The sequence below is a fragment of the Rhizobium leguminosarum bv. trifolii WSM2297 genome (genome assembly GCF_000271845.1).
In genome coordinates, this window is record NZ_JH719394.1 from 228,056 (window position 1) to 285,079 (window position 57,024).

The following is a 57,024-nucleotide window of genomic DNA, read 5'->3' on the forward strand; positions in this document are numbered from 1 at the left end:
GCCTCAGCCGGGGATTGGCGACGATCGCCAGGATATCGGCCACCATGTTGAGGAAGATGTAGACGGCCGCAAAGATCAGGCCGCAGGCCTGCACGACCGGCATGTCGCGCACGGTGACCGCGTCGACCATATATTGGCCCATGCCGGGATAGACGAAGACCACTTCGACGACGACGACGCCGACGACGAGATAGGCGAGATTCAAGGCGATGACATTGATGATCGGCGCGAGCGCATTGGGTGCTGCGTGTTTGACGATCGAACGGAAGGCGCTGAGGCCCTTCAGCTCTGCTGTTTCCATATAGGCAGAGGACATGACCGAGAGGATCGCGGCCCGCGTCATCCGCATCATGTGCGCGAGCACTACGAGCACCAGGGTTGCCGTCGGCAGCGCAATCGCCTTCAGCCGCTCGGCAAAGCCCATGCTGTCATAGACGGTCGCCGGAAAGGTCGCCATGCCGAACTTCACGGCGAAGAAGAGGATCAGCAGGTAGCCGATGAAGAACTCCGGCAGCGAGATCGCCGCAAGCGAGATCACGTTGATGATCTTATCAGGCATGCGGTTGCGGAAATGCACCGACAGCATGCCGAGACCAACGGCGAGCGGCACCGATATCACCGCTGCGAAACCCGCCAGGAACAGCGAATTGCCGAGGCGTTTGCCGATCTGTTCGCTGACCGAATTCTTGCTGGCCCAGGAGGTGCCGAAGTCACCCTGAACGGCGTTGCCGAGCCACTCGACGTAGCGCGTCGTGACCGGGCGGTTCAGTCCGAGATCCTGGCGAATATTGGCGACGGCCTGCGGCGTTGCCGACTGGCCGAGATAGGTGGTCGCAAAATCGCCCGGCAGGGCTTCCAGCCCGCCGAAGATCAGGATGGAAACGGCAAAAAGCAGGACAATGCTGAGCACGAAGCGCTCGAGGATAAGGGCAAGCAACGGAAAACGCTGCCGGAACCTGAGCCCGGGCAAGGTGTCGCTTGGGGCAGGATTGGACATGGCGAAGGCCTCTCGCTAAAACGGCGGGAGGACCGCGGGTTTCATCCCACGGTCCGTCTTCGTTGGAGATCGATGGGGCGTGCGCCCCACCTGCCATCAGGCGTCCAGCCAGACGCGGGTTGCGACGTAACCGTTCGACATGTCGTTGCCGATGTCGTGAACATAGCCCTTCACCTGCTTGGTGGAGGCGTTCACGAAGTCGTTGAACATCGGCAGGATGACGCCGCCCTCGTCGCGCACCATCATTGCCATGGCGCGGTACAGGTCTTTGCGCTTGGCTTCATCAAGCTCGGAGCGGGCCTGCAACAGTAGCTTGTCGAAGTCAGGACGCTTGAACTTGGTGTCGTTCCAGTCCGCTGTCGAGAGATAAGCGGTGGAATACATCTGGTCCTGCGTCGGCCGGCCGCCCCAGTAGGATGTCGAGAAGGGCTGGACGTTCCAGACATTGGTCCAGTAGCCGTCGCCCGGTTCACGTTTGACCTCGATCTCGATGCCGGCCTTCTTGCAGCTTTCCTGATAGAGGACAGCCGCATCGACTCCGCCGGGGAAGGCGACTTCGGAGGTGCGCAGAAGTACCGAGCCGCTGTGGCCCGACTTCTTGTAGTGAAACGCGGCCTTGTCGGGATCATAAACGCGCTGTTCGATGCCTTCGGGGAAGAGCGCATAGGTGCTGTTAATCGGGAAGTCGTTGCCGACCTTGCCGTAGCCGCCGAGGATCTTCTGCACCATGGTCTCCCGGTCCATGGCGTATTTGAGCGCCAGGCGCAGGTCGTTATTGTCGAACGGCGCCTTATCGCAGTGCATGATGAAGACGTAGTGACCGCGGCCGGCGGTCGAGAGGATCTCGACATTGGGTGCGCGTTTCAAGAGGTTGACTGTCTTCGGGTCGACGCGGTTGATGTAGTGCACCTGGCCGGACGAAAGTGCGGCGATGCGGGCCGTCGCATCGTTCATGCCGATGATCTCGATCGAATCGACATAACCGCGGTCGGTGCGCCAGTCGTCCTTGTTCCTTTCGAAGGTGGCGCGGACACCGGGCTCGAAGCTCGTCATCTTGTACGGGCCGGTGCCGATCGAGGCGAGGGGATCGTCGACGCCACCGTTCGGCTGGATGACCAGATGGTAGTCGGACAGCAGCAGCGGCATGTCGGCATTGCCTTCGCTGAGCGTCAGCACGAGGTTGCCGCCGTCGGCCTTGATTTCCTTGATCGAGCCGAGGACACCGAGCGCGCCGGATTCCGACTTCGCATCGGTGTGGCGCTTCAGCGTCGCAACGACGTCGTCGATCGTCATTTCCTTGCCATCGTGGAACTTGACGCCCTTGCGGATCTTGAAGGTCCAGGTGACGGCGTCCTTCGACGGCTCCCAGGATTCGGCGAGCGACGGAACGGCTGCACCCGTCAGTGGATCGGATTCGACGAGCATGTCGCCCCAGCAGCGGCCGATGCAGAACATGACCTGTGACAGGAATTTCGCCGGATCCTTGGAATCGGTGGCAGCGCCGCCTTCAAGACCGAGCTTCAGGTGGCCGCCACGCTTCGGCTCGGCGGCTTCGGCACTTTCGGTGAAGAGCTTGTCGGCGACGGCAAGTGTGATGCCCGCCGCCATGGCGCGTCCCATGAATTCGCGGCGGCTGAGCCCGCCTGCGGTGACGCGGCTTGCGAGATATTTGCTGTAGTCGTTCATTCCCCTGTTCCTTCTTTGTGGTGCGTTGACAGAACTTCCGGGCATTGTCGGCAGGCGGTTTCCTCTCCCCCTTCCGGTGCCCGCATCATGCGGGAAAATGTTGCGGTTGCCGCCGCCTTATTTTCCTTTCCAAACGGGGCTTCGCTTCTCGGCGAAAGCCCGCGCGCCTTCCAATTGGTCTTCGCTCGAATAGAGACTGTCGACGGTCGCAAACTGCCGCTTGGTAACCTTGTTCATGGCAGCCTGGAATGTCGAACCCTCCGCTTCGCGCACAATTTCCTTGATGGCCGCATAGACGAGCGGCGGCCCGCTTGCGAGCAGGCGGGCAAGCTCCCATGCCCTCTCCATCAGCCGGTCGGCCGGCAGAACCTCATTGACGAAACCCCAGCGATGCGCCTCGTGAACATCGAGCCAGCGTCCGGTCAAAAGCATGTCCATGGCGATGTGGTAGGGGATGCGTTTCGGCAGCTTGATCGAAGCGGCATCGGCAACGGTGCCCGAACGGATTTCCGGCAGGGCGAAAGTCGCATGCTCGGCGGCGATGATCAGGTCGGTGGAAAGCGCGATCTCCAACCCACCGCCGCAACAGATGCCGTTGACCGCACAAATGACCGGCTTGTTGAGGTCGCGCAGCTCTTGCAGCCCGCCGAAGCCGCCGACACCGTAATCGCCGTCGACCGCATCGCCCGCGGCGGCCGCCTTGAGGTCCCATCCGGCACAGAAGAACTTCTCGCCGCTGCCCGACACGATGGCGACACGCAATTCAGGATCGTCGCGGAAGTCTCGGAAGATCAAGCCCAGGGCACGGCTGGTCTCAAGGTCGATGGCGTTCGCCTTCGGCCGGTCGATGACGACTTGGAGCACTCCGCCGTCCTGTCGTGTGCGAATGTGATCGCTCAACCTATGCTACCTCCTCCGCCGTATCAGGGCATCGACTGCGGCAACGCCATGCCCTTCGGGAAGAACCATCAACGGATTAATGTCCAGTTCCTCCAGGCGCGCAGCGTTCATTACGACATAATCTGCCGCTGCTGCGATAGCGGCGACCGCGGCTTCGAGGTCGCCTTTCGGTCGCCCACGATAGCCATAGATCAATTTTGCCAGTCTAAGACGCGAAATCGCCACATGAATCTCGGTTTTCGTCGCCGGAAGCGGCAGGATGACGGAATCTTCAAGCAATTCAACGAAGATTCCGCCCGCGCCCAAGGTGAGCGACAATCCGAAGACAGGGTCGCGGACAGCGCCGACGATCAACTCCGCGACCGGCGGATCGATCATCTTCTCGACGAGATAACCGCCATTCGACGTCATTGCCGCAGCCGCCTTCGACACCGCCTCAATATCCCTGAGGTTGAGTGCGACGGCGCCGACCTCAGTCTTATGCGCGATACCGAGGCCCTTCAACACGACGGGGAAACCGAGCCGTTCCGCCTGATCTGCGGCTTCACGGGGAGAAAAAGCCTGCAGCCCCCAGGGAACGGGGAGGCCGCAGGAAGCAAGCTCGGTCTTCGCATCAGCTTCCGTCAGCGTCTCGATCTCGCCATCCATGAACGGCACGTCGAGCAGCGGCAGGGGAGGCGGGGCTTGCCAAGCTTGGCCGATGCCGGCGGCGACTTCCGCTGCGGTGATGGCTTCGTCGATGCCCGAGAAGGCGACGATGCCATTGGCCATCAGCCGATCGGCGATCGACTCCGGCATGTTCTCAGGAAGGGTCGCGAGAAGGCCGGCCAGCGCACCGGTGGCAGAGGCCGCGGCGATGACCGCATCTGCCGTCATCGCCCATTCCGACGCATCGCAGCGGTCGCCACGCGGAAAGTCGAGGACGACGAGATTGAGGGCGCACCCACCTTCGAACATGGCGCTGAAGGCTTCGGTCTGGCGGGCGAAATCCCCCCAGACGAAGGTGTGGTAGTCGAGCGGATTGGAGAGCGTCACCATCTCGCCGAGGACCCGCCGTAGACGCGGCAACTGTTGCGGTTGCAGCGCAGGGAATTCGACATTGCGGCCGACGGCGGCATCCGCCATCAGCGAAGCCTCGCCCCCGGAGCAGCTCATCGACGAGATCGAACGGTTTGCGAGCGGGCCGGCCACATGCAGCAGCTTCAGGGTTTCCAGCAGCGCCGGCAGGGTCTCGACACGGCCGAGGCCAAGTCGGGCAAGCACGGCGTCCGCCACGGCATCGCTGCCGGCAAGCGAGGCGGTGTGTGACACCGCCGCGCGTCTTGCCTGCTCGGATCTACCGACCTTCAGCACGACCACAGGCTTCTTCGACCGGCGGGCAGCCGTGGCAAGGCGTTCGAGTGCGGCGAGATCGCCGAACCCTTCGACATGAAGGCCAATTGCAGTGACGCGGCGGTCGTCGATCAGGGCGCAGGCGACATCGGCAAGCGATGTCTGCGCCTGGTTGCCTGCCGTGACCATATAGGCGATCGGCAGCCCGCGGGTCTGCATGGTCAGGTTGATGGCGATATTGGAGGACTGCGTGAGGATCGCGACGCCACGGTCGATACGCTCCATGCCGTGCTGGTCGGGCCACAACAGCGCGCCGTCGAGACCATTGATCAGCCCGTAGCAATTGGGGCCGAGGATCGGCATGTCGCCGGCTGCCGAAAGCAGGGCCTGCTGCAGGTCGGCGCCGTTGGCGAGTTCCGCCGTCGCCTCGCTGAAGCCCGATGCATAACAGACCGCCCCGCCGGCACCAGCCGCGGAAAGGCTGCGCACGATGTCGACGGTCAGCGTCCTGTTGACGCCGACGAAGGCGGCGTCCGGCGCCGAAGGCAGATCGGACACGGAGCGATAACACGGCCGCCCCAGCACCTCGTCGAGTTTGGGATGGACGGGCCAAATCTCGCCTGAAAAACCCATGCGGTCGCATTGCTCGATCACCCTGCGCGCCTCGCGGCCGCCGAAGACGGCGATCGTTTGCGGTCTGAGCAGGCGGTCGAGCGGGCGAGAGGTCATCGGCTCACGCTCCCAGAGGCCGAAGCAGGTCGCGGCTGATGATATGCCGCTGAATTTCGGAGGTGCCGTCCCAGATGCGCTCGACGCGCGCGTCGCGCCAGAAGCGGGCGAGCGGAAGGTCGTCCATCAGTCCCATGCCGCCGAAGATCTGGATCGCCTCGTCGGTGACGCGGGCGAGCATTTCCGAGGCATAGAGCTTGGCCGAAGCGATCTGCCGGTCTGCGGGAAGGCCGGCATCGAGCCGCCAGGCGGCTGAAAGCGTCAGCCATTCGGCCGCGTCGATTTCGGTGATCATATCGGCAAGCTTGAACGATACGCCCTGATTGGCGCCGATCGGTCTGCCGAACTGCTTGCGTTCGGCGGCATAGGGCAGGGCCATCTCGAACACCCGCCGCGCCCGGCCGACGCAGGTGGCCGCAACCGTCAGCCGCGTGCCGTAGAGCCATTGATTGGCAATATCGAAGCCGCGATGCACTTCGCCCAGCACCTGGGCTTCAGGTATCCGGCAATCTTCGAAGCTCAGCGTGCAATTGTGGTAGCCACGATGCGAAACGGAATCATAGCCCTTGTGGATCTCGAAGCCCGGCGTGCCGCGATCGACGAGAAAGGCGGTGATCCTCTTCTTGATGCCTTTCGGCGTTTCCTCCTCGCCCGTCGCGGCAAAGACGATGACGAAATCGGCGACGTCGGCATGGGAGATGAAATGTTTCGTGCCGTTGAGCACGAAGTCGCCGCCATCGCGGCGGGCAGCACACTTCATGCCGCGCATGTCCGAACCTGCGTCCGGCTCAGTGATGGCAAGCGCGTCAATCTTCTCGCCGCGCACCGCCGGCAGGAGATAGCGCTCGCGCTGCTCACCCTCGCAAGCCATCAGGATGCCCGAGGGCCGGCCGAAGAAGAACGTCAGCCCGAGCGAGCCGCGTCCGAGCTCTCGTTCAACCAGCGTGAAGGTAACGTGGTCGAGGCCGGCGCCGCCGACCTCCTCGGGGAAATTGCAGGCGTAGAATCCAAGATCAATGCATTTGCGCTGGATCTCGCGTCCGAGCTCCGGCGGCACGATGCCGCTGCGCTCGACCGCATTTTCATGCGGATAAATCTCGGTTTCGACGAAAGCGCGAACCGTCTCGACGATCATTTCCTGTTCTTGGCTGAGACCGAAATTCATGCCGATCCTCCTATCGCCTCTGACCGACGTGACGGCCGACACCTTCGGGCACGGGCAATTTTGCGTGCATTCCAGCAATCGCCGTGACCCTGTCGAGAACAGCGGCCGGCGCCGGCACGACTTTTCCCGCCTTGCTGTCGACGTGCAGCAACATATGCTCGGCGGTCGCGAGAACCTCACCCGTCGCCGTGTCGGCCAGTGTGTGGAAGACATGCAGCCGCTTCTCGTCAATGGACAGAATCTGGCAGGCCGAATGGATCGCCTGGCCAAGCTTTGCCTCGCCGAGATGGCGGATGTGGGTTTCTACCGTGTAGTAGCTTTGTCCCGCCTCGACATAGGCGAGATCGACGCCAATGAGGCGCAGCAGCGCATCTGATGTATCGCCGAAAACCTGCAGGTAGCGGTGTTCGGTCATGTGGCCGTTATAGTCGACCCAGGCGGGACCCACCTTGGTTTCGACGAGCCTGAGCGGCTTTGACGGGTCGAACGACGTGGTCGCCCCGCCGCCCTGCGCCCAGAGCGATTGCTCGAACTCCTTCAGCAGCTTGCCAGCGCCCCAGCCCTTGCCGCTATCGCCGCCCTTCAGCGCCTGCAGGATGCCGACGAGGTTTTCGTCGCGAATGCGTTCGAGCTCCCGGATCGAGAGGCCGGCTGCCTGTTCGTCGGATTGCCCGCCGATCTTTTCGATCAGCGCGTCGTCGAGATAGACGACATCGGTGAGCTTGGTCCATGGCCAAGCGAGGCAGGGACCGAACTGGGCGAGGAAGTGGCGCATCCCGGCCTCGCCGCCGGCGATGCGGTAGGTCTGGAACAGGCCCATCTGCGCCCAACGCAGGCCGAAGGAGTAACGGATGACGTCATCGAGCGTCTCGACGGTGCAGATATCGTCATGGATCAGCCACAGCGCCTCGCGCCAGAGCGCTTCGAGCAGCCGGTCGCCGACGAAGGCCTCGATCTCCTTGGCGATGTGGACGCCCTTCATGCCGATCGGCGGCAATCTTTCCGTCGCAGCGCTGATGGTCGCCGCCGAGGTTTTTGCACCGCCGACGATTTCGACGAGCGGCAGCAGATAGACGGGATTATAGGGATGGGCGACGAAGAGCCGTTCGGGATGTCTCATGTCGCGCTGCAGATCGGTCGGCAGCAGCCCCGACGTGGAAGAGCCGATCAGGGCATCCGGGCGGGACGCGGCATCGATCTCGGTCAGCACGCGACGCTTGAGGTCGAGCCTTTCCGGCACGCTTTCCTGGATCCAGTCGGCATCCGTGACGGCTTCTTCAAGCGTCGTGCAGAAGCGAAGCCTGCCCTGCGGTGGCAGCGGCGCGCCGGTCAGCATGGCATAGGCTTGTTGGGCATTGGCGATCACCTCGCCGACGATGCGGCCGGCTTCCGGATGCGGATCGAACACATCGACGTCGATGCCGGCGAGCAGAAAACGGGCGATCCATCCGCCGCCGATGACGCCGCCGCCGATGCAAGCCGCCTTGTTGATCTTGGTCATGCCAGCCTCAACGCTTCGTCAGTTTAAGTTTCTTGCGGACGTCTTCCGGACCGATGACCCGCGCGCCCATGCCTTCGACCACCTGCACGGCCTTTTCGACGAGCTGCGCATTGGTGGCGAGCTGGCCCTTGCCGACGAAGAGGTTGTCCTCAAGGCCGACGCGCACATTGCCGCCGCCGAGAACCGCTGCAGCCGGATAAGCCATGGCATTGCGGCCGATCGAAAAGGCCGAGAAGGTCCAGCTTTCGGGCAGGTTGTTGACCATCGCCATGAAGGTGTTGAGATCGTCGGGCGCGCCCCACGGAATACCCATGCAAAGCTGGATCAGCACCGGGTCTTCGATCAGTCCCTCTTCGGCAAGCTGCTTGGCGAACCACAGATGGCCGGTGTCGAAGGCCTCGATCTCCGGCCGCACGCCGAGATCCGTCATCTTCTTCGCCATCGCCCGCAGCATGGCCGGCGTGTTGGTCATGACATAGTCGCCGAGGTTGAAGTTCATCGTGCCGCAGTCGAGCGTGCAGATCTCGGGCAGGCATTCGGCGACATGGCTGACGCGCTCGCTGGCGCCTGCCATGTCGGTGCCTTTCGGATTGAGGGGAAGGGGGCTTTCGACATCACCGAAGATCAGGTCCCCGCCCATACCGGCGGTAAGATTGAGGACGACGTCGATATCCGCCGAGCGAATGCGGTCGGTGACTTCCCTGTAAAGATCGTTGCGGCGGCTGGCGGCCCCCGTTTCGGGATCGCGGACATGGCAGTGAACAACGGCCGCCCCAGCCCTGGCGGCGTCGATCGCGGAGTCCGCGATCTGCTTGGGAGTGATGGGAACATGGCTGGATTTGGAAACCGTATCGCCGGCGCCGGTAACAGCACAGGTGATGAAAACATCGCGATTCATCGCTAGAGGCATGATTTTGTTCTCCCCATCTTGTCTCCCATTACGCGACAGGATTAGCGGAGATGCTTTGCATTCTCGGAAGTCATTGATACATTATCGGAACGGGAGGAGGTGACCTTGCTGCAGCGATCAACGGAACCGCTCGATATCGATCTTCTCGTCCTGCCGGAGACGAACCTGATCCTGATCGCCTCGGTCATCGAGCCGCTGCGCGGCGCCAATCGCATCGCAGGCAGCGAACTCTATCGCTGGCGGCTGCTGACGCCGGACGGGGCGCCGATCCAGACCACCAGCCAAATCGCCATTCCGGCCGACGGAACCTTCCGGGTGACGAGCGAGGAGACGCCGCTTTTCGTGCTGGCCAGTTACAACTGGCGCCGCAGCGCGACGCCGGCGCTGAAGATGCAGCTCTCGCAGACCGCCCGCCACCGCACGATCATTGCCGGCATCGAGTCCGGCACATGGCTGCTGGCCGAAGCAAGCCTGCTCGACGGACTGCCGGCGACCGTCCACTGGGAGGATTACGAGGATTTTGCGCTTGCCTATCCCGAGGTCAGGGCCGTCAAGGACCGTTTCGTCATCGATGGCAAGCGGCTGACGACCTCAGGTTCGCTTCCGACCGTGGATCTGATGCTTGAAATAATCCGGCAGCGGCAAGGCTACTCCCTGGCCCTGGAAGTCAGCCGGCTGTTCCGTTACGAGCAGCCTTCCTTCCATGCCGATGAGCCGCTGTCGGCAGCCCCGGCGGGATTGCGCATGCATGACCCGCGCGTGACTCAGGCGGTGCGGCTGATGGAAGACCATATCGAGCAGCCTCTGGTTTTGGCGCGGATCGCTCGCAGGGTGGGCGTCAGCGCCCGGCATCTGCAGGATCTCTTCCAGCAGAGCATCGGCGCGCCGCCGCATGTGCATTATCTCGCGCTGCGTCTGAACACAGCGCGCCGCAAAGTGATCGAGACGACAGCCTCCTTCGCCGACATCGCGGCGGCAACCGGCTTCAATTCGGCCTCGGCCTTTGCGAGAAGCTACCGGGCAAGTTTCTCCGAGAGCCCTTCCGAGACCCGGCGCCGCTTGCGCCGCCGCATCACGCCATCGGCAGCGCCGACGTAGGCTGGAACGCGTCCCGGACCATCTCGGCGAGCTCGCGGATGGCTTCGGTGGAACGGTAAGTGCTGCGGCGGAGCACGACCTTCGAGGAATCGACCGGCGGGAAACCGTCTTCGGCAGTCAGCTCCCGGCAGCCGGGCGGGATGCTGCTGCGGGAAAGCGTGGTGACGGCTAGGCCGGCGATCAGCGCGTTCTTCAGCCCCGACCCAGTGTCGGCGATGAAAGCGATCCGGTAATTGCGGCCGATCTGCTCCAGCGATCGAAGCGCAAAGTCGCGGGACCAGGTGGAGTTGCGATAGGTCGCGATCGGAAGCGGATCGAGGTCGTGCAGCCGATGGACCAACGATGTGACCCAGACTGTGGGATCGACGCAGATGACTTCGCCTTTCGTCTCGTCGCTCCAGTCGAAAACGACGGCCAGATCGAGCTCGTCCCGCTCCAGGGCGGCAAGGTTGCGTGATGTGTAATCGCAGGAGACGGTGACCTCGACCGCCGGGTGGCGTACGGCGAAAGCTGCAAGGGCAGCCGGCAGCACCGTCTGGCTATATTCCTCTGGAATGCCGATCCGCACCGGTCCGTCGAGCGGTTTGCTGCGGATCGTCGCGGCGGCTTCGTTGAGGAGGTCGATGACCCTGCGGGCGTATGGCACAAGCTGGATGCCCGGGCGCGTGAGTTGCACACCGCGGGCGCCACGCTCGAAGAGGGCTTCGCCGATCGTCTGCTCGAGCCTCTTGATCTGGGTGCTGACCGCTGATTGCGTCCGGCCAATGCGCTGGGCAGCCGCAGAGAAATTCGATGTCTCGGCGACGACCAGGAAGGTCCTCAGCAGGTCGCTCTCGATTGGTTCATGCATGAGGCAGCCATAGAAAAAATCGATGAGAGCTATCTCTACTATTCGTTTGTCTTATGTCAATTCCCGGCGCAGAAATGGGCGGCGTTCGACTTCCTTCTTTGAGACTATCAGCGTGACCATTGAAAATCCGACCACGCGCCTCGCAGGCAGCGAGCACGAGAAGGGTGTGCTTCTCATCGTTGCCGCGACGCTTGCCTGGAGTGCGAGTGGCGTCTATTCGCGGCTGCTCACGACCGACGTATGGACGGCGATCGCCTGGCGGTCGTTGTTCGGAGGCCTGTTCCTGCTGATCCCCTGCCTTTTCCTCGAAGGGGGCATCTCGCGGCGGCAATGGCGTTCCGTCTTCCATCCGTCGGGCCTGGCGATGATCGCATGCCAGACTTTCAGTCAGGGATGCTTCATCGGCTCGCTTTACATGACCACCGTCGCCAATGTGACGATGATCTATGCGACCACGCCGTTCATCGCGGCCCTGTTCGGCTGGATCATTCTGAAGGAAAGAGTTGCCCGGCGGACTCTGATCGCCGGCGGCGTCTCGTTCTGCGGCGTTGCGGTTATCGTCGCCTCGTCGATCGGCGGCGGTACCGGTTGGGGCGACCTGCTGGCGCTCGGCATGACCGCCTCCTTCGCACTCGTCATCATCATTCCGCGCATCAGTCCCGGCGTGCCGAGCCTGCCGCCGACCGTCGTCAGCGCTTTTCTGACCCTCGTCATCTTCGCGCCGTTCGGTTCGGTCGGCTCGCTCGACCTGCACAACTGGATCGTTCTTGCCGCCTTCGGCGCCACCAATTTTTCGCTGGCGCTTGTGCTCTTCCTCGCCGGGGCAAAGCGGATGCCGCCGGCCGAGGCAGCGCTGATCGGCACGATGGAAATCGTGCTGACACCTCTGTGGGTCTGGCTGCTGTTTTCCGAGCAGCCGCCTGTCGCCACGTATTTCGGCGGCGCGATCATCCTCGGCGCCGTGTTCTGGCACACGGCAATCGACTTCAACCGCAGCCAGCGGTTACGCGACGGCTAGAGCCAACTTTCTTTAGCCTCGATTAGCCAAAGAACGCGCGAAGCTGAGCGAAAAATCCGCTTGGTTTGGGATCCGCTATCTTACGCACGCGGCGAGCTACTGTTGCCGCGCTGACGCGTTCACCAAAATGGCAGAAGCAAACAAGCTCGTGCAATTGCCCGTCGCTGAGTTCGAAGAATCGTTTGGCTTCTCCGTAGCTGTCATCTTCCATTCCTGCCGCCCGCAGAATGGGATCAGCGAATGCAACAGAGATCGGAGTGTCGTCATCGCGCATGGCAAAACGATCTGCGATCGGCTGATACTCCGTTTCGTGAAGCGTCTTAAGAAACGGCTTGGGGCTGCGTTCGAGACTTTCTGCCCACCGTTCAATCCGTTCGCGCCGTGTTAATTCAAGGCGCTTGCAGGTCGTGCTGACCTTCGCAATCGTTTTCAACTGCTCCAGTGCATACTGTTCCATTTCGGCCTCCTATCTTCGAGAAAAATAGATGGTCCGCTCCCAAGAATAGCGTCGCTCAGGTCGCAGCCGATGTCCAATCACGATTGGAAACGGCATTTGGTTGGACAGATGCGATCACGGCGCGACAACCGGCGGAGGAATCCTGCCGTGCTCAAGCCATTTGATGGAGGCCTGCAATCAAATCTTTTGAACCGATCCGGAAAACCGCCCTATTCCGGGGATCAACTCATACCTGCCGGCGGCATGCTATCGGCGTTTTCCGACTGTCGTCTTTGAGTTGCACCCATGTCGTTTTTTCGGGCGCTGTTTTCCGCCGGGCATGGTTTGCTTATGGCGTTCAAGGTGCCCGTCACTGGCGACAGAACCGTTGGAAGGCCGACCGAAGATTCCAAGATGAATCGAAAGGAGGTTCCGGAGCCCGGAAACCAGCTCTTGCGCAGCAAATCGGCGGATTGCGACGGCGATGACGAGCGGAACGACAGGCCAGACCTATCGTCTTCACTCTTCCCCTCCATCCAATCTGTCCCCGCCTATTTGCAAAATTTGAATATCGCCGGATGCGGCGTTGTGAATACCGGGCTGCAGAGGAGGCAGGCCGGAGGGAAAGTTGCCATCGATTGCATCGGTTGCTGATCGAGGCGTTCAACGAATGGGAGGAATCCATGAGCAAGAATAGAGGCGTCGTTTATCTGAGGCCGGGCAAAGTCGAAGTTCGCGACATCGACGATCCGAAGCTGGAAGCGCCCGACGGTCGCCGCATCGAGCACGGCGTCATTCTGAAGGTGATCTCGACCAATATCTGCGGCTCCGACCAGCATATGGTCCGCGGCCGCACGACGGCGATGCCGGGTCTGGTCCTCGGTCATGAAATCACCGGCGAGATCATCGAGAAAGGCGTCGACGTCGAGATGCTCGACATCGGCGATATCGTCTCGGTGCCGTTCAATGTCGCCTGCGGCCGTTGCCGCTGCTGCAAATCCCAGGACACCGGCGTCTGCCTGACGGTAAACCCGGCCCGCGCCGGTGGCGCCTATGGCTATGTCGACATGGGCGGCTGGATCGGTGGACAGGCGCGTTACGTCACCATTCCCTATGCAGACTTCAACCTGCTGAAAATTCCCGATCGCGACAAGGCGATGGCGAAGATCCGCGATCTCACCATGCTCTCCGACATTCTGCCCACCGGCTTCCACGGCGCGGTGCGTGCAGGCGTCGGGGTCGGATCGACCGTCTACATCGCAGGCGCCGGCCCGGTCGGGCTTGCGGCTGCCGCTTCGGCTCGTATCCTCGGCGCGGCCGTCGTCATGATCGGTGACTTCAACAAGGATCGCCTGGCGCATGCGGCCAAGGTCGGTTTCGAACCGATCGATCTCTCGAAGAGCGATCGTCTCGGCGACATGATCGCCCAGGTGGTCGGCACCAATGAGGTGGACAGCGCCATCGATGCGGTCGGCTTCGAGGCGCGTGGCCATTCCGGCGGAGAACAGCCGGCCATCGTACTCAATCAGATGATGGAAATCACCCGCGCCGCGGGCTCGATCGGTATTCCCGGCCTTTATGTCACCGAGGATCCGGGCGCCGTCGACAATGCCGCCAAACACGGCAATCTGTCACTCCGCTTCGGCCTCGGCTGGGCCAAGGCCCAGTCCTTCCACACCGGCCAGACGCCGGTGCTCAAATACAATCGGCAGCTTATGCAGGCGATCCTGCACGACCGGCTGCCGATTGCCGATATTGTCAATGCCAAGGTCATCCCGCTCGACGATGCCGCTGCCGGCTATGAGAGCTTCGACCATGGCGCCGCGACTAAATATGTCCTCGATCCGCATGGAGATGTCACGAAAGCCGCCTAGCGGCAAGGACTGAAGACCAGATTTGCAGCGCCGCGTGTCTTTTCAGACGCGCGGCGCTGTAACATTTTGAATCTCTTAATCAAGAGAAGTCGCCGGCAAAACTACTGGATGCTGAACGGGAAATATTTTGCGTTGATCATGTCATAGGTCCCGTCCGCCTTGATGCTCTCCAACGCTTCGTTCAAGTGCGTAAGACGCTCCTTGTCATCCAGGCGCAGCGCGATGCCGGCACCTTCACCGAAGTATGTGATATCGACCAGATCCGGTCCTTTGAACTCGCAGCAGGTTCCCGCCTTGGTGTTGGCGATCCAGTCGTATATGGCGAGTTTGTCCTCCAGGATGATATCGACGCTGCCGTCCGACAACCCCTTGTACAATTCAGGCGAAGACCGGAAGACCTTCTTTTTCATCTCCGGATAGAGATGGTTGGCGTAGGATTCCTGCGCCGTCGACGACGTAACCCCGAGTATCTTGCCGCTGAGGCCAGCGGGGCTGACATCACTGATCGGCGAATCCTTCCGAGCGATGAACACGGAGGGGCTGTTGTAGTATTTTTCGGTGAAGGCAACCTTTTGGCGGCGCTCGAGGCTCATCGACATGGAGGAGATGATCGCGTCGTATTTATCGCCGACGAGATCGGGGATCATGTCGTCCCACTTCTCGATGATGAATTGGCATTCGAATTTGCCGACTTCGCAAAGCGCATTGGCAATATCGATGTCGAAGCCCTGAAGCTTGTTGTTTGCGTCGAGATAATTGAAGGGCGGAAATGCGCCTTCGACGGCAATGCGCATCGGCGTGCGATCTTGCGCGGCCACCTGGATTGGCGAGGCCGCGGCCAATACCATACCCAAGCCCCCCGCCATCAGCACTCCGCGCAACATAGTCTGAAGGGATATGCGCAGCATCGTCGGGAGCTCCTTGGGCCGTATTCGATCTCGCCCATAGTGCGCCGTAGCTTTTAATTCTACGTGAACGCTTCTTTGTTAGCGTCGACGCATGCGCCCGTATCGTGGTGTTCAGGGGTCCAGGCTTGCACATCGTCGTTCCTTCCAGCTCCAATACGTTTCAGCAATCCTGGATCGCCTCGGGAAGAATTCTCTTTCTGATCGCCGTCAGCGGGCTTGGAGCGATTGGACTGGTCGTGCTTTCGGCGCTCTGGGCAGGAACCGAGAGCGACGCTGCCGCACTTGATCGCCAGCGCCATCTCGTGAATGCGCGCCTGCGGGAGCAGGTCGATCAAGTCGCGCATGTTATCGGCCAGTTCGGCAACGGCTACCTCACACGGGTCTATCCTGCCGCCCGGTCAACCGGCGGTTCTTCCAGCCTCGATGCCGTCCTGACGGCGGCAGCCGGCAGTGCGATCAGCCAGACCGCAATGTCCGCCTTCGGCTACGACCAGGCTTTCGTCGTCGACGAGAAGGCCCAACTGCTCATGCTGGCGGACGCCCAGACGGAAAAGCGTTATCGCTGGATGAAGCCTCTGTTTTTGCCTCTCCTTCAGGATGCCCGCCTGGGGGGCAGACAAGGGACGACGTCAGAACGAACGCCGTCGTCGATGGAAAGCCGCCTTGCAAGCGCAGCCGGCTCCAACCGTGCGTTGGCCAATCTGATGCGGCTCGAAGGTCGCCCGACGATCGTCGGCGTCGTCGCCATCAACGACAGCGGTCAGGGACGGCGGCAGCCGATGCGGCAATTCCTGATCGTCGTTCGGTTTATCGATGGTGCGGCGCTCGACGAGCTGAGCCGACAACAGGGGCTCAACGGCGCACGCTTCGCGCGCACCGCCGATGCCGACGAGAACGAGGTTGCGTTTCAGATCGATGCGACGGCAAACGGTGAACCGATCGGTTTCATCGTCTGGCGGCCGGACCTTCCGGGTTCGAGGGTCATCGGCCGTTTGATGCCGGCGCTGTCGATCGCGGCCCTGGTGATCGCAGTCCTGTTCTCGGTTCTGCTGGTGCGCCTCAGAAGCAGTCTCGGCGAGTTGAAGAAAAGCGAACTGCATGCACGACAGCTTGCCTTGCACGATGTGCTGACCGACCTTCCCAATCGCGCCTTGTTCGCGATGCGGTTCGACGAGTGCCTGGCCGAGACGCGGAATTCGGCCGAGCGCTCGGCCGTTGCGCTTCTCGACCTCGACCGCTTTAAAGCCGTGAACGACACGTTCGGCCACGCAGCCGGCGATGAACTCATCAGGATGGCTGCGGAGCGGATCCGCTCCATCCTGCGCCCAGGCGACACGCTTGCCCGGCTCGGAGGGGACGAATTTGCCCTGCTTCTGAGGGACATTAAAGCTCATGATCAAGTTTTGCCGGCGATATGCGAAGCGATCGTTGCCGAACTTGGCAAGCCCTTCCCGCTTTTGCGCGGCGAGGCAGTCGCCCGCGTCGGCGGCTCGATCGGCGTGACCGTCGTCCCGGATGCCGGCCGGAATGCCGACGACATCATGCGTTACGCCGATGTCGCGCTCTACGAGGCAAAGATGGGCGGGAGAGGTCAATGGCGCCTCTATTCACCGTCCATGGACGGCGGCAGGAACGCGCGCGACATTCTCAAGAACGAATTGCGCGAAGTTCTAGCCAAAGGCGCGGCTTCACCCGCTGGCCCACAGTCGGATCCCATTGCAGCCAGGCCGGACTTCGGATCGCTCGAGGTCTATTACCAGACGGTGCACCGCGCCGAGGGCGGATACGCCGCGTCGGGTGCGGAGGCTCTCGTGCGCTGGCGTCACAGCCAGCGCGGGTTGTTGACGCCCGCCAGCTTCATCCCTGTCGCCGAGGAAGGCGGTCTCATCGACGCTCTCGGTTTCTGGGTACTGCGCGAAGCCTGCCGAACCGCCTGCAAATGGCCTGAGCATACGTTTGTTGCGGTCAACGTGTCTCCCGCCCAGTTGAGACGGCCGAATTTTGCCGAGGAAGTCTTCGCCGTGCTTGAAGAGAGCGGACTGCCGCCATCCCGGCTCGAGCTCGAGCTTACCGAGTCCTCGCTCATCGAGGACAACTCGGACGTCTATTCGGTGCTGAAGTCGCTGCGCAGCCAAGGAGTTCAGATTTCGCTCGATGATTTCGGAACGGGCTTTTCATGCCTCAGCCACCTGATGCGCTTCGACATCGACCGCATCAAGATTGATCGCTCGTTCGTCTCGCTGCTCGGCACAAAAGCCAACGGGGCAGCGATCATCGGCGCCATCGTCGCACTCAGCCGGAACCTCGGTATCTCGACGACGGCGGAAGGGGTTGAAACCGAATATCAACGCGACTTCCTGGCCGCCCTCGGCTGCACCGACCTTCAAGGTTATTTCTTCTCCAAGCCGGTTCCGCTGCGCGAACTTGATTGTTTCCGCGAGCCTGAGAGCGCCGGCGGATTGCTGACGACCGCTTCAGGCGCCGTCGCCTGAGGGCTTCCGATCTTCCACGGGTCACGGGAACTTTCGCCGCGGGCGGCGGTTGACGCCCGAAGACCGAACGGAGGATGTGATGGGCGAGATCGGCGAGTGGCGGCACCTCTGCGTCGATATGCAGCGAATGTTTGCCGAAGACACACCTTGGCACGTTCCCTGGATGGCGCGGATCTCTCGGCAGATCGAGGAACTGGCCGGCCGGCACCCGTCCCGAACGATCTTCACCCGCTTCCTGCCGCCCGAACATGCCGACGACATGCCGGGCAAATGGCGTGAATATTACCGGAAATGGTGGATGATGACCGGCGAGCACCTTCCGCGCGGCTTCATCGATCTGGCCGCACCACTGGCGTCGCTGGTTCCGCCGGCAAGGCACTTCGACAAACGCACTTATTCCCCCTGGATCGACGGCCGCCTTCATCCGGTCCTTCAGTCGGAGCGGGTCGATACCCTTGTGATCACCGGCGGTGAAACCGATGTCTGCGTGCTTGCCACCACGCTCGGCGCCATTGATCTCGGCTATCGTGTCATCGTGCTGAAAGACGCCGTCTGCAGCAGCGCCGACGACACCTATGACGCCTCGATCGAACTCCTGCACGACCGCTTTTCCGTGCAGCTCGAACTTATGCAAACCGAAGAATTTTTGCGGAGCTTTGGTTGAAACAGCTGCCCAGTCAGCGCATTCCCAGTTACACGCGAAACGACGAAGTTTTGCGGGGCATAGCGGGGTTGAAGATCGCCATGCCGATCGCCGGTATGGTCATCCACATGCCAATTGCCCCGTCACCCAGAATGCTTTCTCAGAGAGCACGGGAAGGTCCTGGCCGTCTGGCCGCATCCAGGGCTTTTCGGCGAGAGATCACGGCTTGTCTCGTCAAGTCGGAACGAGGTGGCCGCTTGAAACTTGCTCGATTGTCGTAACGCCAAGCAGAGCCATGTCGCTATGGAGTTCCGTCTTTAGGATGTCTGCCGCCCTCAATACGCCGGGCAGACCGGCTACAGCAGCCGCATAGAGAAACGGCCGGCCGACAAAGACGAAACGTGCTCCCAGCGCCAAGGCCTTGATAACATCAGTTCCGCGGCGGAAGCCGCCATCGATCATGATTGGGATCCTGTCGCCCAGACGTTCGACGATCTCGGGAAGCGCCGCCAGGGGAGAGATGGCGCCATCGAGCTGGCGGCCACCGTGATTGGAGACGATCACGCCGTCCGCCCCTGTCTCAGCGGCCCGCGCTGCATCGTCTGGATGAAGAATACCCTTGACGATCAGCTTGCCGCTCCAACGGTTGCGGATGCGCTCGAGATGGCTCCAGTTGAGATGGTCTCTTCGGCCAAAGTCCCGCGTGACATTCGAGGCGATGATGGGTGCGCCTCTGGTTGCGTAGGAGTTTTCAAAATGCGGGATGCCGTGGCGCGCGATCGTGCGCAAAAATGTGCCGATGGTCCATTGCGGGTGCGAAACACCTTGCCAAGCCAAAGCAAGGCTGGGCCGCAAAGGCGTCGAGAAGCCAGCCCGAATATTGTTTTCCCGGTTCGGGAGAACGGCCGTATCGACGGTAAGCAACAAGGTGGTAAAGCCTGCCGCAGCAACGCGGTCTACCAGCGCATCGATGCGTTCTGGCTCTCCGGGCAGGTAGGCTTGGAACCAGGTCGCGGGCGCCGCGGCGGCAACCTCTTCGAGCCGAATGAGCGAGGATCCGCTCATGATCATCGGAATCCCGAACTGCGCTGCGCCAGCTGCAAGGACAATGTCGCCGCGATAGGCCATCAGCGCGCTGATTCCCATTGGAGCGATACCGAAGGGTGCGGCATAAGTCTGACCGAATAAGGTGGTTTCCGTGCTTCGCGTCGAGACGTCCTGGAGAACACGCGGTCTCAACGCATAGGCCCGAAAGGCTTCGACATTGTTCCGCAACGATGTGTTGGTTTCGCTTCCACCGGCAATATAGCCGTAGAGAGGCTTTGGCAGATGCCGTTTTGCCTTAGGCTCGAAGTCATCGAGGCATAGCATAGCCTGCGCCAGCCGGGTCGACCGACGGGAGTCGAGGCTGCTTTCTTTCATGGGCTTGCTCCGTTGGATGACAGACGAATTTGTCTTCTGGGAGAGGGCGGTGGATGCCTTTGCATCCCACCGCTGCGGACTATGTGCCTCCCCGCAGCTTCAATCTTCGCTTGCCTCGAATGCTTCCTTGCGACCCTTCCGAATGGACGGAAGTATCAAAGTTACCAGCATACCGGCGGTAATCAACAGACCGCACGATGCTCTATCGCTCGAATGGTTCGCCGAGCGAAGCGACACCGTTCAGTTTCAGCAGGCGACGGTCGGCGGAGATGATACCGAGCACGATGATCGTGACGAGATAGGGCAGGCTCGACAGCAATTGCGAGGGAACGTTCAGTCCGGTTGCCTGGGCTGCAAGGCCCATCAGCGAGACCGCACCGAAGAGGCAGGCGCCGAGGAAGATGCGACCGGTGAGCCAGGTCCCGAAGACGACGAGGGCGATAGCGATCCAGCCGCGTCCAGCGATCATCCCGTCGGCCCAGAGCGGCGTGTAGACGACCGCAGCATAGGCGCCGGCGAAGCCGGCCATTGCGCCGCCGAAGGCGATGGCGAGGATACGGACCGATATCACCGAATAGCCGATGGCGTGGGCGGCCTTCGGGTTCTCGCCGACGGCGCGGACGATGAGACCAAGCTTGGTGTAGGCAAGTATGGCCCAAAGAGCGAGGGTCGCGGCGAGCGAGATCCACACGACGATGTCCTGGACGAAAAGACCGCCGATCACCGGCAGTTCCGACAGCGCTGGAAGAGCAAGCTTCGGAAGACCCCTGACCGTCAGGCTTTCATAGGTTTTGCCGAAGAGGGCCGAGAGGCCTTGGCCAAGAATGCCGATGGCAAGGCCGGTGGCCACCTGGTTTGCCCGGAACCCGAGCGTGACGAAGGCAAAGAGCAGCGAAAGGGCGGCGCTGCCGAGCCCCGCGACGATGAAGCCGAGAAGATGTCCGCCGCCGTGGTAAACGACGATGAAGGCGAGCACGGCGCCAAGGGCCATCAATCCCTCGACCCCGAGATTGAGGACGCCGGCGCGCTCGGCCACCAATTCGCCGAGGGCTGCGAGAAGAAAGGGTGTCGCAGCCGCAAGCATGCCGGCAAGAATGAACTCGATGGCGTTCATGGCAGGCTCCGCTGGGCGGTGCGGCGCCATTCAAGACGGTAACGCACGAAGGCGACGGCGATCAGGTAGGCGAGCAGCAGACTACCCTGGAAGACACGGACAGCGGCGATCGGCAGGCCGGCCGAGACCATGGCATTGTCGCCGCCGATATAGATGACCGCCATGACCAGCGCCGAGACCACGATGCCGATTGGATGCAGGCCGCCGAGATAGGCGACGATGATGGCCGCATAACCATAACCGCTCGCGACCGAACGCTGCAGCTGGCCGAGCGGACCGGCAACTTCGGCGGCGCCGGCAAGACCGGCAGCAAAACCGCCGATCAGCAGCGAAAGCCAGATCGCCCAACCTTCCCTGAAGCCGGCGTAGCCGGCAGCCCGGGGCGCCAGGCCGCCGACCTGCAGCTTATAGCCGATGAAGCTCTTCTGCATGAAGACCCACGCCGCAACCGACAAACCGAGGGTGATGAGGAAGGAGACGTTGACGCGAGTCCCGGCAATCAGGGTCGGCACCATCGCATCGTACTGGAACATTACCGACTGGGGGAAATTGAAGCCGTTCGGATCTTTCCAGGGCCCGAGCAGCAGATAGTTCAACAACTGCGCGGCAACGAGGCTCAGCATCAGCGAAACGAGGATCTCGTTGGCATTGAGGCGTACGCGCCAGAAGGCGGTAAGAGAGGCCCAAATCGCGCCGCCGATGGCGCCTAAAAGCAGCATCGCCGGCCAGATCCACTGGCCCGTCGCCTGGGGAAACCAGACCGGAATGGCGGAGGCAAAGATCGCGCCAAGGATAAACTGGCCTTCGGCGCCGATATTGAAAACCTTGGCGCGAAAGCCGATTGCCAGACCCTGGGCGATGAGGAGGAGGGGCCCAGCCTTTAACAGCACTTCCGAAAATGAGGCCCATGAGAGGAAGGGCTCGAAAAGCATTGCATGGACGACCGCGACAGGGTCGCGGCCCATCAAAACGTAAAGGCCGAGATTGAGTGCGATCGCACCCCCCAGCGCAATAATGGGGGCGCAGAGCGCCGCGGCAAGCGAGGCATGCTCCCGGCGGACAAGGGTGGGAACGAAATCAGAAAACCAAACGCTCATTATTGAACTTTCTCGGGCGAGACGTGTGCCCCGATCATATATCGGCCGATCTCCTCGGGCTTCGTGTCCCGCGTTGCGAGCGCCGGGCTGAGCCGGCCATGATGCAGCACCTGGATGGAATCGCAGAGCTCGAACAATTCTTCGAGCTCTTCGGAAATGACGAGAATCGCCATGCCCTGATTGCGCAATGCGATCAGGCGGCTGCGGATGGCCGAAGCTGCGCCGACATCGACGCCCCATGTCGGCTGTGCCGCGAAAAGCAATTTCGGAGACAGCATGATTTCGCGGCCGACGATGAATTTCTGCAGGTTGCCGCCCGACAGGGTGCCGGCTTCCGCTTCCGGGCCGGGCGTGCGGACATCATACTGACCGATACAATCCTTGGTGAAAGCCATCGCCCGCGCCCTTTCGATCAGACCACGCCGCAAAAGTTTGAGCGGATGAGCCGTCAGCAGGCTGTTGAGGACGAGCGACATTTCCGGTACGGCGCCGCGGCCGAGCCGGTCTTCCGGAACGAAGGCAAATCCGAGCTTGCGCCGCGCCGCGGCATCGAGCCTGCCGACATCCGCCCCCATCATATAGATCCGGTCGCGTTGTTCGCGCCCCAGCATGGTCTCGCCTGAAATCAGCGCGGCGAGCTCGCTTTGGCCGTTGCCCGAAATACCGGCGATCCCGAGGATTTCGCCGGCACGCACTTCGAGACTGAGGCTGGAGAGCGGCACCGCAAAGGGATCATCGGGCTGGTGGTCCAGACCGATGATCTCCAGCCGCTTTTCCCCGCCGGACAGCGGCAGCGCCGAAATGGGTGCGGGCATATCGCGGCCGATCATCATCCGGGCAAGGTCATGGGCATCATGTTCGCGCGGATCGACATCCCCGGTCACGCGTCCGCCGCGCAGGATCGTCGCCCGGTCGCAGATCGCCCGGATTTCTTCGAGCTTGTGGGAAATCAGCAGAACGGAAACGCCGCCGTCGCGCAGCCGACGCAGGGTGTCGAAAAGCTTCTCCACCAATTGCGGCGGCAGGACGGAGGTGGGCTCGTCAAGGATCAGCAGCTTCGGATTGGTCATCAGGCTTCGGATGATCTCCACGCGTTGCCGCTCGCCGACGGACAGCGCATGCACATGGGCAAGCGGATCGACCTCGAGGCCGAACTCCCGGCCAAGCGTCCGGATACGTTCCTTGAGATCAGCCTTCCGACCGGGCACCACCAGCTGAATATTCTCGATGACCGTCAGGGTCTCGAACAGCGAAAAGTGCTGGAAGACCATGCCGATGCCCTTGCGCCTCGCCTCCGCTGGGGAGGTCAGTCGCAACGGTGTTCCTTCCCAGATGACGTCTCCGTCGTCCGGTTGCTCGACGCCGTAGATCAGCTTCATCAGCGTCGATTTTCCCGCCCCGTTTTCACCGAGGATCGCATGGATCGATTGCGGAGCAACGTCCAGATCGATCGCCTGATTGGCGTGGATCTGGCCGTAGCTTTTCGAAATGCCGCGCAGCGACAGGAGCGGGGTGCTCATGCGTTATTTCGGCAGCGGCGTCGACACGCCCTTGACGTGCCAATTCATGGCGATGATCTCGGGGTCGGCCATGGTTGCACCCGAGGCGACACCTTCGCTGCCGTCGGCCTTGGTGATCGGCCCGGTGAAGGGCGAGAAGCTGTCGTCGGCGATCTTTGCCTCGATCTCCTTGATCTTGGCCATCACGTCGGCCGGAATGGCCGGGTTCCAGTCGACCACTTCGACGACCTTGTCGGCGACGCCGAGGAACGCATTGGCCCCCTTGAACGTACCGGCGAGATGGGCATCGACCGACGCCTTGAAGAACGGCGACCAGTCAGTCGAGATGCAGCCGAGATAGGTTTTCGGCGCATATTTCTTCATCGACGAGTTGAGGTTGAAGGCGTAGACGCCGGCTTCTTCGCAGGCCGAGATGACGGACGGCGTGTCCTGGGCGTTGGAGAAGATCACGTCGCACTTCTGGGCGATCAGCGCCTTGGCTGCCTCCTGCTCCTTGGCCGGGTCGAACCAGGAATTGACCCAGACGACCGAGACTTCAATATCGGGCTTGACGGCCTGAGCGCCGAGCGTGAAGGCGTTGATCGAGGTAATGAGCTCCGGGATCGCAAAGGCCGAGACGGAGCCGAGCTTGCCGGTCTTGCTGAGTGCTGCTGCTGCCATGCCGAGCAGATAGGTGCCCTGGAAATATTTGGCGGCGAAGGGTGAGAAATTCGGAGCCACCTGGAAGCCGGAGGCATGCAGGACCGTGACGCTCGGATCACGGCGGGCGATCTGCAGGGCGCCGTTCTGATAGCCGAAGGAGCCGGCAATCAGGAACTTGTTTCTGTCAGCGACGGTCTTGGTCATGATGCGGTCGGCGTCCGGGCCTTCGGCGATATTCTCAAGCACGGTGACCTTCACCTTGTCGCCGTAAGCGGCCTTGATCGGCTCGAGACCTGCGGCAAGGGCATGCCCCCAGCCGACATCGCCGATCGGCGAGGGGACGACAAGCGTGATGCCGAGCGGCTGGTCGGCGGCAAAAGCAAGGCGGCTGCCGAGCGCGCCGGCAAGGCCGGTGGCGGCAACGGCCGTCATCAGGTTTCTGCGGGTCAGTCTGGTCATGATCTCAGTTCCCTCTTTTTGGTTCTTAGAATTTCACGGCGGCGAGCACAGTCTCGGCATCGGCAGACAGCTGGGCCTCGTCGAGCCCGGGGAATTCGCCCTTCTGCCAGACGACGCGGCCATTGATCATCGTCATATCCGTTGCCATGCCGATGCCGACGCGGGCAATCAGGCCCAGCGGATCGTGCCGCGTGCCGACATAATCCATGCGGCGGGTGTCGATCGCAAACAGGTCAGCCGCCATGCCGGGCGCGAGCCGGCCGATATCGTCCCGGCCGAGCAGGCTCGCGCCGCCTGTCGTGCCAAAGCCGAGGAAATCGGCCGGCGGCGGCACGGGATGGGCGCGGTTGGAGGAGACGAGGCACTGCAGCATGTAAGCCGAATGCAGGCAGTGCATCAGGTTGGAATTGTCGTTGGAGGCAGCACCGTCGCAGCCAAGGCCGATGCGCAGGCCGAAGGCGGCCATGGCGGGAATATCGGTCACCTCTGCGCCGACCAGATAGACCGGCTCCGGGCAGTGCGCCACGCCGGTTCCGCTCGCCGCCATCGTCTTGAGCTCGTCGTGGGTCAGCTCCCAGCAATGGGCATAGAATGTGTCGGGGCCGGCAAAGCCGAGTTCTTCCAGATAATCGACGGTGCGCATGCCATAGCGGGCCTGAATGACTGGGCTTTCGCCCTCGCCGACATGGGTGTGCATCATGACGCCGCGATCACGCGCCAGTGCCACCGATTCCGCAAAGGTCTCGCGATAACAATTCACCGGTTGGCAGGGTGCCACCACGACCTGGCGCATGCTGAAGCGGCTGGCATCGTGGTAGGTGTCGATCAGCCGGGCGCAGTCGGCGATGAATTCGTCGGTTGTTTCCAGCATCTCGTCGGGAATAGTCGAGCCTTCCGACTTCGGCAGGGTATTGCCGCCGCGGCCGGCGTGGAAGCGCATGCCGAGCAGTTCGGCTGCCTCGAACTGGCGGTCGATCAGCCGTTTTCCGGCGTGGCGGGGAAAATTGTATTGATGGTCGAAAGCCGTGGTGCAGCCATGTTTGATCAGCTCTGCCATCGCCGTGACGGAGGCGTGGTAAAAGCTTTCCTCGTTGAGCTGCGAAAAGATCGGGTAGATCCGGTCCAGCCACTCGATCACCGAGAGCTTCGTCCAGTCGAGATCGGCGCGATTGCGCACGAAGCACTGGAAAAAATGATGGTGGGTGTTGACGAGGCCCGGATAGACGAACCAACCGGCGGCATCCTGAACGGTCGTGCCGGCGGGAAGCGCGTTCGCCGCCAGATTTTCGCCGATCGCCACAATCGCCGAACCGCTCGTGAGGAGATCGACATTGCGACGGACGACCAGCCGCTTGCCGTCGTCGACGATCACGGCCGCGCAGTTCTTCAGGAGATAGCCGGTCATGTCACGCCTCGCCCGGTTCGTCGATATGCGGTTCGGGCTTCAATTCGTGCAGCCTGTGAATACCCGGCATCTCAATAAACTTGTCAAGGGCGCGCAGCGCCCGCGACCAGAGCCGGATGGCGGGATACGCATCCAGCGTGACGCCCCCATCGGGCGCCAGCGCCACATAGGGAAAGCAGGCGATGTCGGCAATTGTCGGTCGGTCGGCGGCAAGGAAGCGCATGCCGCGAAGACCCTGCTCGACAAGCCCGGCCTCAAGCTCGCGAAGCGCCGCAATACCCTGGGCCTGCAGCGCGCCGATATCGCCCGGCCGCAGCAGCATTTCATGAAGCCGCGCGCCGCCGAGGCTTGCCGTCAGCCGGCCGGAGAACGACAGCCATTGCTGCACCTTTGCCGCTTCTTCGGCCTTGCCGCTGCCAAGCCATTCGGGTGCTGCCTTGGCGGCGAGATAGACGAGGATCGCCGACGATTCGGTCAGGAGCAGATCGCCATCCTCGAGGATCGGAATGGAGCCTGCCGGATTGAGGGCAAGAAGCTCGGGGCCGCGATGCTCGACGCCGGGATGAAAATCCACCGGGCGGAGTTCAAGCTTCACGTCGGTCAGCGCCGCCATCAGGCGCACCTTGTAGCAGCTGGGGGAGAGAATATAGTCGTAGAGCTTCATTGCGCCACCAGCTGTGCGCCATAGGTATAATTGTGACGCTTCAGCCAGCGCCGATAGGCGATCGATGTCAGATCAGCCCGCGTCGGGATTTCCATGCCGGGATCGAGCGGCAGGAGCCGCGGGATCTGGTTTTCGAGGATCGAACGGTCCTGCAGGAAGATCGTCTGCTGGAAGTGGATGAGGTCGGTCATCGCTGTCTCGTCGTCGAAAAGCGCCATCCACGGCCAGACGTCGCACAGATCCTCGGCCAGCGGCTGCACGAAGAGCGTGATGACATCCCATTCGCTCGGGCGCGGCGGACAGGTCTTGTAGAGCACGGAACAGGTCGGCGCGGGCACGCGGTACATATATTCGGTGGTAATGCCACCGCTTGCCGATTTGGCGGCCTGCGGCTGGTAAAACTTCACCTGCGTTGCCCAGACTTCGTCTTCCTTTTCGCGGATCTCGACCTTGTAGTTCTGAACCTCGGTGTGCGGCTCTGCGCCGAGAATGTCGGTGTGGACGAAGGGGAAATGGGCGACGTCGAGGAAGTTCTCGACGGCACGCAGGGGCGAGCAGCGCACCCGCACCACGCCGACGTCGACGAAACGGCGGCCGGGCTGGTCGGCCTCGGGGATCGGGAAAATATCCTTCCTCGGCTCGCCGAGGGAAGACCAGACATGGCCGTAACGTAGGCGCACCGGCAGAACACGGCCGTTGCCGTCCGTTACCCGCGCATTGCCATCGGCGTCGCTCGCCACGTCGATCGGCTCGCCCATCAGCGCCGTCTTGCGACCGGCGCTGTCGAGCTGACTGAAAAGCCCAACCGGATACCATTCGTCGATCATCGCCTGCATGGTCATTGCGCGATCTCCTTTTTCTGAAGACCTTCAGCCCGGCGGCGCAGACTTTCGCAAGCCCGCGAAGCGCCGATGGCCGCGGCAGGGCCGACGTCATCCCTCAGCAGCACATGGATCAGCGTCTGCCCATCCTCCTGGGCGGATAATAGCAGACAGAGGCTGCCGGTGGATGCGCCGAGCTCGATAAGACCGTCAGGATTCGCCTTCGCGCTGGCTGCCGCCTCGATCGCGGCAGTGCCTGCAAACGCCGTCAGCGAGCGCAGGGGAATGAGGCCGTCCAGCCTCGGCGGCTTCGACGCCGGCGTGCCGACCGCCACCCAGATCACGCTGCCCGCTTCCTCAACCTCATGGGTGGCGACACGGATGCTTTCCGGCGGCGCCAGTCCCGGATGGGCGGGAATGCGCAGACAGTTTCCGGCCTGGCCATAGCTCCAGCCGTGATAGATGCAGGAAAGCGCCTCGCCGCGCACGAAGCCATGAGATAAGCGCATGCCGCGGTGCGGACAGCGATCCGCCGATGCCGATACACGCCCCGAAGCGCTGCGCCAGAGAGCAATCGATCCAGATGCCGTCCGGGCCGGCATGACGGTTGCGGCAGGCAGATCCCGGGAAAGGGCGACTGGCGTCCAAAAGCCGGTCGGATCGGATGGCATGACTAGACTTCCTGAACCATACTACGTTTTAGAACGAACTCAAGGCCTCACGTTTGCATAGTTATTTCGCATTGGCAATAATGGTTAAATAATATGCACATCGCAAAAAACCGCCTTTGGCATCAAGTCGTTTCGCGGGTGATCGCCGTGCGTTCTATGCTCTCCACCCACACGTCGATAGGCCCCAGAGAGCATCCGACCTCCATCATGTCGATCAATTCCTCGGGTCCGGAAACGTCGACATCGATCCTCTTCGAGCTCGTATGAGATATGCTGTGCGAGAGCCCGAGCTTGGCCGCATGGCGCCGGATCCAGGGGACAAAGGAGGCAGCCTTGAGATCACCGACAATCGTCATCCGCTCCCGGAGGTGGCTTGTATCTTGTCCCATGCTCGCCCTTGTTTTTCCAACACCATAGCGCCTGAATGACAATGCGAAAGGGCCATCGTCAAAGCGAGGATATGGCGTTTGAGTTTCCTTTGCAAAATCCTGCGGCGGCATTGCCCGACGGTTCCGTTCCACGTCAGCGGTGTCGTGCAGAGCTCGCCAACCGCCGTAAGGACGCCATGCTGCCTAACTTAACGCATGGCCGGCCAAGCCATACACCACCGGTTCGCCGTTTTTGCTTTGCAGGAAGGGCCGCCCCTTGGACATGGTCGTCACGGTGTCCGAGACGGCAAGCCGGCTTTGTTGAAGGAACTCGGCGAACAGACCCTTCTCCCGCGTATCGACGCGCGCGAAACGGCCTGCCAAATCCTTGAGATGCACGGCTGCGAGATGGATGGCGTCCTGATCGTTGCTTGCCACGATCGGACCGACCACGTGGCCGCGTCCGAACTCGCGGCACATGGAATAGCCGACGATTTCGTCGCCCCGCCGGAGTGTGCAAACGGCAGCACCTTCCGCAAGCAAAGCAAGCAACTTGCCGCGATCAGTGCCGAAGACGCGCGTATCGAGAGCGTTGATCTCCTCGACATTGTCATTTGACAATTCGCTCAGCTGCCCGTTCAGTTCCGGCAGGGGAGGGAGCTTGGGCGTGACATCTCCCTGGTATTGATAGACAATCGCTTCCTTGGTGAAGCCGAGAGAAACATAAAGCCTGTAAGCCGCGTGGGTTGAATTCAGGCTCAGATTGCGGTCGCCGCACTGCTCAAACACTTGCTCCATGAGCCATCGGCCAGTCCCTTGCGCCTGCGTGCGCGGCGACGTGATCACCAGCCCGATCGTGGCGAAATCGTCCCCATGCGGAAACCACATCGCGCTTCCGAAGACGCGTCCGATCCCATCGACGGCGACGATGCCCCGGCCCGCGCGCCGCAGAAAATCCCAGTCCTTGGGCCGGTGCGGCCAGCCGACGCCTATCGACAGCGCGTGAAGCAGGCTGACATCGACGCTGTTGATATCCTGCGCAATCAATTCGAACGATTTCAGCCGCACTGATTTTTGCATTTTCGCGTATCCGCTCCGTTCGCCGGATCACCAAACTCCACTGGAGGTCGACAGCGTCTTTGATCCTGCGCCGATTGCAACCAAGTCACAATATCGCACACGAAGGCCGGCAGGATTGGCTTGTTCGCCGCAACAATTCGAAATCTTCAGCTGAACCGAGGCCCCACTCAGCAGGCAAAACTCCTGCCTTTGCTTAGGCTAGTTAGCATCTGGACCCCTCCAAAGGCAACTTGGTCACCCATGAACGTCATCGATATTCTCGCGAGGCTGGTCGCGTTCCCCTCCGTTGTCGGAACGTCGAACGGCGCGATTGCCGACTGGATAGGCGACTACTGCCGAAAGGCGGGAGCCGATGTCACGATCCATCCTGGCCCTGAAGGGGACCGATACAACCTTTTCGCGACCGTGGGACCGCGGGAAGACCGCGGTTACATTCTGTCCGGGCACATGGATGTCGTGCCGGCCGGCGAACCGGAATGGAGTTCCGACCCATTCGTCCTGCGCCCTGCGGGAGACAGGCTTTATGGACGCGGCGCCAGCGATATGAAGGGTTTTCTCGCCTGCGCCCTGGCCGCATTGCCGAAGCTTGCCGCCATGAACCTGCGGCGGCCGATCCACCTTGCCTTCTCCTATGACGAGGAGGCAGGCAGCCGCGGCGTGCCGCATCTGATCGCGGCGCTGCCGAAGCTGTGCAATGCCCCGCTCGGGGCGATCATCGGCGAACCGAGCCGAATGCAGGCGGTACGAGGGCATAAGGGCAAGGCAGCCGTCCGGCTGGAGGTGATCGGGCGGTCAGGTCATTCCTCGCGCCCCGATCTCGGGCTAAACGCCATTCATGCGATGGCCAATCTGATCACAGAGGTGGCCGTATACGGCACGTCCCTGACGAGCGGCCCCTTTCACCATGATTTCGCGCCGCCCTACTCGTCACTGCAGGTTGGCGTCATTGCCGGCGGCCAATCGGTCAACATCATTCCGGATCGCTGCACAGCAGATATCGAGGTCCGCGCCGTGCCGGGGATCTCACCGTCATCGCTGCTCGACCCGGTAAAAGCGAGACTCACTGCTCTCAGAGACCAGGGATTCGAGGTGGGCTGGCATGAGCTGAGCGCCTACCCCGGACTTGCGCTCCCCGAAGACAGCCAACTCGCAACCCTGCTGAGGGAGTTGACCGGGCAGGAGCCGCTTGCCGCCGTGAGCTACGGCACAGAAGCCGGGCTCTATCAGCAGTCCGGCATCGATTCCATCATCTGCGGGCCCGGGGATATCGGCCGTGCGCACCGACCTGACGAATATATCGAAGTTGGCGAGCTCGCAGCATGCCAGACGATGATCGAGGCGCTCGGCGCCCATCTTGCCCGAGGCTGAAGGAAGGCAATTTTCCATGGCGTTTCTCTTCAACTCCGATGCAACCCGCGGTGCGATTTTCCGGGAGATTTTTGCGCGCGAGCTTCCGGATCTGGAATTCGTCGGGCAGGGCCAACCGGTGGATCCGGACAAGATACGCTATCTGCTGACCTGGACAGTCCCCGACGAGATCTCTCGCTACCGGAATTTGGAAGTGCTGTTTTCTATCGGCGCCGGCGTCGATCAATTCGAACAAGACAGCGTGCCGGCGCATATAGCCGTCGTGCGCATGGTCGAGGATGGCATCATCCGGATGATGCAGGAATACGTCACGCTTGGCGTCCTGACGCTCCACCGCGAGATGCTCGCCTACCGAGAACTGCAGAAACAGTCGGCCTGGCAGGCGCTGGCCGCACCGCAGGCCGCCCGGCGCAGAATAGGTTTCCTCGGCCTCGGCATCCTTGCGCAGGCGGCGATCGAGCGATTGAAGCCGTTCCAATTTCCCCTCGCAGGATGGAGCCGCAGCAAAAAGCAAATCGATGGGGTCACCTGCCATCATGGCAAGGACGGACTTACCGATTTTCTGGCAGAGACGGACATTCTGGTCTGCCTGCTGCCGCTGACCGACGAGACGCGCGGCGTTCTCAACGCCGAACTCTTCGCCCAGCTGCCGGCCGGTGCCAGGCTGTTGCATGTGGGTCGCGGGCCGCACCTCGATCAGACGGCACTGATCGAGGCACTCGATAGCGGCCGTCTCGCCGCGGCAATGCTCGATGTCACCGATCCCGAGCCGCTGCCGGCGGACCATCCACTCTGGCATCATCCAAAAGTGGCGATCACGCCGCACATCGCCTCCGTCACCCAGCCGGAAACGGCGGCGCACGCGGTCATCGAAAATATTCGGCGCCACCGCGCCGGCAAAAATCTGATCGGCATGGTCGATCGGACACGTGGTTACTAAACGAGGAAAAAGAAATGTCGCTTCTGTTGACCATCGATACCGATCCGAGCTTCACCCCAAAGCAGGCCGTGCCGGACGCCGAACGGCTGATTTCGGGCAGCCCGGCCTACAAGACCTGGGCACAGGATGCCTCAAAAGGTGAGAAGGTGCTCACCGGCATTTGGGAAGCGACGCCCGGCGAACACCATTCCATCAAGGGCACCGTCTACGAATTCTGCCACATCCTTTCAGGTGTCGTCGAAATCGACGAAAAGGACGGTGAGACGAAGACCTACCGCGCCGGCGACAGCTTTGTGATGAAACCTGGTTTTGTCGGCGTCTGGCGTACCATCGAAACCGTGCGCAAGATCTATGTCTGCGTTTACGACTGAGTGAAACCGACAGGCGCGCCCGAATGTCGGCGCGCCTGTTCTATCATCTGCTAAAGCAGGCGAGACGGCTGATCCCGGTTAAGTCTCAAGGCCTTCGGCGATGACAAAGATCTTCTTGAGGTTGCCGTGAATTGACAGGCGGTTGATCGTGCCACGGTCGACGAAAATCGCGTCCCCAGGCCCGACCGATGTCTTCGTCCCGTCTGCATCGGCCACCTCAGCCTGCCCCTCCAGAATGTACATCAATTCATGGACGGGATGAGGACGCGACAGCCGAACATGCGGCGTCGTCGCCCAGACACCAGCCCGAAAGCCGGCCGCTTCGTCGGAAAATGCCCTGAACTGACGGCACTGCGGCGTGTCCCCTTCCACGTACTGCGCCGGAGGCGGCGCGGAGGCGGCAAGCGCCACACCGCTGTCGATCACCACGACGCCCTGCGTACTCGATGTCGCCGCGGTCGTCGCACAGAAGATCCAGCGCGTGCCTGCTTCCGCCTCCGCCGTGATGTCCTCGCCCCGGCCGATGACCACGCTGTCGCCGGAGGTGAGATGAAACGTCGAGCCGCCCGAATAGAGGACAAGACGCCCTGCCACGACGACCAAGCATTCCGTATGGGGAAAGCGACTGATCGAGATCTTTCCGTCCCAATGGACCGATCCGGTGGAAACCCCGCCCGAGGCGGTCCAGACGATATCGCGGCCGGCCCCGAAGATGTCGTCTGGTCCCAAAGTGCTTCGCTTGCCTTCCGGAGCGGAACCGCTTTTCGCCTCGAAGAGGAGAATGGTTTTACCGGTCATCGTGGGGCTCCCATTTTGATGAGATATTCATAAGCTTGGTGCTGGCGCCATTTGGATTGTTCCTCGAAGCACCGCGGACCGAATTCTGCTCAAATCCTAATCTGTGGCTTGCGCGGGTGGGCAGCGGAGTTGGCGCATAAACAGAATATCCTGTGGTTTGCTGCCCCGAACACAGGCAATTGTTGCGAAACAAAGCCGCCTGCGCCGCCCCCCTCCAACCAAGCCGGCATATACTTCATGCATCGGATCAGACGAGTATAAAGGCATGCGCCAATGAAATTTGCGTCCTACTGGCATGATACCTCGATCCCATTTGCCGGAGGCCTCGCCGACCCCGTCTCCGGAGATTTCGAGGCGGCGGTGATCGGAGCCGGCTTCACGGGGCTCAACGCCGCGCGCACGCTGGCGCAAGCCGGCGTGAAGGTCGCTCTGCTGGAAGCCGAACACGTTGGGTACGGTGCGTCCGGCCGCAATGGCGGGCACCTGAACAGCGGTCATTTCGCAAGCTTCGGCGCCGCCAAGCAGCATCTCGGGGAAGACCGGGCGCGCCGCTTGTGGCGGGCCTATGACGATTCGATCGACATGATCGAACGGATCATCGACGAAGAAAAGATCGCCTGCGACTTCCGCAGGGGCGGCAAGCTCAAGCTTGCCTCGAAGCCCTCTCATGTCGGCAAGCTGCAGGCAATGTCCGAAGAAATCCGTCGCGAGGTCGACCCGTCAGCCGAATGGCTCACACGTGAGGACCTCCGCAAGGAGATTATATCGGATGCCTTCCATGGCGGGATTCTCTATCCGAAATCCGCGATGATGCACATGGGACGCTTCGCCAACGGCATCGCGGATGCGGCCCGCCGCCATGGCGCGGCGATCTGGGAGCGGAACCCGGTCACCGCCCGCGAGCGCGTGGCGAATGGATGGCGGCTAATCACGCCGACCGGCTCGCTCACCGCCCGCCAGGTCATCCTGGCGACCGACGCCTATACGCCAAGCGCCTTTAACTATTTCCGCCGAAGGCTGATGCCGATCGCTTCCTTCATCATTGCGACGCGCCCACTCACCCCGCAGGAGGTCGCCGCGACGATTCCGGGCAACCGCAACTTCACCAATTCCCTCAACATCTCCAACTATTTCCGCCTGACGCCCGACAACCGCTTGCTGTTCGGGGGGAGGGCGCGGTTTTCGGCCATGTCCAACCAGAAAACCGACGTCAGCTCCGGCCAGCTTCTGCGCCAACAGATGGTCGGCATGTTTCCGCAGCTTGCTGACGTCGAGATCGACTATTGCTGGGGCGGACTCGTCGGCTGCACGCAAGACCGTTATCCGCGCGCGGGCAGCGCAGACGGTGTCATTTACAGCATGGGCTATTCCGGTCACGGGGCCCAGTTATCGACCTTCATGGGGAATGCGCTGGCCAATATGGCGATGGGGCGCAAGGACGGCAATCCGCTGGACGGCTTCGCGTGGCCCGCCGTTCCGATGCATACGGGAAACCCATGGTTCCTGCCCATCGTCGGCGCCTATTACCGCATGAAGGATCTCGTCGGATGATCACGCCTCTCGAACACCTGTCCCGCAGCGATCGTCTCGAAAGGTTCTTCATCGACGGCAAGTGGCTCGAACCCAGGGGCACCGCCAAGGGCATCGTGGTGAACCCTGCCACGGAAGAGGTGGTGACCCATTTTGCGCTCGGAAACCGTGAGGTTGTCGACGCTGCGGTTTCCGCGGCCCGGCGAGCCTTCGTCAGCTGGAGCCGTACCAAGCCGGAATACCGCGCAGGTCTGCTTAATCGCCTAGAGGTGCTGCTCGAAGCGCGCAGCGAACTGTTTGCACAATGCCTGAGCCTCGAAATGGGCGCGGCGATCGGATATGCACGTAGCGCGCAGGTGCCGCTGGCGATCGCCCATGTCAAGGTCGCTCGCGAAGTGCTGGAAGCCTTTCCCTTCGTCAAGCAGCGCGGCAACACCGCCATCGCCCACGAACCGATCGGCGTCTGCGCACTGATCACACCATGGAACTGGCCGCTATACCAGATCACCGCCAAGGTTTCGCCGGCGCTTGCTGCAGGCTGCGCGGTCGTGCTGAAGCCCAGCGAGCTTTCTCCTCTCAGCGCGCTGTTGTTTGCAGAGACGATTGAGGAGGCCGGCTTCCCCAAAGGTGTCTTCAACCTCGTCAATGGTGACGGCTCCGGCGTTGGTTCGGCTCTCGCGTGCCATCCGGATGTCGACATGATTTCGATTACCGGCTCTACCCGGGCCGGGGTGGCGGTGGCGCAGGCAGCCGCGCCGACCGTCAAGCGCGTCGCGCAGGAGCTTGGCGGCAAGTCGCCGAATGTGATCCTGCCGGACGCTGATCTCGATCGCGCCGTTTCCATGGGCGTAGCGGCTGCCTTCCGCAATCTCGGCCAGTCATGCAGCGCGCCGACGCGTATGATCGTGCCGCGCGCGCTATTGTCCGAGAGCGAGTCCATCGCCGGGAGAGCCGCAGACGAGATCGTGGTCGGTGATCCCCTCTCAACAGCCAGCACACACGGTGCGATCGCCAACCGCGCCCAGTTCGATCGGATCCAAACCATGATCGGCGTCGGTATCGCAGAAGGCGCGACGCTCGTTACCGGCGGCGAGGGTCGCCCCGCCGGTCTGAATGCCGGGTACTACGTAAAACCGACGATTTTTTCGGAGGTGCGAACGGACATGCGCATCGCCCAGGAGGAGATCTTCGGCCCGGTTCTCTGCCTCATCCCCTACGACACGGTGGAGGAAGCCATCACCATCGCCAACCATACCGTCTACGGCTTGGGTGCGCATGTGCAGGGAAGGAATAGAGAGGTCGTCAAGGACGTCGCGTCACAGATCCGCTGCGGTCAAGTGCATCTCAACTATCCGGCCTGGGATCCACACGCGCCTTTCGGCGGCTTCAAACAATCTGGAAATGGACGCGAATTCGGCATTGAGGGCATGCTGGAATACCTCGAAGTCAAATCCATCCTCGGTTACTTCTAGAGCACAACGCCGAAGGCCCGAGGCCGCGTCGGGATCCCATTGCGGCCAACTATTCGGCATGCTCGCCCCTGCTGCGCCGACCGTCGATAACACCAGTCAGAACAATCTGGCACCGTCCTGCAGACGGGCGCCGGATTTCATGGCTCCGCATAGCTTTGCCGATCGAGGTCCAAGTTACAGCCGAAGATGACTGTCGCATCGCCCAAAACGTTATTTTCCACCGCGGCAGCACTCCCAGTCGATGCATGCTGCTTGTCCTGTTTCGGTAGACTTGGCTCAGGAACGCGTCGAAGCCGGCGATAATGGCGCAAGACGGAATTCATTTAAAACGGTGGCTCTCGCAGCCAGCGACGGATGGTCAGAGAGGAAGACGACTATGCCTGAGTTGAAAGACAAAGACCTTTTCCAGCAGGCCGGGTTGATCGACGGGATCTGGTCGAGGGCAGCGTCGGGCAAGACGGTGAACGTCGTCAATCCCGCCACCCAGGCAAACCTCGGCACCGTTCCGGATATGGGAACTGCCGAGACCCGCGCGGCGATCGACGCAGCTCAGGCCGCTTTCACCCTATGGAAGAAGAGGACGCATGCCGAGCGTGCGGTTCTGCTCGAGCGCTGGTATTCGCTGATGATCGAAAATCTCGAGGATCTGGCGCTGCTCATCACGCTTGAACAGGGCAAGCCTCTCGATGAATCGCGCGCCGAAATCCGTTATGGTGCTTCCTTCGTCAAGTGGTTTGCCGAAGAAGCCCGCCGTATCGGCGGCCATACCATTCCCTCGCCGACGCCGGATCGCCGCATCGTCGTGCTCAAGGAAGCGGTCGGCGTCTGCGCAATCGTTACGCCCTGGAATTTCCCGATCGCCATGATTACCCGAAAGGTGGCGCCCGCCCTGGCGGCCGGCTGTACGGTTGTCGTCAAGCCTTCGGAGTTCACTCCCTATTCGGCGCTCGCCATGGGTATCCTTGCCGAGCGCGCCGGTATTCCGGCAGGCGTGATCAACATCGTCACCGGCATGCCCACGGAAATCGGCAACGAGTTCATGGCGAATGCGACGGTGCGTAAGATCTCCTTCACCGGCTCGACCCGGATCGGCTCGCTTCTGATGCGGGGCGCCGCCGACAGCATCAAGCGGCTCTCCCTCGAACTCGGCGGCAATGCGCCGTTCATCGTCTTCGACGACGCCGATCTCGATCTCGCGGTCGAGGGCGCAATCCTGTCCAAGTTCCGCAACGGCGGCCAGACCTGCGTCTGCGCCAACCGCATCCTGGTGCAGGCCGGCGTCTATGATGCCTTCGCCGAAAAGCTCTGCGCCCGCGTCAACGCCATGAAGGTCGGCCCCGGCACGGAGCCGGGCAACGTCATCGGCCCGATGATCAACATGGCGGCGATCGAGAAGATCAACCGACATGTCGACGACGCTCTGACCCGAGGCGCCAGGATCGCCGCTCGCGGCAGCTCCGTGGCGGAAGGCTCGCAATATGCCGCGCCGATGGTGCTGACCGGCGCAACGACCGACATGCTGCTTGCCAGCGAAGAAACCTTCGGTCCGGTGGCTCCGCTCTTCCGCTTCGACACGGAAGACGAGGCGATCGCAATTGCCAACGGCACGCCTTTTGGTCTGGCTGCGTATTTCTACACAGAAAATCTGAAGCGTTCCTGGCGCGTCGGCGAAGCCCTGGAGTTCGGCATGATCGGACTTAATACCGGCGCGATCTCGACCGAAGTCGCCCCCTTTGGCGGCGTCAAGCAGTCCGGCCTGGGCCGTGAGGGAGCGCAGGTTGGCATCGAGGAATATCTCGAGATGAAGAGCTTCCACATCGGCGGGCTGAGCTGAGCCTGACGCCACGACGAAATGAGAACCAGCGATATGGCGCACACGCGTGCGCCATTTTTTTTCACAGCCATCGCGGCACACGGATCTTGGCAATCTTCGCTTACGGTCGATCCGGCTGCAGGCCGCCCCCCTCGAGCTTTACGTCTCCGGAGAGTTTGCTTGGTCAGAGACGCTCTTAGGCAGGCTTGAGGCCGACGGGGGAGGGGATTACATTGCGGGGCGCTACGGCCACGAATTGATTTGCCGATCGCGAGCACGGCCGGCCACTTCAAAAAAAAAGCGCGGACGTACACGCCCGCGCTTTGCTCGTTCGGCTCAGAGACCGAAAACGCCCGGCAGGCCGGAAATGTCGGCAATCTCGACATAGCCATAGAACGGGTTGGCGGGTTCATGGCGGCGGTTCACCCACACCTTGTTTTTGATGCCGATATCGTTGGCCGACATAAGGTCATAGCGGAACGAGGAGGAGCAGTGCACAACATCTTCGGGGGCGCAGCCGAGCATGTCGAACATATATTCAAAGGCCTGCAGACGCGGCTTGTAGGCCTGCGCCTGTTCGGCCGTGTAGACTGCATGGAACGGGGCGCCGAGCTTTTCGACATTCGACATGATCTGCGAATTCATCGCGTTCGACAGGATCACCAGCGGGATCTCCTTGGCGACCTTCGCAAGGCCAGCCGGTACATCCGCATGCGGACCCCAGGTTGGCACCCGTTCATAGACCATCCGGGCGTCTTCGTCGTTGAACTTGACGCCATTGCGCTTGCAGCTACGCTCCAGCGAATTGTGAACGACCTCGGCATAGGGCTTCCAGTCGCCCAGTACCTCGTCGAGGCGATAGGCGGCGAAGTTGCGGACGAACTCGGCCATGCGCGGCTCGTCGAGCTGGTTGCCGTAAAGGTCGCGCGCCGCCTCCGCCATCTGGAAGTTGGTCAGCGTGCCGTAGCAGTCGAAGGTGATGTATTTCGGACGCAAGAGGGTCATGGGCATATCCTTTGGAGAGTGGTCGGTGCATCGAAAATTATGATAGACGCGACCCGCCCCCCGGCTCGCCCGAATGTGGCGGCTATCGAAGCAGATTATTTCGTATCGAAAGGCGGCTTTGGCAGATGGTTGTGGATGCCCCGCCCGCTGGCGGGTGCTGCAAGAGAGAACGAAGGCTGGGTCACCCCATGCTCTGCTCCTCTGTTTTGATCGCTCCTCACACTGCCTCAGCCGGCGTGCCCGCGTGGAGCCGTGTTGCTCGCGATCCGCCCGGTGGCGCCCACATGCCAGCATAAGATGCGGCGGGCGACAAAGGGAAAACGATAAGATACTGCACAGGACATAGCCTTCAGACGATTAGCCAAGCCGCACTCCTTCACACTTCCACATAGGAAACGAAGGAAGTGTCATGCAGACAAGCCAGATCGACTTTGCCGCTTTCGGCAGCGAACACCTGGGTGCCGCCCTTGAGCTGTCGCGGCAGGCGGGCTGGCCCCATCGACCTGAAGACTGGGAGATGGCCCGTGCCTTGAGCGAAGGCGTCGTCGCTATCGAGGGCGACCGGGTGGTCGGCACCGTACTCGTTACCCCCTACAAGCAAGACTGCGCCACGATCAACATGGTCATCGTCGATGAAGCCATGCGCGGCCGCGGTCTTGGGCGCAAGCTTATGCATGCCGCAATAGAGCTCGCCGGCGATCGCCCGCTCCGGCTTGTGGCGACCGCCGAGGGCCTTCCCCTCTACGAGAAGCTCGGCTTTCGCCAGACCGGCCGGATTCTGCAGCACCAGGGCATCGCAGCAAAAGTGGCCGCGCCGATGACAACGTCAGCCGCCACCATGACCGATCTCTCCGCTGTGATCGAACTCGATCGACAGGCATTCCGCGCCGATCGCGCCGATTTGATTGCCTATCTCGCCAAGGTCGGTGAACTCGCCGTGGTCCGCAGCAACGGACGCGTCAGCGGTTTTGCGGTCCTTCGCACTTTCGGCCGGGGTGAGGTCATCGGCCCCGTCATTGCCAGCAACCTGGAAGACGCCAAAGCGCTGATTGCGCATTTCATCGCCGTGCGGCCCGGCGTGTTCCTCAGGGTCGACACCACCGCTGCATCAGGCCTGTCCGACTGGCTGGCCGAACAGGGCTTCGCCCATGTCGGCAGCGGCATCGCGATGATGAAGCCATCAATTCCCAGCGCCGAATCCGGCACTACAATCTTCGCCCTCGCTAACCAGGCACTCGGCTGATCCGGAGAGCAACATGTACAGCAATTCTCTTGTCGAACTCGACCGCGCCCACCTCGTCCACCCTGTCGCCTCCTACCGCAATCACGAAAAGCTCGGCGTGCGTGTGCTCGCTTCCGCCAAGGGGGCGACGGTGACCGATGCTTCGGGCAAACAGCTGGTCGATGGCTTTGCCGGCCTGTGGTGCGTCAATGCCGGTTACGGCCATGATTCGATCGTCGAGGCTGCAGCCCGGCAGATGCGCGAACTGCCCTATGCGACCACCTATTTCGGCCTCGGGTCGGAACCGGCGATTCGGCTTGCCGCGGCATTGGCCGAACGGGCGCCGGGCGATCTCAACCATGTCTACTTCACTCTCGGCGGATCAGATGCCGTCGACAGCACGATCCGGTTCATCCGCTATTACTGGATCGCCCGCGGCCAGCCGCAGCGCGACCAGTTCATCTCCATCGAACAAGGCTATCACGGTTCATCGACCGTCGGGGCAGGACTGACGGCGCTTCCATTGTTCCACGCCGGCTTCGGCATTCCCTTCGACTGGCAGCACAAAATCCTCTCCCACTACGCCTATCGCAACCCGGTCGGTCAGGATCCGCAGGCCATCATCAACGCCTCCCTGGCAGCGCTGCGGCGCAAGGTCGAAGAGATCGGCCCCGAACGTGTCGCCGCCTTTTATGCCGAACCCATCCAGGGTTCGGGCGGCGTGCTGGTGCCGCCGAAGGGCTGGATGAAGGCGATGCGCGCGCTCTGCAGCGAGCTCGGAATCCTCTTTGTCGCCGATGAAGTGATTACCGCCTTCGGCCGCACCGGCCCGCTCTTTGCGTGCGAAGAGGACGAGATCGTTCCGGACTTCATCACCACGGCGAAGGGCCTGACCTCCGGCTATGTGCCGATGGGCGCGGTCTTCATGACCGACCACGTTTACGAGACCATCGCCGATGGCGCCGGTGGCGCAGCCGTCGGTCACGGCTATACCTATTCGGCCCATCCCGTCAGCGCCGCCGTCGGCCTTGAAGTGCTGAACCTTTACGAAACCGGTCTGCTGGCGAACGGCCGCAAGGCCGGCGCACGGCTGATGCAAGGGCTTGAAAGCCTCAAGGACCATCCGCTCGTCGGCGACGTGCGCGGTCGCGGCATGCTGGCCGCCGTCGAGCTGGTCGTCGACAAGGAAAAGAAGACGCCGTTGCCGGCCGTCGCCGAACCGGCGCGCCGGATTTTCGACCGCGCCTGGGAAAACGGCCTTGTCATCCGTGCCTTCGCCAACGGCGTCCTCGGCTATGCGCCGCCGCTCTGCTGCACCGACGCCGATATCGACGCCATCATCGAGCGCACGCGCAAAACGCTGGATGACACCTTGGCCGACCCCGATATACGCGCGGCCATGAAGGGCTGACCGCGGCCGGCTGCGGATCCTTGGCAACTCTATAACAAAGTCGTGCCCCACCACCTCGTGGAGCTGGTGCGACCCCAAGGGGGCTCAATCGATCGCCCGGCGCAAGCAGCACCCCTGTTTTGATCGGGAGAATAACATGTGGCGCAAGGCCATTGCCACGCGGGCATTCTGGCCTAGTGCTCTCCCGCGGGCGGGTCGACAATCGGACTAAAGCGGAAACAGGCTCGTCAATGGCATGTGCGATTTGACGATGGGCGACTTCAGGACGACGAAGCTGAAATATTTGTCGATGCCGATCTCCATATCGGAGAGCCGCTCCATGATCGTCTGGTATTCGCCGATCCCGGCCGTCACGAATTTCAACAGATAGTCGTAGCCGCCGGAGACCAGATGGCATTCGATTACCTGGTCGATCTTCTCCACTGTCGTCAGGAACCGGGCGAAATCGATCTGCCGGTGGTTTTTCAGGGTGATCTCAGTAAAGACGGTCAGCGTCTGGCCGAGTTTGGCGACATTGATCTGTGCGGAATAACCCTCGATATAGCCTTCCGACTGCAGCTTCTTCACCCGCATCAGGCAGGGGCTCGGCGACAGGTTGACGAGCTCGGCGAGCTCAACATTGGTGACACGGCCATTCTTCTGCAACTCATGCAGAATTTTTATATCGATCCGGTCGAGTTTCATCGCTCCACTCCGCCTGTCGAACCTGCCAGCGTCGCAGCATATTGTGCCGCCACCTCTCAACACTAGCACATTGAAGGCGCGAGTCGATCGCGTTTCTCGGGCTCCGGGAGGGACGAACAGGATGCGATCGGACCTTCAACAGCATTTTATGCTGCCCACCGGCGACGAGTGTTCTAGACATTGGAGGAATGGAGCGCGTCGCAGACCGCGTCCGTGACTTCTTTGGTCGTGGCGGTGCCGCCGACGTCGGGGGTGAGGATGCCCGCGCCTGTCACCGCTTCGACGGCCCGCATGAGACGGGCCGAGGCCTCCTGCTCGCCGAGATGGTCGAGCATCTGCGCGGCGGTCCAGAAGGCCGCGACGGGATTGGCGATGCCCTTGCCGGTGATGTCGAAGGCCGAGCCATGGATCGGTTCGAACATCGAGGGAAACCGGCGCTGCGGATCGATATTCGCGGTCGGCGCGACCCCGATGCTGCCGGCGAGCGCACCGGCAAGGTCGGAGAGGATGTCGGCATGCAGGTTGGTCGCGACGATCGTGTCGAGGCTCTGCGGTTTCAGCGTCATCCGCACCGTCATGGCGTCGACCAGCATCTTGTCCCAGGTGACATCCGGGAACTCTGCGGCCACCTCGACGGCGATCTCGTCCCACATGACCATGCCGTGCCGCTGGGCATTCGATTTCGTCACCACCGTCAGCAATTTGCGCGGCCGCGCCTGCGCCAGTTTGAAGGCGTAGCGCATGATGCGGGTGACGCCGACGCGCGTGAAGATCGCGACCTCGGTTCCGACTTCTTCGGGCAGGCCACGATGGGCGCGGCCGCCATGGCCGGAATATTCGCCTTCGGAATTCTCCCGGACGATCACCCAGTCGAGATCGCCGACGCCACAGTTGCGCAGCGGAGGGGTAATGCCCGGAAGGATTTTGGTCGGCCGAACGTTGGCATATTGGTCGAAGCCCTGGCAGATCGGCAGTCTCAGCCCCCAGAGGGTGATGTGATCGGGAACATCCGGCGCCCCGACGGCGCCGAAATAGATTGCGTCGAATTTCTTCAACTGCTCAAGCCCGTCGGACGGCATCATCACGCCGTGCTTCTTGTAGTAGTCGGAACCCCAGTCGAAGTGTTCGATGGCAAACCTCACATCGCCGAGACGCTTCTCCAGACTGGCGAGCACCGTTCGCCCCGCGGCAATGACCTCCGGTCCGATACCGTCTGCAGGAATAGCCGCGATAGAGTATTCACGCATTGATCTTCTCCAGTAACGGCTTCCTCGCAGTCCGACCCGGTGGGGCCACGCGCTGCTCCTGACGGCTGGAACTGGATGATTTAGCCCAAATCGGCAGGACAGTTCGCGCGGTCAACATTGAGATACTGCGGGCTTTGTCTGACAAAACGAGCGCTGACGCCCAGGTGGTGACGGGATCTGGCCTCTGGAACCTTATCGGGCAAGCCTGACAACTGCTAGCTAGGGTTTGTCTGCCTAAAATGGCATTCTATGGCGTTCCTCGATCGAATTTGAAACAATTCTCTTCAAAAAGGCAATCTAGTCCGGCTAATCGATAATGTGATAGCCGCCGTCGATATAGATCGTATCGCCCGTAATTAGCCTGGCCGCGTCATGCGCCAGGAAGGCGGTTGCCATACCGACATCGTCGATCGACACGAGGCTGCGGCTCGGCGCGGTTTCCTGGGCCTTGTTCAGCAACGCGTCGAATTCCGGGATGCCGGAGGCGGCGCGTGTCGCAAGCGGGCCGGGGGAGATGGCGTGGACGCGGATCCCTTGGGGGCCGAGTTCGGCGGCGAGATAGCGGACGGTGCTTTCCAGCGCGGCCTTGGCGACGCCCATGATGTTGTAGTTCTTCACCACCATCTGGCTGCCGTAATAGGTCATGGTGAAGAGTGTGCCGCCGCGTTTCATCAGCGGTTCAGCGAGATGGGCCATGCGGATGAAGGACCAGCAGGAAATCTCCATCGTCTTCAGGAAGCCGTCGCGCGGCACGTCGACGACGCGACCCTGCAGCGTCTCCTTGGGCGAAAAGGCGATCGAATGGACGACGAAATCGAGCTCGCCCCAATATTCCATGATGCTGTCGAACACCGCCTCCAGCTGGCCGGGGACGGAGACATCGAGGGGCAGGAAGATCGGTGCCTCCAGCGCGTCGGCAAGCGGCTCGACATGGGGTCTGGCCTTGTCGTTCAGATAGGTGACGGCGAGTTCGGCGCCGAGCGCGCGGAAGGCTCTGGCGCAGCCCCAGGCGATCGACTGGTCGTTGGCGATGCCGACCACCAGGCCGCGCTTGCCTTCAAGAAGTTTAGCCTTCACTTCGGGGATCATCATCAGCTCCATCTCTGGTCGAAAGATTTGCCCGTCATGGGGCGATCAGTGCGGATGTGTGCCGCGCGATCATCAGCTCCTCGTCGGTCGGCACGCAATAGATCGCGACCTTGCTTCGGTCTGTCGAGATCAGCAATTCGCCGGCTGCGTTTCGTGTGGGATCGAGCGTGGCGGCGAGCCAAGCGAGCTTTCGGCTGATGCGTTCGCGCATGACAGGCGAATTCTCCCCGACGCCGGCAGTGAAGACAAAGGCGTCAAGCCCGCCGAGGGCGGCCGCAAGCGAGCCCGCATTAAGACCGATGCGATGAACGAAATGATCGAGAGCGAGCGCGGCACCCGGCGCTTCGCTGGTGAGCAGGTCGCGCACGTCGTTGCTGATGCCGGAGAGGCCCTTGAGGCCGGATTCCTTGTAGAGCAGGTCCTGCAATTCAGCTGCCGTCATACCCCCCTGCAGGAGCAGGTAGAGGAGCACGCCGGGGTCGATCTGGCCGCAGCGCGTGCCCATTGGCAGGCCATCGAGAGCGGTGAAGCCCAATGTGCTCTCGATGCTTTTGCCATCCTTCAGCGCACAGAGGGAGGCGCCGCTTCCGAGATGGGCGACGATGACCCGGCCACGACCGATATCGGGGGCGATCTCGGCGAGCCGTCCCGCGATATATTCGTAGGAGAGGCCGTGAAAACCATAGCGCCGCACGCCCTCGGCGAAATAATGGGCGGGAATGGCATAGTGGTCTGTCATCGGGTCGTGGCCGCGATGGAAGGCGGTGTCGAAACAGGCGATCTGGGCGAGCTGGGGTTGGTGTTCGAGCAGCACCCGGATGGGCGCGAGATTGTTCGGCTGGTGCAGCGGAGCGAGCGGCGTGTAGCGCTCCAGTTGGCGCAGGACGTTCTGGTCGACGCGGACCGGGTGCATATGGTCAGGGCCGCCATGGACGACGCGGTGGCCGACGGCGACCATTTCGCCCTCGTGCCGCTCGCGCAGCCATTGGCCGACGAGACGCATCGCCGCCGGCAGGTCGGGTACGGTCTCATGCGGATAGGTTTCGTCGGTCAGCCGGTCGCCGCTGGCACTCTTGATCGCCAGGTGCGGGGCAGTGCCGATGCCCTCAACCTTGCCTTTGACGAGCCGCCGCAGCCCGCCTGCTGAGGCGAAGAGTTCAAATTTCAGGCTGGAGGAGCCGGCATTGATAACGAGGATGGTGTCCATGGATCAGCCCCCTTGTATCGGCGCCGTCGCGCGGCGGGCTTCGGCGAAAAGCACGCCGACTGCACAAGAGGCGAGGCGGGCGCGCACGCTGTCGGCGCGCGATGTCAGGATGATCGGCACCCATGCACCAAGTACGAGACCGGCGGCATCGGCCCGTGCCAGGAAGGTCAGGTTTTTCGCCAGCATGTTGCCGGCCTCCAGATTGGGAACCACGAGGATCTGCGCCCGGCCTGCCACCGGCGACTGGATGCCCTTGATCCGCGCCGCTTCCGGATCGATCGCATTGTCGAAGGCGAGCGGGCCGTCGAGAATGCCGCCGGTAATCTGGCCGCGCTCGGCCATCTTGCAAAGCGCCGCCGCCTCGATCGTCGAGGGGATTTTGGAGGTCACCGTTTCGACCGCCGAGAGGATCGCGACGCGCGGCGTGCCGAGGCCGATTGCGGTGAAAAGGTCGATGGCATTCTGGATGATATCCCGTTTGACATCGAGATCGGGAGCAATGTTGATCGCAGCATCAGTGATGAAGAGCGTTTCGGCATAATTCGGTACGTCCATGACGAAGACATGGCTGATACGCCGCGCCGTCCGCAGGCCCGTCGCCGACGAGGTCACGGCTCGCATCAGCTCATCCGTGTGCAGGCTGCCTTTCATCAGGAGATCGGCGCGGCCTTCGCGGATGATCTCGACGGCTTTGACGGCCGCTGCATCGCTATGAGGTGAATCCACCAGCTCGAAAGGCGAGATATCGATACTATGCGCCGTTGCGACGGTGCGCATCTTTTGCGCGGGGCCAACGAGGACCGGGCGCGCCAGGCCCATTTCGGCCGCCTCGACTGCGCCGCGCAAGGATGACTCGTCGCAAGGATGGGCAACGACCATCGTCATTTCAGGAGCCTGCCTTGCTCTTGCGATCAGCCGCTCATATTTCTGGTGCCGCCCGGTTTCCCCGGAGTTTTCCCAATCCTTCATCGGTCTGTGCTCCCTGTTATTTTGCGCGTCTGACGGCCTTCAGCTGCGTGGGCGCCTCCGCTGATGCCGGGCCGGCGAGCGGCGGCACTTCCGAGACGCCGAAGAGGCCGACGATCGTCTGAAAGCGCTTCTCTGCTTCGCCTGTCAGCGCGCCGCGGGCGGTAAGCACCTGACGCAGCGAGGTTAGCGCATGACGACGGGCGTCCTCGTCTGCGGGCAGCAGATGCGGGATCGCCTCGACGGCCGCCTTCTCGTCGATGACGAGCATCAGGAACTGGTCGCGGATCAGCGCCTTGAATTCGGCAAGCGTCATGGCCGGCATTCCGTCTTCGGCGCGGCGCATCCGGCGGATGGCAGCAAAGCCGCGTTCGTCGGCGGCCCCATGGGCCATGGCGACATGGAGCAGGCTGCGGGCGAAACCTTCCTGCAGGCCGCCCTTGTCTATTTGGGCTCGCAACTCGCCAATCCGCGCTTTGAGCGTCTGGGCATGCAGCGCAGTCTTGCTCGCCCGCCGGTGCGGCTTCGCGCTCGATGGATCGATGCCGACGGCCGCCTGAAGGAAGGGCGAACCAAAGACGGTGAGGAAGGTCGCCTCGCTCATGGCCTCGATGCCTTCGCGCCAGGCGTCGAGCCCGGCAACGATCTGGCGCGAGACGAGCTGTTCCAGAGCCAGGAACGGATTGTCGCCGGCGACCGGACGGCGCTCTTCCTCCACCTTGACGGCAAGGTCGGCGATCGGCGCCATCAGCGGATTGAGATCGGAGACGAGTTCATATTGCAGGCGCAGCGGATGCAGCCGACGCATTCCTTCGGCCGCCTGTTCCGGCATCATGGCGCGGATGAAGGGCTGGGCGAAGGTGCGGTACAGCGAGAGGTTGATCTCGGAGACCTTGGCCGCCGCCGCAAAGCGCCTGTCATCGGCGGCATTGTTGCAGCCAAGCGCGCGTATGTCGTCCAGCGTCCTTTCCTCGCAGCGCATGATCCAGTCGCCCTCGACGAGATCGCCGCCGACGGTCGCATCGGTCTTCGGCTCGAATGTCGCTTCGTAGAGGCCGGGCGGCAGCGCGTCGATCAGGTCGATATTGCTGGAGAATTCGCCATGCTCCTTGCGGGCGACGCTGGCGGAGACGAAAATGCCGAGATGGCCGACCTCTTCGTGCACCGTGTAGACAATCGCCTGGCCATGCGAGCGTATCTCGTTGACGCTGTCATAGAGTTCGGCAATCCAGCCGAGCGCCTGGCCAGGCGGGGTAATATTATCGCCCTTGGAGCAGAAGACCACGATCGGCGCGCGGATGTTCCGGAGATCGATCGCTTCGCCCTTTGAGGTTTCTATGCGCCCGGCAGAGAGATTGTTGCCGACGAAAAGCTCGTCGACGATGAACTGGATCTCCTCGGCGTTCAGATTGACGTGATTTCCCCACCATTGCTCGAAGCCGAGGTAACGCGGCGCTTCCGTGTCGATCCTGGAATAGAGATTATACTGCTTGCTCCAGAGCGTATTGGCGGGGTTCTGGTTCTCGAAATTCTGCACCAGCCAGGCGCCGTCGAACTTGCCGTGGCCGAGGTCTGCGATCAGCGACGTCAGCCACGTGCCGCCAAGCAAGCCGCCCGCATAGCGCATCGGATATTTGCCGCGTTCGCCGGCCCAATAGGAAAGCGGCGCGCCGGCGATGATGATCGAGCCGAAAAGCTCGGGCCGCATGGCGGCGAGCATCATCACGGCCCAGCCGGCTTGACAATTACCGATCACGCATGGCTTGGCATCGGCTCCCGGATGCAGCGCAATCACCTTTTCCAGGAAGATCGCTTCGGCCCGCGCAATATCCTCAATCGTCTGGCCTTCCACCGGCTCCGGCAGGAAGCCGATGAAATAGCAGGGGTGGCCGGCGGCAAGCGCCACGCCGATCTCGCTATCGGCCTTGAAGCCGCCTATGCCCGGCCCGTGGCCGGCGCGTGGATCGACCACGACGAAGGGTCGGCGCGTCTCGTCGATCTTAATGCCCGCGGGCGGGACGATGCGCACCAGCGCATAGTTGACCGGCCGCTCCAGCGTGCGCCCATCGAGCAGCACTTCCGGCGTGAAGCTCAGCACGTGTGGTGCGGGCGCTTCGGCATTGATGCGATACTGATTGCCGCGTTTTCGCATCACGTCCCAGAAGAGCACGCTGCGCTGGCCCGCATCTCTCAGATAGTCGAAGGCGAAGCCAGCAGGGCCGAACTGGCTGGCGAGATCATGCTTGGAGAAATAGGAAGGGAACCACATGCCAAACCTCCTGGCTCACCGCTCCTGGCGGGAGCTCTAAGACTGAATGCTGGGTGAAATTCTTGATCCTCGTGCTCTCTCGACGCATTGCGGGATTATGCCAATCGCCTTCTTAGCACTTGCAGCATAGGCGGCGTGCGCCAGCGCACCAACGTATCTTACGGTAGGTTACACAGGGTCTGTCCATCGCCGATACTTACGGATTGGCACCCGGAATGGTGCTTGACTGAGCAGTGGGGATCCGTCTTGGCACTCAGTGGCCCGGAGACGTTATCGCTGGGCATGACGATGGGCCTGTCGGGTTGCGGCAGGTTCGAGGGCTATCATAGCCAGCCGCCCGAAAATCCCGCCCGTCTTAGTCCGACAACGACCGGTTCGCACCGGCGCATGATGTTCCACAGCAGGCCAGTTCGATAGTTTTCGATCATCAGGACCACCGGCCCCTGGTCGATGCCGAAGTGGTAGGGGCTCACCCACCACCCCTCGGCCTCGTCGTCCATCGTGTATGTTTGATTGAACGATGGTTTGAAGCCGTAAAGCCGTGTCATGCCGAGCTGCATTCGAGCAAAGTTTCGCACGGTCGGGATAACGATCTCCGGAGCGAATGGCAGCGAACCCACCACCACCCATGGAGATACGGTCCCGTCATCCGGCCCATAGGGTGCGCCTCGCGCAACATAGTCGAAGAATTCCCTGTCCATCCCGTCTATGGTCCGCTTCATCCAACCGGGGCCGTCACTTGCCGTGAACCCCCAGCAATATTCGCCATAACCTTTGAAGTTCAGCGGATTGCGGATGGCATATTCCTGTTGGACGAACGTGGCATGCCGGCTGTTGCGAAAATAATCGCTGTCATGCTCGCGCATGAAATGATCGCGGATCTCGCGGAAATCGATCCACATATGCGAGAGCTGATGGGTAAAGAGCGGGCCTGAATAGAGCAGTTCGCGACCGAAGATATTCCGCCATTCGTAGCTCTGCGTATAGGCCGTGAAGCTTTCCGGCGGCAGCGGGTAGGTCGGTGAGCCCAATCCGAGAATATAGAGAAGCAGGCCCTCGTCATAGCCGCGCCACCGATAGGGAATGAAGCCGCTTTCCGGCCGCCAGCCGTGAGTAAGCGTCGCGTGATTGTCGCGTGCCCAATTCCAGTCCGCACGCTCGTAGAGCGATTTGGCAAGTGCGCGAACCTTCGCCTCGTCTTCAGTGTCCGCATCGAAATAAGCCGCGACGGTCAAGGCGCCGGCGAAGAGGAAGGCAGAGTCGATCGTCGACAATTCGCACTGCCAGACCCGTCGGCCCGTCTCGATGTCCAGGAAGTGGTAGAAGAAGCCCTTGTAGCCGGATGCATCCGGTTCCGGCCCCTGGTGGCAGGACATCAGAAACTCCAATCTGCGCCGGGCGATCTTGGCGGCAAACTCGCGAATGACGATGCCGCGCTCAACGACGACGGGAATGGTAGCAAGCGCCATGCCGACCGCAGCAATGCTCGCCGGTGCGCCCGCCTGTGTCTTGTCGCGAACCAATCCGTTGTCCGGATTCGTGCATTGCAGATAGTAGAGCAATGTCGTGAACTGAAGGCGACCGAGATCCTCTCCGGTCGGCATTCGGTTCAGTTCGGGATCGGTGGACAGTAACTCCGACATGATAGGCTAACCGTGGAGATTGGTGGTTTCGTCGAGCACCCGGAGGCGGCCTTGGTCGGACGCCGGCCGGAATGAGCGTCAGCGCGCAACGCCTCGTCTCATGCATGTCGCCCGGAATAACGGCATGCATAAATACAAAGAGCCAAGGCGCGCCGCATGAATCCAAGTTTGGTGCGACGCGCTTTAGGCACTGTCCCCTTCAGGCATTGTCCCCCTCTGTGGAGGTCGCTGCCTTCACCTTTGCCGCGCTCTTGACGCCCCATGTCCAGCCGCTGATCTCAGGCATATCATCACCGTGCGTTTCGATATATTGACGGTGCTCGATCAGCCTTCCCCGGATGGCCTGCTTGAAATAGGCCGCACGTGCGCCGAGCTGCGGCAGCCGATCGATGACGTCTTCAACGAGATGAAAGCGATCGAGCTGGTTCAAAACGACCATGTCGAATGGCGTCGTGGTCGTTCCTTCTTCCTTGTAGCCGCGGACATGCAGATTTTTATGGTTGGTCCGCCGATAAGTCAGCCGGTGGATCAACCAGGGATATCCGTGGAATGCGAAGATGATCGGCTTGTCCTTGGTGAAGAGCGCGTCGAAATCTGGATCCGAAAGCCCGTGAGGATGTTCGCTCGAAGGCTGCAGCTTCATCAGATTGACGACATTGATGACGCGCACCTTCAATTCAGGAAGGTGCTCACGGATCAACTGGACGGCGGCGAGCGTCTCCAGGGTCGGCACATCGCCACAGCATGCCATGACCACATCCGGCTCCGAGCCGCGGTCATTGCTCGCCCATTCCCAGATGCCGAGACCTTCGGTGCAGTGTTTGATGGCCTCGTCCATCGTGAGCCATTGCGGTGCCGGCTGCTTGCCGGCCACCACGACGTTCACGTAGTTACGGCTGCGCAGGCAGTGATCGGTAACCGACAGGAGCGTATTGGCATCCGGCGGGAGATAGACCCGGATGACCTCCGCCTTCTTGTTGATCACATGGTCGAGGAAGCCCGGATCCTGATGAGAAAACCCATTGTGATCCTGTCTCCAGACATGCGAACTCAGGAAGTAGTTCAGAGAGGCGATCGGCCGCCGCCAGGGAATGTGGTTACAGACTTTCAGCCACTTGGCGTGCTGATTGAACATCGAGTCGATGATGTGAATGAACGCCTCGTAGCAGGAGAAGAAACCGTGACGCCCGGTCAACAGATAACCTTCGAGCCAGCCCTGGCATTGATGCTCGCTTAGGACCTCCATGATCCGTCCGTCGGGCGAAAGGTGATCGTCCTCGGGGTAGATCTCGGACATATAGCAGCGATCCGTCACATCCAGCACGTCCTGCCAGCGGTTGGAGTTGTTCTCGTCGGGGCTGAACAGGCGAAAGTTGCTGTTGCGGAGGTTCTGCTTCATCACGTCACGCAGGAACTTGCCCATCAGGCGGGCCGATTCTGCGTTCACCGAGCCGGGCTTTGGCACCGAGACGGCATAGTCGCGGAAATCCGGCATCTTCAGATCGCGCAACAACAGACCGCCGTTTGCGTGCGGATTGTCGCTCATCCGGCGATGCCCCGTCGGTGCCAGCGAGGCGAGTTCAGGTCTCAACCTGCCATCGCCGTCGAAAAGCTCTTCGGGTCTGTAGGTCTTCATCCATTGTTGCAGCACCTTGATATGTTCCGGCTTGTCCATATCGCCCATCGGAACCTGGTGCGAGCGCCAATAATCCTCGCATTTCTTGCCATCGATTTCGGAAGGGCAAGTCCAGCCCTTCGGTGTGCGGAAGACGATCATCGGCCAAGCCGGACGGCGGACATTCCTCTTGTCCCGCGCCTCCGCCCAGATCTTCTTGATCGTCGCGACGGCCGTATCCATGGCTGCGGCAAGCTGTTGCTGCACCTGGTCGGGCTCATGGCCCTCGACAAAGAGGGGCGCATACCCCATGCCCTCGAAGAACTTTGCCAATTCCTCCTTGGGAATACGGGCGAGGAAGCAGGGATTGGCGATTTTGTAGCCATTGAGATGCAGGATCGGCAAAACGCATCCGTCACGGGCGGGATTGAGAAACTTGTTGCCATGCCATCCTGTGGCGAGCGGGCCAGTTTCGGCTTCCCCGTCACCGACGACACAGGCGACGATCAGATCGGAGTTGTCGAAGGCTGCGCCATAGGCGTGGCTGAGCGCATAACCGAGCTCACCACCTTCATGGATGCTTCCGGGTGTTTCGGGAGCAACGTGGCTCGGGATGCCGCCGGGAAAGCTGAACTGCTTGAACAGTCGCTTCATTCCCTCTTCATCCTGGCCGATATTCGGGTAGAACTCGCTGTAGGTTCCCTCCAGATAGGCATGCGCAACAAGCGACGGTCCGCCGTGGCCAGGGCCGATCACATAGATCATGTTGAGATCGTCTCGCTTGATCACCCGATTGAGGTGCACATAGAGCATGTTGAGGCCAGGCGAGGTTCCCCAATGGCCGAGCAGCCGCGGCTTGATATGCGCGCGTGCGAGAGGTTTTTTGAGCAGGGGATTGTCGAGCAGATAGATCTGCCCAACCGACAGATAGTTCGATGCCCTCCAGTAGGCATCCATGAGGCGGAGTTCTTCGGACGACAGCGGTGCTTTTCCATACGACGCTGCCGGGGCGGTTCTTTTCATCACTGCCGTTTCAGGTGAAGCCATCTGCGTCTCCAATCAAAATGACATTGCTCAATCGCGGCGGGCTGTTTTCATCGAGGTCGGTGCAATCGCATGCCGTTGCTGCGGCACTACCGGGGAGGAGGGTCGGGAAAATGCTCAACTACGCCCAGAACACCGTGAACCCGCTCTGCCAGAACGCGCGCGGCTTTTCGGCAGGCTTCTGTCTCGACTTTTCCCCAAAAATGCACGATCCCGTCAGTGACCGTCACCGACACATCCAAGCATTCCAGCCCCGTGTTTTCAGCGAGCCGGACAAGAATGCTACGCCGAATGGCTTCGTCGCCGGTTGCCGTGTTGTCTGGTTTGGCCAAGTAAATGACCTGCAGGAGGTCGGCGCGACTGACGATGCCGACAAGTTTGCCGGCCCGCAGAACCGGAATGCGCTTGATGCCATGCTCTTGCATGAGCCCGGCGACACGGGAGAGGGGAGCATCTTCGAAGATCGTCACCGGATTAGGTGTCATGACGTCACCCACTCTCCATGCGCATCGCTTTACAAAAGCATTCGCCCTTTCGTCAGGGCCAAGTCCCATCTCGGCCTTCAACAGGAACGCGCCGCTTGACAGTTCTGTTCGACGGATCAGATCGCCTTCGCTGATGAGACCTATCAGGCGCCCGTCATCGTCAACGACAGGAATTCCGCTGACCTGCCGGTCGGCCATCAGCTTGGCTGCTTGCCGAACGCTATTGTCAGGCGAGACTGTGACGATCGTTGTCGTCATTACGTCTTTGACGAGCATGTCGATCCAACTCCGGCTATATCTGCCCGGCGGGCTGTGCCTATTGGCCAAGGCGAACTCGATTCATCGCGTCCGCGCAGCAACCTGTTGCTCGGCCATCGTGTGCGGCTCAACGATGAAACCCTCACCTGGAACCCTACTTGACGTAAATGATCAAATTCCCGTTTCGTGCTTTCACCGCCCATTCGATGTCGTTGGGCGAGAGCTTCTTCTGTTTCAGTTGAGCGACGAGCGATTTGTTCGCCCGTGCGGCATCTCGAATTGCCTTTACGTGCTCCTCGCTCCCCTGCCGTGGATGGGAACCGGTCTCCGAAAATTCAGCAGTTCGATAGCTCACAACGGTGAGGCGCTTTCCCTTGTACGTCCGTATTGTCTCGGGAAGGCTTTCGTTCCAGTTCATCCTCCGGTATTCACGCCTGGTTTCCTGCGACTGGACTGGCCAGGCCGAAACGATGGTGGAGAACCCCAGTAACAACGAGATAGCTATTTTACGCATGCTGTGCCTCCCGACCAAACTTCATGAGCCTAGTCAGATCGCATCACCATTTGCATTGAGTTGGATCAATTGAGGCGGCATTTATTGATGACTGGCACGCCGCCGTCCGGGGAGCGAGTGCCGCGAAAGCACGACCGAGGAAGGGCAGGAACCTCGCCGGCCAAGCCGAGGTGGGCGGCGCGACCCATGATAACCACTTCCAGGCCGGTGAGTTTCGCTTGCGAGCCCCCATGTTGCGGCACGTGTCAGCCTGGACGAGGACTTGCCGCAATGCTGACACGTAAGGCTTGTTTGGTTGCCGCGGCAAAAGAATATTGCGATAGCGGCCGAGCATCCATCATCTCTTTAGGTTTTGCTAACATAATCTGATTCTATCGTTGTTTTGAAATGCCTGGAACAGTCGGATGACCAAGATATCGGAGCGACTCGCGGGTTTGAGTGAGGAGAGCGCAGTCCTGATTGCGCTTTACGATCAGGATGATCGATTGCGCTATGCAAACGCGGCCTTTCGCTCCACCTACGTCTTGGAAGCTGAGGAAACGCCCTTATGGGGCGATCTGATGCGGCGAAATACGAAGGCGGGAAAGGGCACGGTCATCAAGGCCGCCGACTTCGAGACATGGCTGGTCTCGGCACAGTCCCGGCGTGGCAAACTCCCGTTCCGTGCCTTCGAAACCGATGTGGCCGACGGAAGATGGTTCTGGATGACCGAGACCGTCCAAAGTGACGGATGGATGCTATGCATCGCAAGCGACATTACGCCTATGAAGACGAGCGAGCGTGACTTGAGGCAAGATCGTGATTTTGCGTTGCGGGCTTCGCAGACGGACGAACTGACCAGCATCTCCAACCGCCGTTTCATGATGGCAGCACTCGAGAGCATGGTTGTGCGCCAGGCATCGGCGCAATCGGTCAGCGGTTGCGCCTGCATCATGGATCTGGATTATTTCAAACGCATAAACGACGTATACGGACACCAAGCCGGCGACGGCGTGCTCATCGATTTTGCACGCCGCGTCCAGCCGCTGGTTCGCCGCCGCGACAGTTTTGGGCGTATCGGCGGTGAAGAATTCATGTTGATCTTGCCCGATACGACGCTCGGGCAAGGCGAACTGATCGTCGACCGGATCCTTAAGGCAGTCCGAGGCGCACGGCCCATCTGCTCAGCGCCCACTTTCTCTTATACCTGCTCGGCTGGGCTGGCCGAGTTGCACCCGGGCGAGACGGCACGCGAATTATACGCCCGGGCGGACGAGGCGCTTTACCATGCAAAACAGAGCGGTCGAGATCGGTTAAGGATCGTCGCCTAACTGAGAAAATATCGACCACCGAGAAAGGCGGATAGCTTGAACTGGTCGTCGTTGCAGCCAAAGAGATGCGCATCGAACGCTTCCTTCTGGTATCCGTGTTTCCGGACGCCCTGCGCGATTGCCTCAGCGACAGCTCAACAGCAAGTTCCATAATACATACTATGCAATATGTTATAACATTACACAACTGCTTTCAGGTCTCTGGAGGCGCATCGTGACGATCGCCTCGTATGAGATTTCCTGTTCGGCCATGGTCTCCCCTTCTGTTTACTCAGAACTGTCAGTATGTGACGCCGCGCCCACGGCTGACCGCCCGCTGGCGCCGTTCCGCAATAATCTCCTCACTGCTTTCATGGCGAACCGTCTGCTGCAGGACCTTCAGCCTCTCCTGCATCGCCGCAAAGGCCCCACGCTGCGCCGGCGACACGTGATTGATGAGCTCCTTGTCACCGCGGATGATGGCATTGCGCCCGAAGCGCTGGTCGAGTGCCTTGCTGACATCAGCAAACTCCCGACGGATGTTTGCATCGAGAGGTGCAGCCGAGATATTCAGCTTGCGACCATTCTTTCGCTGCGCCACCCGTTGCGCGAGAGCTTCCTCTGCCGCTCTCGACAGGCCGGGAATGGCAACCGCCATGCGCTGCCGCTCTGCCGTAATGCTCCGTCGTTCTGCATCGACCAGATTGACATAGGACGACCCGAGCGAGCGCAGCCGGACGGCGGCTTCCGGCACCGCCTGCGCCGCCTCTTTCCGCTCCCGGCCAGAGGCCAGCATCTTATCCATCAGGCGGTCGGAACCGCGCAGTGCACCGTAAGCGGCTGGATCATTGGACACCGCGGCGGCGATGCGATCGGCAGCAAAACCTTTCAGGATCAGCTCCTCGATCATGCTGACGGCCCCGGCCGGATCGCGCCAGATCGTCCTTGCAGTATTCGCCAGTGCCGCACGCTGCTGGTGATA

The 57,024-nt window shown here is 61.5% G+C and carries 49 protein-coding genes (1 of these 49 running past the window's edge); 15 read left to right on the forward strand and 34 right to left on the reverse strand.

What is annotated here, in order from left to right; genetic code table 11:
- The 7 genes from RLEG4DRAFT_RS15025 to RLEG4DRAFT_RS15055 all read right to left on the reverse strand — a co-directional run.
- Window positions 1–997, reverse strand: the 5' portion of a protein-coding gene (locus RLEG4DRAFT_RS15025; RefSeq protein WP_003577813.1) for an ABC transporter permease. Its footprint begins 11 nt before the window's first position; the window shows 997 of its 1,008 coding nt (coding positions 1–997); its start codon is at window positions 995–997; its stop codon lies off the left edge, out of view.
- 96 nt (window positions 998–1,093) lie between these two features.
- Window positions 1,094–2,683 carry an ABC transporter substrate-binding protein gene (locus RLEG4DRAFT_RS15030; protein WP_003577815.1) on the reverse strand — a complete coding sequence of 530 codons (1,590 nt, stop codon included), beginning with the start codon at window positions 2,681–2,683 and terminating at the stop codon, window positions 1,094–1,096.
- Between the two features lie 117 nt (window positions 2,684–2,800).
- On the reverse strand, window positions 2,801–3,583 hold the full coding sequence (locus tag RLEG4DRAFT_RS15035) for a carnitinyl-CoA dehydratase (RefSeq protein ID WP_037093648.1): 783 nt from the start codon (window positions 3,581–3,583) through the stop codon (window positions 2,801–2,803).
- Window positions 3,584–3,589: 6 nt separating this feature from the next.
- Window positions 3,590–5,644, reverse strand: a complete 2,055-nt coding sequence (locus tag RLEG4DRAFT_RS15040; RefSeq protein ID WP_003577817.1) for an acetate--CoA ligase family protein — start codon at window positions 5,642–5,644, stop codon at window positions 3,590–3,592.
- A gap of 4 nt (window positions 5,645–5,648) precedes the next feature.
- Window positions 5,649–6,809, reverse strand: coding sequence for an acyl-CoA dehydrogenase family protein (locus RLEG4DRAFT_RS15045; protein WP_003577818.1), 1,161 nt, complete (start codon window positions 6,807–6,809; stop codon window positions 5,649–5,651).
- Window positions 6,810–6,819: 10 nt separating this feature from the next.
- On the reverse strand, window positions 6,820–8,310 hold the full coding sequence (locus tag RLEG4DRAFT_RS15050) for a carnitine 3-dehydrogenase (protein WP_003577819.1): 1,491 nt from the start codon (window positions 8,308–8,310) through the stop codon (window positions 6,820–6,822).
- A 7-nt stretch (window positions 8,311–8,317) separates the two neighbouring features.
- Complete coding sequence (locus tag RLEG4DRAFT_RS15055; protein ID WP_003577820.1) at window positions 8,318–9,220, reverse strand: 3-keto-5-aminohexanoate cleavage protein; 903 nt, start codon at window positions 9,218–9,220, stop codon at window positions 8,318–8,320.
- A gap of 105 nt (window positions 9,221–9,325) precedes the next feature.
- Here RLEG4DRAFT_RS15055 and RLEG4DRAFT_RS15060 point away from each other — a divergent pair, with 105 nt between their 5' ends.
- Window positions 9,326–10,318 (forward strand): GlxA family transcriptional regulator, encoded by a 993-nt coding sequence (locus RLEG4DRAFT_RS15060; protein WP_003577821.1) that lies wholly within the window; start codon window positions 9,326–9,328, stop codon window positions 10,316–10,318.
- Here RLEG4DRAFT_RS15060 and RLEG4DRAFT_RS15065 read toward each other — a convergent pair.
- Window positions 10,293–11,168: a LysR substrate-binding domain-containing protein gene (locus RLEG4DRAFT_RS15065; protein ID WP_003577822.1), complete on the reverse strand. Its 876-nt coding sequence runs from the start codon at window positions 11,166–11,168 to the stop codon at window positions 10,293–10,295. The two genes, RLEG4DRAFT_RS15060 and RLEG4DRAFT_RS15065, sit on opposite strands and share 26 nt — an antisense overlap.
- A 112-nt stretch (window positions 11,169–11,280) precedes the next feature.
- Here RLEG4DRAFT_RS15065 and RLEG4DRAFT_RS15070 point away from each other — a divergent pair, with 112 nt between their 5' ends.
- Complete coding sequence (locus RLEG4DRAFT_RS15070; protein ID WP_003577824.1) at window positions 11,281–12,186, forward strand: DMT family transporter; 906 nt, start codon at window positions 11,281–11,283, stop codon at window positions 12,184–12,186.
- 22 nt (window positions 12,187–12,208) lie between these two features.
- On the opposite strand, the gene RLEG4DRAFT_RS15075 is transcribed toward RLEG4DRAFT_RS15070, so the two are convergent.
- Entirely contained in the window at window positions 12,209–12,643 is a 435-nt protein-coding gene (locus RLEG4DRAFT_RS15075; protein ID WP_003577826.1) for a hypothetical protein, read from the reverse strand.
- 285 nt (window positions 12,644–12,928) lie between these two features.
- On the opposite strand from RLEG4DRAFT_RS15075, the gene RLEG4DRAFT_RS15080 reads away from it, so the two are divergent.
- Complete coding sequence (locus tag RLEG4DRAFT_RS15080) at window positions 12,929–13,276, forward strand: hypothetical protein (RefSeq protein ID WP_003577827.1); 348 nt, start codon at window positions 12,929–12,931, stop codon at window positions 13,274–13,276.
- A gap of 29 nt (window positions 13,277–13,305) precedes the next feature.
- Window positions 13,306–14,496 (forward strand): formaldehyde dehydrogenase, glutathione-independent, encoded by a 1,191-nt coding sequence (gene fdhA / locus RLEG4DRAFT_RS15085; protein WP_003577829.1) that lies wholly within the window; start codon window positions 13,306–13,308, stop codon window positions 14,494–14,496.
- A gap of 101 nt (window positions 14,497–14,597) precedes the next feature.
- Here the strand turns inward: fdhA and RLEG4DRAFT_RS15090 are convergent, their stop codons facing one another.
- Entirely contained in the window at window positions 14,598–15,404 is an 807-nt protein-coding gene (locus RLEG4DRAFT_RS15090) for a transporter substrate-binding domain-containing protein (RefSeq protein WP_003577832.1), read from the reverse strand.
- A gap of 104 nt (window positions 15,405–15,508) precedes the next feature.
- Here RLEG4DRAFT_RS15090 and RLEG4DRAFT_RS15095 point away from each other — a divergent pair, with 104 nt between their 5' ends.
- Window positions 15,509–17,896, forward strand: coding sequence for a putative bifunctional diguanylate cyclase/phosphodiesterase (locus tag RLEG4DRAFT_RS15095; RefSeq protein WP_171898204.1), 2,388 nt, complete (start codon window positions 15,509–15,511; stop codon window positions 17,894–17,896).
- A 79-nt stretch (window positions 17,897–17,975) separates the two neighbouring features.
- Window positions 17,976–18,560: a cysteine hydrolase family protein gene (locus RLEG4DRAFT_RS15100; protein WP_003577836.1), complete on the forward strand. Its 585-nt coding sequence runs from the start codon at window positions 17,976–17,978 to the stop codon at window positions 18,558–18,560.
- Window positions 18,561–18,773: 213 nt separating this feature from the next.
- Here the strand turns inward: RLEG4DRAFT_RS15100 and RLEG4DRAFT_RS15105 are convergent, their stop codons facing one another.
- The 11 genes from RLEG4DRAFT_RS15105 to RLEG4DRAFT_RS15155 form a co-directional block, all read right to left on the reverse strand.
- The gene (locus RLEG4DRAFT_RS15105) at window positions 18,774–19,961 is read right to left on the reverse strand and encodes an alpha-hydroxy acid oxidase (protein WP_003577838.1); all 1,188 of its coding nucleotides are present in this window, start codon (window positions 19,959–19,961) and stop codon (window positions 18,774–18,776) included.
- A gap of 202 nt (window positions 19,962–20,163) precedes the next feature.
- Window positions 20,164–21,075: an ABC transporter permease gene (locus RLEG4DRAFT_RS15110; protein ID WP_003577840.1), complete on the reverse strand. Its 912-nt coding sequence runs from the start codon at window positions 21,073–21,075 to the stop codon at window positions 20,164–20,166.
- A complete protein-coding gene (locus RLEG4DRAFT_RS15115) occupies window positions 21,072–22,172 on the reverse strand; it encodes an ABC transporter permease (RefSeq protein ID WP_003577842.1) in 1,101 nt (366 codons plus the stop codon). The genes RLEG4DRAFT_RS15110 and RLEG4DRAFT_RS15115 overlap by 4 nt, the downstream gene beginning before the upstream one ends.
- Complete coding sequence (locus tag RLEG4DRAFT_RS15120) at window positions 22,172–23,692, reverse strand: ABC transporter ATP-binding protein (protein WP_003577844.1); 1,521 nt, start codon at window positions 23,690–23,692, stop codon at window positions 22,172–22,174. Before RLEG4DRAFT_RS15120 ends, RLEG4DRAFT_RS15115 begins: the two co-directional genes overlap by 1 nt.
- A 3-nt stretch (window positions 23,693–23,695) precedes the next feature.
- Entirely contained in the window at window positions 23,696–24,793 is a 1,098-nt protein-coding gene (locus tag RLEG4DRAFT_RS15125; protein ID WP_003577846.1) for a BMP family ABC transporter substrate-binding protein, read from the reverse strand.
- 25 nt (window positions 24,794–24,818) lie between these two features.
- Window positions 24,819–26,198, reverse strand: a complete 1,380-nt coding sequence (locus RLEG4DRAFT_RS15130; protein WP_003577848.1) for an amidohydrolase — start codon at window positions 26,196–26,198, stop codon at window positions 24,819–24,821.
- 1 nt (window position 26,199) lies between these two features.
- On the reverse strand, window positions 26,200–26,862 hold the full coding sequence (locus RLEG4DRAFT_RS15135; protein ID WP_003577849.1) for a glutathione S-transferase family protein: 663 nt from the start codon (window positions 26,860–26,862) through the stop codon (window positions 26,200–26,202).
- Window positions 26,859–27,704 carry an aromatic ring-hydroxylating dioxygenase subunit alpha gene (locus tag RLEG4DRAFT_RS15140; protein WP_003577851.1) on the reverse strand — a complete coding sequence of 282 codons (846 nt, stop codon included), beginning with the start codon at window positions 27,702–27,704 and terminating at the stop codon, window positions 26,859–26,861. Before RLEG4DRAFT_RS15140 ends, RLEG4DRAFT_RS15135 begins: the two co-directional genes overlap by 4 nt.
- Window positions 27,701–28,354, reverse strand: a complete 654-nt coding sequence (locus RLEG4DRAFT_RS15145; RefSeq protein ID WP_003577853.1) for a Rieske 2Fe-2S domain-containing protein — start codon at window positions 28,352–28,354, stop codon at window positions 27,701–27,703. Before RLEG4DRAFT_RS15145 ends, RLEG4DRAFT_RS15140 begins: the two co-directional genes overlap by 4 nt.
- Window positions 28,355–28,476: 122 nt before the next feature.
- Window positions 28,477–28,743 carry a hypothetical protein gene (locus RLEG4DRAFT_RS15150; RefSeq protein WP_003577854.1) on the reverse strand — a complete coding sequence of 89 codons (267 nt, stop codon included), beginning with the start codon at window positions 28,741–28,743 and terminating at the stop codon, window positions 28,477–28,479.
- Between the two features lie 183 nt (window positions 28,744–28,926).
- The gene (locus RLEG4DRAFT_RS15155; protein WP_003577856.1) at window positions 28,927–29,802 is read right to left on the reverse strand and encodes a GNAT family N-acetyltransferase; all 876 of its coding nucleotides are present in this window, start codon (window positions 29,800–29,802) and stop codon (window positions 28,927–28,929) included.
- Between the two features lie 240 nt (window positions 29,803–30,042).
- On the opposite strand from RLEG4DRAFT_RS15155, the gene argE reads away from it, so the two are divergent.
- From argE to RLEG4DRAFT_RS15170, 3 genes are read left to right on the forward strand one after another with little or no spacing between them, the layout of a single operon-like run.
- Window positions 30,043–31,170 (forward strand): acetylornithine deacetylase, encoded by a 1,128-nt coding sequence (gene argE / locus RLEG4DRAFT_RS15160; protein WP_003577859.1) that lies wholly within the window; start codon window positions 30,043–30,045, stop codon window positions 31,168–31,170.
- A 16-nt stretch (window positions 31,171–31,186) separates the two neighbouring features.
- Window positions 31,187–32,110: a 2-hydroxyacid dehydrogenase gene (locus RLEG4DRAFT_RS15165; protein ID WP_003577861.1), complete on the forward strand. Its 924-nt coding sequence runs from the start codon at window positions 31,187–31,189 to the stop codon at window positions 32,108–32,110.
- Between the two features lie 14 nt (window positions 32,111–32,124).
- Window positions 32,125–32,481 carry a cupin domain-containing protein gene (locus RLEG4DRAFT_RS15170; protein WP_003577865.1) on the forward strand — a complete coding sequence of 119 codons (357 nt, stop codon included), beginning with the start codon at window positions 32,125–32,127 and terminating at the stop codon, window positions 32,479–32,481.
- A 78-nt stretch (window positions 32,482–32,559) separates the two neighbouring features.
- Here the strand turns inward: RLEG4DRAFT_RS15170 and RLEG4DRAFT_RS15175 are convergent, their stop codons facing one another.
- Window positions 32,560–33,279: a cupin domain-containing protein gene (locus RLEG4DRAFT_RS15175; protein WP_003577867.1), complete on the reverse strand. Its 720-nt coding sequence runs from the start codon at window positions 33,277–33,279 to the stop codon at window positions 32,560–32,562.
- 273 nt (window positions 33,280–33,552) lie between these two features.
- Between RLEG4DRAFT_RS15175 and RLEG4DRAFT_RS15180 the strand changes: the two genes are divergently transcribed.
- From RLEG4DRAFT_RS15180 to RLEG4DRAFT_RS15190, 3 genes are all read left to right on the forward strand, one after another.
- Complete coding sequence (locus RLEG4DRAFT_RS15180; RefSeq protein ID WP_003577869.1) at window positions 33,553–34,830, forward strand: NAD(P)/FAD-dependent oxidoreductase; 1,278 nt, start codon at window positions 33,553–33,555, stop codon at window positions 34,828–34,830.
- Entirely contained in the window at window positions 34,827–36,281 is a 1,455-nt protein-coding gene (locus RLEG4DRAFT_RS15185) for an aldehyde dehydrogenase family protein (protein ID WP_003577871.1), read from the forward strand. The genes RLEG4DRAFT_RS15180 and RLEG4DRAFT_RS15185 overlap by 4 nt, the downstream gene beginning before the upstream one ends.
- 376 nt (window positions 36,282–36,657) lie before the next feature.
- Window positions 36,658–38,115, forward strand: a complete 1,458-nt coding sequence (locus RLEG4DRAFT_RS15190) for an NAD-dependent succinate-semialdehyde dehydrogenase (RefSeq protein ID WP_003577872.1) — start codon at window positions 36,658–36,660, stop codon at window positions 38,113–38,115.
- Window positions 38,116–38,430: 315 nt separating this feature from the next.
- Here the strand turns inward: RLEG4DRAFT_RS15190 and RLEG4DRAFT_RS15195 are convergent, their stop codons facing one another.
- Window positions 38,431–39,099, reverse strand: coding sequence for a haloacid dehalogenase type II (locus RLEG4DRAFT_RS15195; protein ID WP_003577873.1), 669 nt, complete (start codon window positions 39,097–39,099; stop codon window positions 38,431–38,433).
- 409 nt (window positions 39,100–39,508) lie between these two features.
- Here RLEG4DRAFT_RS15195 and RLEG4DRAFT_RS15200 point away from each other — a divergent pair, with 409 nt between their 5' ends.
- Together RLEG4DRAFT_RS15200 and RLEG4DRAFT_RS15205 are read left to right on the forward strand one after the other, a co-directional pair.
- Window positions 39,509–40,342 (forward strand): GNAT family N-acetyltransferase, encoded by an 834-nt coding sequence (locus tag RLEG4DRAFT_RS15200; protein WP_003577874.1) that lies wholly within the window; start codon window positions 39,509–39,511, stop codon window positions 40,340–40,342.
- Window positions 40,343–40,355: 13 nt separating this feature from the next.
- On the forward strand, window positions 40,356–41,732 hold the full coding sequence (locus RLEG4DRAFT_RS15205) for an aspartate aminotransferase family protein (RefSeq protein ID WP_003577875.1): 1,377 nt from the start codon (window positions 40,356–40,358) through the stop codon (window positions 41,730–41,732).
- Window positions 41,733–41,939: 207 nt separating this feature from the next.
- On the opposite strand, the gene RLEG4DRAFT_RS15210 is transcribed toward RLEG4DRAFT_RS15205, so the two are convergent.
- The 10 genes from RLEG4DRAFT_RS15210 to RLEG4DRAFT_RS15255 all read right to left on the reverse strand — a co-directional run bounded on the left by RLEG4DRAFT_RS15210 (window position 41,940) and on the right by RLEG4DRAFT_RS15255 (window position 54,753).
- Window positions 41,940–42,416: an Lrp/AsnC family transcriptional regulator gene (locus RLEG4DRAFT_RS15210; RefSeq protein WP_003577877.1), complete on the reverse strand. Its 477-nt coding sequence runs from the start codon at window positions 42,414–42,416 to the stop codon at window positions 41,940–41,942.
- Window positions 42,417–42,589: 173 nt separating this feature from the next.
- On the reverse strand, window positions 42,590–43,663 hold the full coding sequence (locus tag RLEG4DRAFT_RS15215; RefSeq protein WP_003577879.1) for a tartrate dehydrogenase: 1,074 nt from the start codon (window positions 43,661–43,663) through the stop codon (window positions 42,590–42,592).
- Between the two features lie 306 nt (window positions 43,664–43,969).
- Window positions 43,970–44,755 (reverse strand): enoyl-ACP reductase FabI, encoded by a 786-nt coding sequence (gene fabI / locus RLEG4DRAFT_RS15220; protein WP_088941456.1) that lies wholly within the window; start codon window positions 44,753–44,755, stop codon window positions 43,970–43,972.
- A gap of 31 nt (window positions 44,756–44,786) precedes the next feature.
- Window positions 44,787–45,959, reverse strand: a complete 1,173-nt coding sequence (locus RLEG4DRAFT_RS15225; protein WP_003577883.1) for an acetate/propionate family kinase — start codon at window positions 45,957–45,959, stop codon at window positions 44,787–44,789.
- 3 nt (window positions 45,960–45,962) lie between these two features.
- On the reverse strand, window positions 45,963–46,928 hold the full coding sequence (locus tag RLEG4DRAFT_RS15230) for a phosphate acetyltransferase (protein ID WP_003577884.1): 966 nt from the start codon (window positions 46,926–46,928) through the stop codon (window positions 45,963–45,965).
- Window positions 46,929–46,944: 16 nt separating this feature from the next.
- Window positions 46,945–49,194: a DUF3141 domain-containing protein gene (locus RLEG4DRAFT_RS15235; RefSeq protein ID WP_003577887.1), complete on the reverse strand. Its 2,250-nt coding sequence runs from the start codon at window positions 49,192–49,194 to the stop codon at window positions 46,945–46,947.
- A gap of 323 nt (window positions 49,195–49,517) precedes the next feature.
- On the reverse strand, window positions 49,518–50,837 hold the full coding sequence (locus RLEG4DRAFT_RS15240; protein ID WP_003577888.1) for a glucoamylase family protein: 1,320 nt from the start codon (window positions 50,835–50,837) through the stop codon (window positions 49,518–49,520).
- A 199-nt stretch (window positions 50,838–51,036) separates the two neighbouring features.
- Window positions 51,037–53,499: a phosphoketolase family protein gene (locus RLEG4DRAFT_RS15245; protein ID WP_003577891.1), complete on the reverse strand. Its 2,463-nt coding sequence runs from the start codon at window positions 53,497–53,499 to the stop codon at window positions 51,037–51,039.
- An 86-nt stretch (window positions 53,500–53,585) separates the two neighbouring features.
- On the reverse strand, window positions 53,586–54,257 hold the full coding sequence (locus RLEG4DRAFT_RS15250) for a CBS domain-containing protein (RefSeq protein ID WP_003577892.1): 672 nt from the start codon (window positions 54,255–54,257) through the stop codon (window positions 53,586–53,588).
- A gap of 136 nt (window positions 54,258–54,393) precedes the next feature.
- The gene (locus RLEG4DRAFT_RS15255) at window positions 54,394–54,753 is read right to left on the reverse strand and encodes a hypothetical protein (protein WP_003577894.1); all 360 of its coding nucleotides are present in this window, start codon (window positions 54,751–54,753) and stop codon (window positions 54,394–54,396) included.
- A 404-nt stretch (window positions 54,754–55,157) separates the two neighbouring features.
- Here RLEG4DRAFT_RS15255 and RLEG4DRAFT_RS15260 point away from each other — a divergent pair, with 404 nt between their 5' ends.
- A complete protein-coding gene (locus RLEG4DRAFT_RS15260) occupies window positions 55,158–56,063 on the forward strand; it encodes a sensor domain-containing diguanylate cyclase (RefSeq protein ID WP_003577896.1) in 906 nt (301 codons plus the stop codon).
- A 280-nt stretch (window positions 56,064–56,343) separates the two neighbouring features.
- On the opposite strand, the gene RLEG4DRAFT_RS15265 is transcribed toward RLEG4DRAFT_RS15260, so the two are convergent.
- On the reverse strand, window positions 56,344–57,024 hold a 681-nt coding region (locus tag RLEG4DRAFT_RS15265), incomplete at its 5' end, for a BID domain-containing protein (RefSeq protein WP_003577898.1).

Coding starts and splice junctions, on each gene's coding strand:
- RLEG4DRAFT_RS15030 (WP_003577815.1), bottom strand. CDS start 2,683: ATGAACGACTACAGCAAATATCTCGCAAGCCGCGTCACCGCAGGCGGG.
- RLEG4DRAFT_RS15105 (WP_003577838.1), bottom strand. CDS start 19,961: ATGAAAGAAAGCAGCCTCGACTCCCGTCGGTCGACCCGGCTGGCGCAG.
- RLEG4DRAFT_RS15230 (WP_003577884.1), bottom strand. CDS start 46,928: ATGAAGGATTGGGAAAACTCCGGGGAAACCGGGCGGCACCAGAAATAT.
- fabI (WP_088941456.1), bottom strand. CDS start 44,755: ATGATGATCCCCGAAGTGAAGGCTAAACTTCTTGAAGGCAAGCGCGGC.
- RLEG4DRAFT_RS15135 (WP_003577849.1), bottom strand. CDS start 26,862: ATGAAGCTCTACGACTATATTCTCTCCCCCAGCTGCTACAAGGTGCGC.
- RLEG4DRAFT_RS15260 (WP_003577896.1), top strand. CDS start 55,158: ATGACCAAGATATCGGAGCGACTCGCGGGTTTGAGTGAGGAGAGCGCA.
- RLEG4DRAFT_RS15175 (WP_003577867.1), bottom strand. CDS start 33,279: ATGACCGGTAAAACCATTCTCCTCTTCGAGGCGAAAAGCGGTTCCGCT.
- RLEG4DRAFT_RS15235 (WP_003577887.1), bottom strand. CDS start 49,194: ATGTGGTTCCCTTCCTATTTCTCCAAGCATGATCTCGCCAGCCAGTTC.
- RLEG4DRAFT_RS15055 (WP_003577820.1), bottom strand. CDS start 9,220: ATGCCTCTAGCGATGAATCGCGATGTTTTCATCACCTGTGCTGTTACC.
- RLEG4DRAFT_RS15250 (WP_003577892.1), bottom strand. CDS start 54,257: ATGCTCGTCAAAGACGTAATGACGACAACGATCGTCACAGTCTCGCCT.
- argE (WP_003577859.1), top strand. CDS start 30,043: ATGAACGTCATCGATATTCTCGCGAGGCTGGTCGCGTTCCCCTCCGTT.
- RLEG4DRAFT_RS15165 (WP_003577861.1), top strand. CDS start 31,187: ATGGCGTTTCTCTTCAACTCCGATGCAACCCGCGGTGCGATTTTCCGG.
- RLEG4DRAFT_RS15120 (WP_003577844.1), bottom strand. CDS start 23,692: ATGAGCACCCCGCTCCTGTCGCTGCGCGGCATTTCGAAAAGCTACGGC.
- RLEG4DRAFT_RS15065 (WP_003577822.1), bottom strand. CDS start 11,168: ATGCATGAACCAATCGAGAGCGACCTGCTGAGGACCTTCCTGGTCGTC.
- RLEG4DRAFT_RS15185 (WP_003577871.1), top strand. CDS start 34,827: ATGATCACGCCTCTCGAACACCTGTCCCGCAGCGATCGTCTCGAAAGG.
- RLEG4DRAFT_RS15100 (WP_003577836.1), top strand. CDS start 17,976: ATGGGCGAGATCGGCGAGTGGCGGCACCTCTGCGTCGATATGCAGCGA.
- RLEG4DRAFT_RS15040 (WP_003577817.1), bottom strand. CDS start 5,644: ATGACCTCTCGCCCGCTCGACCGCCTGCTCAGACCGCAAACGATCGCC.
- RLEG4DRAFT_RS15205 (WP_003577875.1), top strand. CDS start 40,356: ATGTACAGCAATTCTCTTGTCGAACTCGACCGCGCCCACCTCGTCCAC.
- RLEG4DRAFT_RS15150 (WP_003577854.1), bottom strand. CDS start 28,743: ATGGGACAAGATACAAGCCACCTCCGGGAGCGGATGACGATTGTCGGT.
- RLEG4DRAFT_RS15240 (WP_003577888.1), bottom strand. CDS start 50,837: ATGTCGGAGTTACTGTCCACCGATCCCGAACTGAACCGAATGCCGACC.
- RLEG4DRAFT_RS15075 (WP_003577826.1), bottom strand. CDS start 12,643: ATGGAACAGTATGCACTGGAGCAGTTGAAAACGATTGCGAAGGTCAGC.
- RLEG4DRAFT_RS15195 (WP_003577873.1), bottom strand. CDS start 39,099: ATGACCCTCTTGCGTCCGAAATACATCACCTTCGACTGCTACGGCACG.
- RLEG4DRAFT_RS15190 (WP_003577872.1), top strand. CDS start 36,658: ATGCCTGAGTTGAAAGACAAAGACCTTTTCCAGCAGGCCGGGTTGATC.
- RLEG4DRAFT_RS15170 (WP_003577865.1), top strand. CDS start 32,125: ATGTCGCTTCTGTTGACCATCGATACCGATCCGAGCTTCACCCCAAAG.
- RLEG4DRAFT_RS15115 (WP_003577842.1), bottom strand. CDS start 22,172: ATGAGCGTTTGGTTTTCTGATTTCGTTCCCACCCTTGTCCGCCGGGAG.
- RLEG4DRAFT_RS15045 (WP_003577818.1), bottom strand. CDS start 6,809: ATGAATTTCGGTCTCAGCCAAGAACAGGAAATGATCGTCGAGACGGTT.
- RLEG4DRAFT_RS15155 (WP_003577856.1), bottom strand. CDS start 29,802: ATGCAAAAATCAGTGCGGCTGAAATCGTTCGAATTGATTGCGCAGGAT.
- RLEG4DRAFT_RS15245 (WP_003577891.1), bottom strand. CDS start 53,499: ATGGCTTCACCTGAAACGGCAGTGATGAAAAGAACCGCCCCGGCAGCG.
- RLEG4DRAFT_RS15130 (WP_003577848.1), bottom strand. CDS start 26,198: ATGACCGGCTATCTCCTGAAGAACTGCGCGGCCGTGATCGTCGACGAC.
- RLEG4DRAFT_RS15255 (WP_003577894.1), bottom strand. CDS start 54,753: ATGCGTAAAATAGCTATCTCGTTGTTACTGGGGTTCTCCACCATCGTT.
- RLEG4DRAFT_RS15140 (WP_003577851.1), bottom strand. CDS start 27,704: ATGACCATGCAGGCGATGATCGACGAATGGTATCCGGTTGGGCTTTTC.
- fdhA (WP_003577829.1), top strand. CDS start 13,306: ATGAGCAAGAATAGAGGCGTCGTTTATCTGAGGCCGGGCAAAGTCGAA.
- RLEG4DRAFT_RS15090 (WP_003577832.1), bottom strand. CDS start 15,404: ATGCTGCGCATATCCCTTCAGACTATGTTGCGCGGAGTGCTGATGGCG.
- RLEG4DRAFT_RS15080 (WP_003577827.1), top strand. CDS start 12,929: ATGTCGTTTTTTCGGGCGCTGTTTTCCGCCGGGCATGGTTTGCTTATG.
- RLEG4DRAFT_RS15200 (WP_003577874.1), top strand. CDS start 39,509: ATGCAGACAAGCCAGATCGACTTTGCCGCTTTCGGCAGCGAACACCTG.
- RLEG4DRAFT_RS15125 (WP_003577846.1), bottom strand. CDS start 24,793: ATGACCAGACTGACCCGCAGAAACCTGATGACGGCCGTTGCCGCCACC.
- RLEG4DRAFT_RS15050 (WP_003577819.1), bottom strand. CDS start 8,310: ATGACCAAGATCAACAAGGCGGCTTGCATCGGCGGCGGCGTCATCGGC.
- RLEG4DRAFT_RS15180 (WP_003577869.1), top strand. CDS start 33,553: ATGAAATTTGCGTCCTACTGGCATGATACCTCGATCCCATTTGCCGGA.
- RLEG4DRAFT_RS15110 (WP_003577840.1), bottom strand. CDS start 21,075: ATGAACGCCATCGAGTTCATTCTTGCCGGCATGCTTGCGGCTGCGACA.
- RLEG4DRAFT_RS15210 (WP_003577877.1), bottom strand. CDS start 42,416: ATGAAACTCGACCGGATCGATATAAAAATTCTGCATGAGTTGCAGAAG.
- RLEG4DRAFT_RS15145 (WP_003577853.1), bottom strand. CDS start 28,354: ATGCCATCCGATCCGACCGGCTTTTGGACGCCAGTCGCCCTTTCCCGG.
- RLEG4DRAFT_RS15215 (WP_003577879.1), bottom strand. CDS start 43,663: ATGCGTGAATACTCTATCGCGGCTATTCCTGCAGACGGTATCGGACCG.
- RLEG4DRAFT_RS15225 (WP_003577883.1), bottom strand. CDS start 45,959: ATGGACACCATCCTCGTTATCAATGCCGGCTCCTCCAGCCTGAAATTT.